The sequence below is a fragment of the Anthropogastromicrobium sp. genome (assembly GCF_037349415.1).
GTDB classification, from domain to species: Bacteria; Bacillota; Clostridia; order Lachnospirales; family Lachnospiraceae; genus Anthropogastromicrobium; species Anthropogastromicrobium aceti.
The window spans coordinates 1-52,287 of record NZ_JAXWCK010000047.1 but is presented as its reverse complement, the minus strand read 5'-3'; the positions used below and the strand labels follow the sequence as shown (position 1 = coordinate 52,287).

General features: G+C 42.8%; 38 protein-coding genes and 1 pseudogene. 36 read left to right on the top strand and 3 right to left on the bottom strand.

The features are described 5' to 3' along the window. Positions 1-224: 224 nt before the first annotated feature. The 20 genes and pseudogenes from WJP93_RS11225 to WJP93_RS11130 form a co-directional block, all read left to right on the top strand. Positions 225-425 (top strand): annotated as a pseudogene (locus WJP93_RS11225) (AAA family ATPase); the annotation flags it as partial. 205 nt (positions 426-630) lie between these two features. After that, positions 631-1,602 carry a phosphate ABC transporter substrate-binding protein gene (locus WJP93_RS11220; RefSeq protein WP_337548367.1) on the top strand — a complete coding sequence of 324 codons (972 nt, stop codon included), beginning with the start codon at positions 631-633 and terminating at the stop codon, positions 1,600-1,602. Positions 1,603-1,628: 26 nt separating this feature from the next. Beyond that, complete coding sequence (gene pstC / locus WJP93_RS11215; RefSeq protein ID WP_227100997.1) at positions 1,629-2,495, top strand: phosphate ABC transporter permease subunit PstC; 867 nt, start codon at positions 1,629-1,631, stop codon at positions 2,493-2,495. 29 nt (positions 2,496-2,524) lie between these two features. After that, complete coding sequence (gene pstA / locus WJP93_RS11210) at positions 2,525-3,457, top strand: phosphate ABC transporter permease PstA (protein ID WP_337548366.1); 933 nt, start codon at positions 2,525-2,527, stop codon at positions 3,455-3,457. Further along, complete coding sequence (gene pstB, locus WJP93_RS11205) at positions 3,454-4,209, top strand: phosphate ABC transporter ATP-binding protein PstB (protein WP_082868591.1); 756 nt, start codon at positions 3,454-3,456, stop codon at positions 4,207-4,209. Before pstA ends, pstB begins: the two co-directional genes overlap by 4 nt. A 27-nt stretch (positions 4,210-4,236) precedes the next feature. Continuing rightward, the gene (gene phoU, locus WJP93_RS11200) at positions 4,237-4,881 is read left to right on the top strand and encodes a phosphate signaling complex protein PhoU (RefSeq protein WP_227100999.1); all 645 of its coding nucleotides are present in this window, start codon (positions 4,237-4,239) and stop codon (positions 4,879-4,881) included. A 298-nt stretch (positions 4,882-5,179) separates the two neighbouring features. Then, positions 5,180-6,937, top strand: a complete 1,758-nt coding sequence (locus WJP93_RS11195) for an ABC transporter ATP-binding protein (RefSeq protein WP_337548364.1) — start codon at positions 5,180-5,182, stop codon at positions 6,935-6,937. Then, positions 6,937-8,778, top strand: a complete 1,842-nt coding sequence (locus WJP93_RS11190; protein ID WP_331466844.1) for an ABC transporter ATP-binding protein — start codon at positions 6,937-6,939, stop codon at positions 8,776-8,778. Before WJP93_RS11195 ends, WJP93_RS11190 begins: the two co-directional genes overlap by 1 nt. A gap of 148 nt (positions 8,779-8,926) precedes the next feature. Then, positions 8,927-12,016: a leucine-rich repeat protein gene (locus tag WJP93_RS11185; RefSeq protein WP_337548362.1), complete on the top strand. Its 3,090-nt coding sequence runs from the start codon at positions 8,927-8,929 to the stop codon at positions 12,014-12,016. A gap of 183 nt (positions 12,017-12,199) precedes the next feature. Beyond that, positions 12,200-12,487 (top strand): hypothetical protein, encoded by a 288-nt coding sequence (locus WJP93_RS11180; protein ID WP_066560637.1) that lies wholly within the window; start codon positions 12,200-12,202, stop codon positions 12,485-12,487. Positions 12,488-12,645: 158 nt separating this feature from the next. Further along, positions 12,646-15,054, top strand: a complete 2,409-nt coding sequence (locus tag WJP93_RS11175) for an alpha-L-arabinofuranosidase C-terminal domain-containing protein (RefSeq protein WP_337548360.1) — start codon at positions 12,646-12,648, stop codon at positions 15,052-15,054. Positions 15,055-15,087: 33 nt separating this feature from the next. Continuing rightward, a complete protein-coding gene (locus WJP93_RS11170) occupies positions 15,088-17,061 on the top strand; it encodes an ABC-F family ATP-binding cassette domain-containing protein (protein ID WP_337548358.1) in 1,974 nt (657 codons plus the stop codon). 21 nt (positions 17,062-17,082) lie between these two features. Next, positions 17,083-18,453: a uracil-xanthine permease family protein gene (locus WJP93_RS11165; protein WP_066560630.1), complete on the top strand. Its 1,371-nt coding sequence runs from the start codon at positions 17,083-17,085 to the stop codon at positions 18,451-18,453. Between the two features lie 100 nt (positions 18,454-18,553). Further along, the gene (locus tag WJP93_RS11160; protein ID WP_066560628.1) at positions 18,554-19,144 is read left to right on the top strand and encodes a VanZ family protein; all 591 of its coding nucleotides are present in this window, start codon (positions 18,554-18,556) and stop codon (positions 19,142-19,144) included. 164 nt (positions 19,145-19,308) lie between these two features. Continuing rightward, the gene (tsaA, locus tag WJP93_RS11155) at positions 19,309-20,001 is read left to right on the top strand and encodes a tRNA (N6-threonylcarbamoyladenosine(37)-N6)-methyltransferase TrmO (RefSeq protein WP_227101035.1); all 693 of its coding nucleotides are present in this window, start codon (positions 19,309-19,311) and stop codon (positions 19,999-20,001) included. Positions 20,002-20,038: 37 nt separating this feature from the next. Continuing rightward, positions 20,039-21,196 (top strand): SEC-C domain-containing protein, encoded by a 1,158-nt coding sequence (locus WJP93_RS11150; RefSeq protein WP_337548355.1) that lies wholly within the window; start codon positions 20,039-20,041, stop codon positions 21,194-21,196. Positions 21,197-21,234: 38 nt separating this feature from the next. Then, entirely contained in the window at positions 21,235-22,266 is a 1,032-nt protein-coding gene (locus WJP93_RS11145) for a dipeptidase (protein WP_337548354.1), read from the top strand. A gap of 107 nt (positions 22,267-22,373) precedes the next feature. Then, positions 22,374-23,579: an aminotransferase class I/II-fold pyridoxal phosphate-dependent enzyme gene (locus WJP93_RS11140; RefSeq protein ID WP_227101060.1), complete on the top strand. Its 1,206-nt coding sequence runs from the start codon at positions 22,374-22,376 to the stop codon at positions 23,577-23,579. 55 nt (positions 23,580-23,634) lie between these two features. After that, positions 23,635-25,305 (top strand): DEAD/DEAH box helicase, encoded by a 1,671-nt coding sequence (locus WJP93_RS11135; RefSeq protein ID WP_337548352.1) that lies wholly within the window; start codon positions 23,635-23,637, stop codon positions 25,303-25,305. Continuing rightward, complete coding sequence (locus WJP93_RS11130) at positions 25,296-26,666, top strand: MATE family efflux transporter (RefSeq protein WP_337548350.1); 1,371 nt, start codon at positions 25,296-25,298, stop codon at positions 26,664-26,666. Before WJP93_RS11135 ends, WJP93_RS11130 begins: the two co-directional genes overlap by 10 nt. A gap of 71 nt (positions 26,667-26,737) precedes the next feature. Here the strand turns inward: WJP93_RS11130 and WJP93_RS11125 are convergent, their stop codons facing one another. Next, on the bottom strand, positions 26,738-27,430 hold the full coding sequence (locus WJP93_RS11125) for a hypothetical protein (protein ID WP_337548348.1): 693 nt from the start codon (positions 27,428-27,430) through the stop codon (positions 26,738-26,740). Between the two features lie 545 nt (positions 27,431-27,975). On the opposite strand from WJP93_RS11125, the gene WJP93_RS11120 reads away from it, so the two are divergent. Continuing rightward, entirely contained in the window at positions 27,976-28,731 is a 756-nt protein-coding gene (locus WJP93_RS11120) for a class I SAM-dependent methyltransferase (RefSeq protein WP_227102111.1), read from the top strand. Between the two features lie 49 nt (positions 28,732-28,780). Here WJP93_RS11120 and WJP93_RS11115 read toward each other — a convergent pair whose 3' ends face one another. Then, positions 28,781-30,109, bottom strand: a complete 1,329-nt coding sequence (locus WJP93_RS11115) for an MATE family efflux transporter (protein ID WP_337548346.1) — start codon at positions 30,107-30,109, stop codon at positions 28,781-28,783. Positions 30,110-30,408: 299 nt separating this feature from the next. On the opposite strand from WJP93_RS11115, the gene WJP93_RS11110 reads away from it, so the two are divergent. The 9 genes from WJP93_RS11110 (at position 30,409) to WJP93_RS11070 (ending at position 43,006) form a co-directional block, all read left to right on the top strand. Then, positions 30,409-31,797, top strand: coding sequence for a hypothetical protein (locus WJP93_RS11110; RefSeq protein ID WP_337548345.1), 1,389 nt, complete (start codon positions 30,409-30,411; stop codon positions 31,795-31,797). A gap of 33 nt (positions 31,798-31,830) precedes the next feature. After that, the gene (locus tag WJP93_RS11105) at positions 31,831-34,041 is read left to right on the top strand and encodes a prolyl oligopeptidase family serine peptidase (RefSeq protein WP_337548343.1); all 2,211 of its coding nucleotides are present in this window, start codon (positions 31,831-31,833) and stop codon (positions 34,039-34,041) included. After that, positions 34,038-36,095, top strand: coding sequence for a S9 family peptidase (locus tag WJP93_RS11100; RefSeq protein ID WP_337548342.1), 2,058 nt, complete (start codon positions 34,038-34,040; stop codon positions 36,093-36,095). Before WJP93_RS11105 ends, WJP93_RS11100 begins: the two co-directional genes overlap by 4 nt. A 17-nt stretch (positions 36,096-36,112) precedes the next feature. After that, a complete protein-coding gene (locus WJP93_RS11095; protein ID WP_227102116.1) occupies positions 36,113-37,099 on the top strand; it encodes a D-isomer specific 2-hydroxyacid dehydrogenase family protein in 987 nt (328 codons plus the stop codon). A 231-nt stretch (positions 37,100-37,330) separates the two neighbouring features. Further along, positions 37,331-38,950: a peptide ABC transporter substrate-binding protein gene (locus WJP93_RS11090; RefSeq protein WP_337548340.1), complete on the top strand. Its 1,620-nt coding sequence runs from the start codon at positions 37,331-37,333 to the stop codon at positions 38,948-38,950. Between the two features lie 79 nt (positions 38,951-39,029). Beyond that, the gene (locus WJP93_RS11085; protein WP_066560591.1) at positions 39,030-39,944 is read left to right on the top strand and encodes an ABC transporter permease; all 915 of its coding nucleotides are present in this window, start codon (positions 39,030-39,032) and stop codon (positions 39,942-39,944) included. A 10-nt stretch (positions 39,945-39,954) separates the two neighbouring features. Continuing rightward, positions 39,955-40,911: an ABC transporter permease gene (locus tag WJP93_RS11080; RefSeq protein WP_337548337.1), complete on the top strand. Its 957-nt coding sequence runs from the start codon at positions 39,955-39,957 to the stop codon at positions 40,909-40,911. A gap of 80 nt (positions 40,912-40,991) precedes the next feature. Beyond that, entirely contained in the window at positions 40,992-42,038 is a 1,047-nt protein-coding gene (locus tag WJP93_RS11075; protein ID WP_337548334.1) for an ABC transporter ATP-binding protein, read from the top strand. Beyond that, positions 42,035-43,006, top strand: a complete 972-nt coding sequence (locus WJP93_RS11070) for an ABC transporter ATP-binding protein (protein ID WP_331466842.1) — start codon at positions 42,035-42,037, stop codon at positions 43,004-43,006. The genes WJP93_RS11075 and WJP93_RS11070 overlap by 4 nt, the downstream gene beginning before the upstream one ends. Before the next feature lie 184 nt (positions 43,007-43,190). Here WJP93_RS11070 and WJP93_RS11065 read toward each other — a convergent pair whose 3' ends face one another. Continuing rightward, positions 43,191-44,429: a PucR family transcriptional regulator gene (locus WJP93_RS11065; RefSeq protein WP_337548332.1), complete on the bottom strand. Its 1,239-nt coding sequence runs from the start codon at positions 44,427-44,429 to the stop codon at positions 43,191-43,193. Between the two features lie 73 nt (positions 44,430-44,502). Here WJP93_RS11065 and WJP93_RS11060 point away from each other — a divergent pair, with 73 nt between their 5' ends. From WJP93_RS11060 to WJP93_RS11035, 6 genes are all read left to right on the top strand, one after another. Next, complete coding sequence (locus WJP93_RS11060) at positions 44,503-45,714, top strand: amidohydrolase family protein (RefSeq protein ID WP_337548330.1); 1,212 nt, start codon at positions 44,503-44,505, stop codon at positions 45,712-45,714. A gap of 16 nt (positions 45,715-45,730) precedes the next feature. Beyond that, entirely contained in the window at positions 45,731-47,113 is a 1,383-nt protein-coding gene (locus WJP93_RS11055) for a TldD/PmbA family protein (protein WP_337548328.1), read from the top strand. Between the two features lie 39 nt (positions 47,114-47,152). Further along, complete coding sequence (locus tag WJP93_RS11050; protein ID WP_337548327.1) at positions 47,153-48,523, top strand: metallopeptidase TldD-related protein; 1,371 nt, start codon at positions 47,153-47,155, stop codon at positions 48,521-48,523. Positions 48,524-48,564: 41 nt separating this feature from the next. Then, entirely contained in the window at positions 48,565-49,506 is a 942-nt protein-coding gene (locus WJP93_RS11045; RefSeq protein ID WP_066560567.1) for an ornithine cyclodeaminase family protein, read from the top strand. Next, positions 49,506-50,693 (top strand): aminotransferase class I/II-fold pyridoxal phosphate-dependent enzyme, encoded by a 1,188-nt coding sequence (locus tag WJP93_RS11040; RefSeq protein WP_337548325.1) that lies wholly within the window; start codon positions 49,506-49,508, stop codon positions 50,691-50,693. Before WJP93_RS11045 ends, WJP93_RS11040 begins: the two co-directional genes overlap by 1 nt. A 326-nt stretch (positions 50,694-51,019) precedes the next feature. Next, on the top strand, positions 51,020-52,287 hold a 1,268-nt coding region (locus WJP93_RS11035; RefSeq protein WP_337548323.1), incomplete at its 3' end, for a leucine-rich repeat protein.

The following is a 52,287-nucleotide window of genomic DNA, read 5'->3' as shown; positions in this document are numbered from 1 at the left end:
ACTTTCAAGCGCTTCAAAAGAGGGCAAAAGAAACCAAACGGCAGGAAAAGAAAACCGAGGTTAAGCAGAAAGACGGTACGGTAAAAGTGATCCAGAAATATAAACGAAAAAAACGTTTTGGAAGATCCATCAACCGCCGTGCACCTGCAAGATTTCTGCTAGAATTGAAAAGAAAAGCGGAGGCAGTTGGAGGTGTCTATGCAGAAGTAGATACAAAGGAATTTAAGGTAATGAATACTTTGCAGGGATATATCTGTAATAGCCGTCCGCGTCGATTTGGCAAATCAATAACCGCAAATATGCTCACAGCATATTACAGCAAAGGGTGTGATTCACAAGATTTGTTTGCGGGGTTGAAAATCAGCGAGGCGTCTGATTTTAAAAAGCATTTGAATCAATATGATGTTATTCATCTGGATATTCAATTAAGAGAGTATGATAAAGCCTGACGATAGTTAGGAGCTATCGGGGACATTACGTGTCCCTGGTGGCTCTTTTTATTTTTTTACATAAATTTGACATATCACTGCTTTCTGATTTTACAAAGAAACAATAAGATTAGTGGCGTTAAGAGAAAACAAAACAAACAAACACAACAAAATGGGTAGAAACAGAAAGGAAGTTTTTATTATGAGAAAGATGATCACAATGGCAGTAACCGCAGCTCTTGCAATTTCAACATTGACCGCATGCGGAAAGACAGATAAAAAGGAGACTACAGCGTCAACAGCAGCAACCACCGCATCAACAGCAGCAACTACCGCTTCTACAGAAGCTAAGACTGAGGCTAAGACTGAGGCCAAGACTGAGGCTAAGGATACATCTGCTGCAGCAGCTGAGTCTAAGGCAGATGCACAGACTCCTGTATCTGGAAGCGTTGCAACTGATGGTTCTACTTCTATGGAGAAGGTAATCGGTGCTCTTGGTGAGGCATTTACAAAGGCAAATCCGGATGCTACCTTTACATACAACCCAACTGGTTCTGGTTCTGGAATCACTGCTGTATCTGAGGGACGCTGCGATATCGGTCTTTCCAGCCGTGCATTAAAGGACGAGGAGAAGAGCCAGGGCTTAGTAGAAACTACATTGGCACTTGATGGTATTGCAATCATTGTTAATAAGGAGAATACAGTAGAGGATCTTTCTCTTGATGATATCGCAAAGATCTACACTGGCGAGATCACAAATTGGAGTGAGGTTGGCGGAGAGGACGCTGATATTGTTCTGATTGGCCGTGAGGCAGGAAGTGGTACAAGAGATGGTTTCGAGTCTATTACAGGTACATCTGATTCCTGCAAGTATCGTCAGGAGCTTACATCTACAGGTGATGTTATCACAACTGTTTCCAGCAATCCAGGTGCAATCGGATATGCATCTTTAGCAGCAGTAAAGGATACTGTAAAGAAGGTATCAGTAGATGGTGTTGAGGCAACTGAGGAAACAGTAAAGGATGGTTCTTATAAGGTACAGCGTCCATTCGTTCTTGTTACAAAGGATGGTACTGAATTATCAGAGGCAGCACAGGCATTCTTCGATTATGCAACTTCAAAGGATGCAGCAGATATTATTTCGGCAGCAGGTGCTGTTGCGGTAGCAGAATAATCACAATTGGAAGGGTGCGAGGATTTATGAAGAGCAAAGAGAGTCTGTTAGAGACAGTAGTACATGGCATATTTTTGATTCTCGGACTGATTACGGTCGGATGTGTATTGTTAATTACAGTTTATCTGGTAATTTCCGGTGTGCCGGCAATCGCAAAAATTGGTCTGTTTCAGTTTTTATTTGGCACAAAATGGGCATCGACCGCCTCTGAGCCATCATTTGGAATCTTACCGTTTATCATGACAAGTATTTACGGAACAGGAGGTGCAATTTTGCTTGGTGTTCCAGTCGGATTTTTCACATCTGTCTACCTGGCAAAGATTGCATCACCAAAGGTAAGAGGTGTTATTGAGACAGCTGTCAGCCTTTTAGCAGGTATTCCGTCTGTTGTTTATGGTCTTGTCGGTATGCTGATTCTTGTGCCTGGCATCCGCAAATTGTTTAATGTGCCAGATGGTGCAAGCCTTCTGGCAGCGATTATCGTACTTGCAATCATGATTTTGCCGTCTATCATTAAGGTTTCACTGAATGCGCTTGAGGCAGTGCCAAAGGAATATGAGGATGCATCACTTGCACTTGGTGCGACAGATATTGAGACATATTTTAAGGTGTCAGTTCCGGCTGCAAGAAGTGGTATCGCAGCAGCAGTTGTATTAGGTGTGGGCCGTGCAATTGGCGAGGCAATGGCAGTTATGATGGTTTCAGGAAATGTTCCAAATATGCCGTCATTGTTTCAGAGTGTTCGCTTTTTGACGACTGCTGTTGCCAGTGAGATGTCATATTCAGCAGGACTGCAAAGACAGGCGTTGTTTTCAATTGCGTTAGTGCTGTTTTTGTTCATCATGCTGATCAATGCAACACTGAATTTTTTCTTAAAGCATGAGAAAGCCTGAAAAACGGATTCATAAAAGGAGTGAGTAAGATGACAAAACAGGAAGCAATAGGGGTGTCGCAGACAGCAAATGTAAAATCGGTGATGACAGTGCGTGCCGCTGCAAAGAATGGACCAGGGGTAAAGCGCAAGCTTTATATAGGTCTGATGAAGTTTTTGATGGGGCTTTCCATAACAATTACATGTGGACTTGTATTGTTTATGATCGGATATGTATTATATAGAGGTGTTCCGAATATAAGCTGGAAGCTGGTGTCCACATCTCCAAGCTACCTAGATGACAACATTGGTATTTTGCCTGATATTTTAAATACACTTTATATTGTAATTGCAACACTTGTAATTGTACTTCCGCTTGGTGTTGGTGCTGCAATATATCTGACTGAGTATGCCACAAACAAAAAAATAGTTGGCATGATCGAGTATGCAGCAGAGACACTTTCAGGTATTCCTTCTATTATATATGGTCTTGTCGGAATGCTGTTTTTCTGTCAGTTTTTAAGCTTGCAGACATCTCTTTTAGCAGGTGCGCTTACTCTTGTGATCATGAATCTTCCAACTATCATGCGTACAACCCAGGAGAGCTTAAAGACAGTTCCGCAAAGCTACCGTGAGGGTGCATTTGGACTTGGCGCAGGAAAGTGGAGAGTTATTCGTACCGTTGTACTTCCAGGATGTATTGATGGTGTAGTGACAGGATGTATTCTTTCTGTCGGAAGAATTATCGGTGAGTCAGCAGCGCTTCTTTTCACCGCAGGTCTTGCACATGCAGTAAATGGAATGATAGATGGTCTTCACAGTGCAGGTGCAACACTTACAGTTGCGCTTTACATGTATGCTAAGGAGCAGGGTGAGTTTGGTGTTGCATTTGCGATTGCAGCAATCTTAATGGTATTAACCGTGTTTATCAATTTAACTGCAACTTTGTTAGGTAAGTATTTTCAGAGGAGGAAGAATCAGTGAGCAGCGTAATTACTGTAAAGGATATGTGTCTGTGGTATGGACAGGTGCAGGCATTAAAGAATATTAATATCAATATTGAGGAGAAGAGTATTACGGCGCTGATTGGTCCTTCTGGCTGTGGTAAATCCACATTCTTAAAGTCGTTAAACAGAATGAATGATCTGGTGCCTGGTGTGAAGATTACAGGCGATCTTCGTTATCGCGGCGAGGACATTTTTGATCCAAAGTTAAATGTCAATGAGCTTCGCAGAAATATCGGAATGGTATTCCAAAAGCCAAATCCATTTCCAATGAGCATCTATGACAATATTGCATACGGACCGCGCACCCATGGAATTACAAGCCGTGCAAAGCTTGATGAGATCGTGGAAAATTCCTTGAAGGGTGCAGCCATCTGGAATGAAGTAAAGGATAACTTGAAAAAATCGGCACTTAGCTTATCAGGAGGACAGCAGCAAAGACTTTGTATTGCACGAGCACTTGCTGTTGAACCAGATGTACTTTTGATGGATGAGCCAACAAGTGCGCTTGACCCGATTTCTACATCAAAGATAGAAGAGCTGGCAAGCGAATTAAAATCACAGTACACAATTGTTATGGTTACGCATAACATGCAGCAGGCCGTGCGTATTTCTGATTACACCGCATTTTTCCTGCTTGGTGATCTGATAGAGTATGGTGAAACACAGAAGATCTTCGAGCAGCCAAAGGATAAGAGAACTGAGGATTATATTACAGGACGTTTTGGCTAATGGAAATAAAAAAAGTGAGGTGAAGACATGAGAAGCAAGTTTGACGAGCAGCTAGCGCTTTTGAATCGTGATCTGACAAAGATGGGATCGCTTTGTGAGGAGGCGTTAGCATTAGCGGCAAAGGCACTGGCAAATGCAGATGGACAGACAGCAGCAAAAATCGCACCGATAGACAGTGAGATTGACCAGATGGAGCGCACTATCGAGTCGCTTTGTTTAAAGCTTTTGCTACAGCAACAGCCAGTTGCGAGAGATTTAAGACAGATCTCAGCAGCACTTAAGATGATTACAGATATGGAACGTATCGGTGATCAGGCATCCGACATCGCAGAGATTATTGGATTCTTAAATGGAAGAATCGGAACGGATGCACAGTATATTTGTCAGATGGCAGTAGCTGCAATGCGTATGGTGACAGAGAGTGTTGAGGCTTATGTAAAGCGTGATGTAGCAATGGCAGAGGCAACAATTCAGCACGATGATGTGGTCGATGATCTTTTCTTAAAGGTAAAGGAGTCGCTTATTCAAATGATCTCAGAAAATCCAAAGGACGGCGAGTATGCACTTGATCTTTTGATGATTGCAAAGTATTTTGAGCGAATCGGAGATCATGCGACAAATATCGCAGAGTGGGTTGTATTTTCTGTTACAGGTGTGCATGAGCAGGTGTGAATTAAATTAGAGCAAAAAAGGGGCAGATGAAGAGTCTGCCTCTTTTCGTTTTTTTGTAACTATTCAGAGCCATGCAAAATTGCTTTCTGTGAATGCTTGCATTCAGACAGAATAGCAATTTTATATGGCGAGGTAACCACATGAGCAAAATAGAAGCATCGAAGATGCGATTTTGCGAATGGGGTTCTGAATAGTTACGTTTTTTTTATAAACAATCTAAATTTTATATAAATTGTATTGACTGTTCTATTTTGAACGCTATAATAGTTTCTATCTAAAAAGAAGGGAGCAGCAGATAATGGTTAAGTTGTTAAAGAAGCTTACATGGAAAGATTTTATTCTGGCGGCAGTTGCATTTGTGTTTATTATCGTGCAGGTGTGGCTTAGTCTGACAATGCCGGATTATATGTCTGAAATTACAAAGCTTGTCCAGACTAAGGGCAGTAAGATGAATGATATTTTGATAGCAGGAGGCAAGATGCTTGCATGTGCACTAGGAAGTTTGCTTGCGGCAGTATGTACATCAATATGTGCATCAAAAATTTCATCTAATTTTTCTGCCAATTTAAGAGGACAGGTTTTTCATAAGGTGCAGTCTTTTTCAATGGAAGAAATTGGAAATTTCTCTACTGCAAGTTTAATTACACGTTCTACAAATGATATTACACAGGTACAGATGCTGATTGTTATGGGTCTGGAGGTTTTACTTAAGGCTCCTATAATGGCAGTGTGGGCACTGTGCAAGATTTCTACAAAGAACTGGCAGTGGACTGCTTCAACGGGTGTGGCTGTTGTTGTACTGCTTAGCTTTGTTTGTGTTTGCGTGGCTGTTGCGCTTCCAAAGTTTAAAAAGCTGCAGAGTCTGACAGATAATTTAAACCGTGTCACTAGAGAAAATTTGACAGGCTTAAATGTAGTTCGTGCTTACAATGCAGAAGGTTATCAGCAGAAGAAATTTAATGATGCAAATGATGAGCTGACGAAAACGCAGCTGTTTGCAAACCGCACTATGGGAACTATGATGCCGGGAATCCAGATGGTAATGAATGGATTGATGTTAGCAATTTACTGGATCGGCGCTTATTTGATCAGCAATGCTCAGATGTTTGACAAGCTGACTATTTTCTCAGATATGATCGTATTTACTCAGTATGCTATGCAGGTCGTTATGTCCTTTATGATGCTTGTCATGATTTTCGTGCTTCTTCCGCGTGCGAGCGTATCAGCAAAGCGTATTAATGAAGTGTTTGATATGCCGCTCTCGATTAAGGATGGCACAAAAGAGAATGGAATTGACGGCAAAAAGGGTGAAGTTGAGTTTCGCAATGTATCTTTTTGTTATCCAGATGCAGAGAAGGATGTCATTGAGGACATTTCCTTTACTGCTCATAAGGGTGAGACAATTGCCTTTATCGGTTCAACTGGCTGTGGAAAGAGTACTGTGATCAACATGATTCCGCGTTTTTACGATGCGACAAAGGGAGAGGTGCTTGTCGATGGCGTTAACGTAAAGGAATATACACAGAAGGCACTTAGAAATAAGATTGGATATGTTTCACAGAAGGCTGTTTTATTTACAGGAAGCATTAAAAGCAACGTTGCCTATGGAGATAATGGTACAAAAGGCTTTACTGATGATGTTGTTAAGCAGGCAATTGAGACTGCGCAGGCAAAGGAATTTGTAGATAAGACAGAGGGCGGCGTAGATGCTTTTGTGGCACAGGGAGGATCTAATTTCTCAGGAGGACAAAAGCAGCGTCTGTCAATTGCACGTGCGATATGCCGTCACCCGGAGATTTTAATTTTTGATGATTCATTTTCGGCACTTGACTACAAGACAGATCGTGTTCTTCGCGATACATTAAGAAAAACTTGTGCAGATGCAACGCGTTTCATTGTGGCACAGCGAATTGGTACTATACGCGATGCGGACAAGATTATTGTGCTTGATGATGGAAAGATTGCCGGAATGGGCAAGCACAATGAGCTGATGGAAACTTGCGAGGTATACCGTCAGATCGCATATTCACAGCTGTCAAAGGAGGAGCTTGCATAATGGAAAATAAAGAATATACCCCTGGACAGAACCGCCCGGGCAGAAGAGGCGGTATGCGTGGACCTGGCATGGGAAGAGGTCCTGCTGAGAAGGCATCTGATTTTAAAGGAACATGGTCAAATCTGATTTCGTATTGCAAAAGCTATCTTCCGGTTGTGATCATTGCACTTATCTGCGCGGCAGGAGGCACGGTTTTGACGCTTCTTGGACCAGATAAGCTGTCAGAGATGACAAAGGAAATTGGAAAAGGTCTTGTAACAGGCGTTGATATGGACGCTGTTTCTAAGATTGGATTTACATTAATTGCATTTTATGTGTGCGGTGCTTTGCTGTCATTTGGTCAGCAGTGGATTATGGCAACAGTGACACAAAATATTTCAAAAAAGCTTAGAGGTGATATTTCAGGAAAAATTAACCGTCTGCCGATGAGCTATTACAGCCGCTCTACGACAGGTGATATCCTCTCACGTGTCACAAATGATGTTGATACGATATCACAGTCTATGAATCAAAGCATCGGAAATCTTGTCTCCGCAGTTACGCTTTTTGTCGGTTCACTTTTTATGATGTTTAAAACAGATGTGATTATGACGATCACTGCAATTGTGGCGACATTGATTGGCTTTGTACTTATGACAGTTATTGCAAAGCGCTCCAGCAGATATTTCGTGCGCCAGCAGCGCTGCCTTGGTGAGATCAACGGTCACATTGAGGAAATTTACACAGGTCATACAGTTGTAAAGGCATATAATGGAGAAGCGCAGGCAACAGCAGAATTTGAGCGCATGAATAATAATTTAAGAGAAAGTGCATTTCGTGCACAGTGCCTTGCCGGACTCATGCCGCCTATTATGACATTTATCGGAAACTTAGGCTATGTGGCAGTCTGTGTGGCAGGTGCAGTGCTGACTATGAAGGGAACTATTGGCTTTGAAGTAATTGTTGCATTTATGATGTATGTGCGTTATTTTACACAGCCGTTATCTCAGATCGCACAGGCGGCACAGTCTTTACAGTCAGCGGCAGCAGCAGGTGAGCGTGTCTTTGAGTTTCTTGAGGCAAAGGAGATGGATGACGAGAGCAATAAGACAAAGACGCTTGACAATGTAAAGGGTGATGTATCATTTGAACATGTAAAGTTTGGCTATGATGAAGATCGCGTGATTATCCATGATTTTTCTGCACAGGCAAAGGCTGGACAAAAAATTGCCATTGTCGGTCCAACGGGAGCAGGAAAGACAACACTTGTCAATCTGCTTATGCGTTTTTATGAGATTCAGGGCGGAAAAATCTGCATTGATGGCATTCCAACTAATCAGGTAAAACGTGAAATGGTTCATTCTCAGTTTTGTATGGTTCTTCAGGACACATGGCTGTTTGAGGGTACTGTTAGAGAAAATCTTGTATATTGTACGCCAAATGTCTCTGATGAGCGCATGAAGGAGGCATGCCGCGCTGTTGGTCTTGACCATTTTGTGAGAACACTGCAGAATGGCTATGATACAGTGCTTAATGATCAGGTTAATCTGTCACAAGGTCAGAAGCAGCAGTTAACAATTGCCCGTGCAATGATCGCTGACAAGCCTATGTTGATTCTCGATGAGGCAACAAGCTCTGTCGATACAAGAACAGAGCTTCAAATCCAAAATGCAATGGACGAGCTGATGAAGAATCGTACTTCTTTTGTTATTGCACATCGTCTTTCCACAATCAAAAATGCCGATCTTATCCTTGTGTTAAAGGATGGAGATGTAATTGAAAGCGGAACGCACGAAGAACTTTTGGCAAAGAAGGGCTTTTACGCTGATCTGTACAACAGCCAGTTTGACCAGGCATCGTAAGAGATTCTTAAGAGATGTAAGGACATTGAAAGTACTTATTTGACATAATCTCTGGTAATATAAACTTAGAAAAGAGTTATTGCCGGATTATTTATGGGAGCCGGTTAAAAACCGGCTCTTTTTGTTTAAGAGAAAGGAAGGGAACACTATGAAAAGATCATGGAAGAAGAAAGCGTCCGTATGGACGATGGCTGCTGCGATGACCGTTTCTTACATACCGCAGTATTCATTTGCGGAGGAAACTACTGAAAATATTAAACAGGAAACGCAGACACAGACAACAGAAGAGCAGACTATATTGGAGAACCTGACATCAGAGGCTTTGGCGACAGAGAGTATCCCAGAGACGTCTTTGCAGATACCAACTGAAAGCTCATCAGAAAGTGTACCGGAAACGTCCTCACAGACACCTAGTGAAAGTATAACACCGACATCATCACAGGAAGAATCTTCCACGCAGGAAAGCACACCACAAAGCAGTGCAGAGGCTAGCACTGAGGAAGAAACTAGTGAGGAAGAAACTAGCGAGGAAGAGAGTACAGAAGAAAATACCGAGGAAACTACAGAAGAAACTACACCAGAGGAGACGACAACGGAGGAACCAGAGTGGTCTGAGCAGGCACCTAAGGAGGATACAAAGGGACTGACATTTAGCTTTAGCGAGGATGGACAGACTGTCAGCATTACAGGATTTGACGGTTCAAGAAGTGTTGTTGAGATTCCAGAAACTTATGGCGGTGCAAAAGTTACTTCCATAGCAGCAGGTGCATTTCGCGGACAGACCATGATTACTGACGTGGTGATTCCAGAGGGTGTTACTTATATAGGAAGAGAAGCATTTGCAGGATGCAGCGCTCTTGTTCGCGTACAGATTCCGACAAGCGTTACGCAGGTAGGTGCCAATTTATTTGAAGGCACACCATATGATTCAACATTGACTGGAGAGCTTGTATATATTAACAGTATCCTCTATCGCTGTCAGAGCGATGCGGTAACTGTTTCTATCAGGCAGGGAACGACTGTTATTGCTGAGGAAGCTTTTATTAATCGTGTTAATCTGGCTGCTATAGTTGTGCCGGACGGCGTAAGCTATATTGGCTCTAATGCATTTAAAAATTGCAGTGCTTTAAGTCAGATTGAGATTCCAAAGAGTGTGCGAGATATTGTGGCAAACGCGTTTGACGGAACAAAATGGTATGAAGATCGAAAGCATGAGATGATTTACATCAATGATTTGCTGTATCGTGTGCCGGCTGAGATTATCGTGCAGTCAGAGCAGCCGACTGGATCTTTAAGTGACAAAGATGCAGCCGAGTTGGCAAAATCAGGTGTGGCAACACAGCTTGTTCCTTATACAGATGTTATTGTTCAGGGAGGAACTACAACGATCTGTACACTTGCATTTGCCAATACGCCAGTTCAGAAAGTACAGCTGCCATCAACACTTACGACGATTCGCTATGGTGCATTCCAAAATTGTACTGCATTAAAACAGATTACACTTCCAGAGAGCATGACATTTATTGAGGGCGGCGCATTCCAAAATTGCAGCGTACTTTCTTCAATTTTGGTTCCGCAGAATGTAACATATCTTGGTGCAAGTGCATTTTCTGGCTGTACAAGCCTTACATCTGCGACATTGCCGCAGGCAATTACAAGAATTAGTTCAGGCTTATTTGAAAACTGCAGTTCACTCACAACAGTGCAGGCTTCGAGTGCGCTTACGTCAATTGGAAGCCGTGCATTTGCAGAAACATCTGCACTTTCTTCATTTACATTTCCACAGACGCTGACAGCAGTTGGCGCAGAGAGCTTTACAGGCTCAGGTATTGTAACTGCTAACTTGCCGCAGAGCGTAACTTATCTTGGAGCAGGAGCATTTGCTGATTGTACAAAGCTAGTATATGCGCAGGTGCCGGCGGCAATCCAGGCTGTAAGAGAGCGTACCTTCCGCAACTGTACAGAGTTGAAGAATGTATCGATCCCAGAGGGGATTCGCTACATTGGTGCGGCTGCATTCCAAAATGACGTATCACTTCAGACAGTTGATTTTGCACAGTCACTTCTAACGATCTGCGACAATGCATTTGAGGGAAGCGGCGTTGGCGAGGGTCTTGTGCTTCCACCAGCTCTTCGTACAATAGGAAGTCGTGCATTTGCAGGCTGTATGCGTCTTACATCACTTACTATCCCGGCAGATATTAGAAAAATGGGAAGTCAGGCATTTGCAGATGGATCATCACCATCAATTGTGTGTGCATTTAGTCGTACAACATATATGAGTAAGCTGGCTTCTGGATGGGTAGCTGATTGGGGCAGCGGCCTTGGTGCACTTACATTTACAGGCGGTGCAGTAAATGATGAGCAAAAGGCAGCATTTTTACAGATGATCTGCAAGCTTGTTCCTGATTTTAATGCATCAGAGGCAAACAACACTTTGTATTCTGGCATCATTGGACGTCTTGGCGTTAGTGCAAAGGCAGGCGGTGAGGCAGCCAGCTTGCTTGGCATTGTGTCAGAACAGGCTCAAGAAGGATGGATTCGTATACCTGAGCTTAGCACAAGAAGAGCTATTTTGAATCTTACAGGTATCTGGATGCAGGATTATTGTCCGGCAAATACAGGTGTTGAGGATGTTTATTATGCAGATGGATGGTATTACATTAATGAAGTTTCATTTGCAGAAACACTTACAAAGGGCTATCTTCCAAAGGGACAAAATGGAAGCGGCTATACCTTCTTTGATTCCTATGATGCTCCAACAGGCATGATGGATGGTGCTGTGACTGTACTTCTTAGTGAATCTGACAATGACTATGGAATTGCAGCGCAGGTTCGCTCTAGTGAAAAGATTACAGATGGACGCTACATAAATGTATATGAGAGCGTAGAGGAGCGTGAGCTTTCAGAATCCATCAAAGATATCTGGATGACAGAAAGTGCTTCATATCAGTTTGATAACTACAGCAGAATCTTAACTGTTCAGTCACTTGTATCACCAGATGCAGGAATTGATACTCATTTTCGTTACAGCTGCAAGCCGGGTGAGGATGATGGTACCTTTACGATGGAGTGGAAGGGAATGGATGAGGCAAATATTGACCAGGTTCGTACCTTTACGGTTAGTGTAGATGAAGAAACTCAGGCAATGAAGCTGACTGATGCGCAGACACAAGAGGAAATTACACTTAATTCAATTGCACAACAGGCTAATCAGCCAACAATGTCTGGACAATAATGGCATTAAATCTTTAAGGCTTACTTAAATTTCTCAAAAATTTTACATTACCTATTGACACTATTAAAAAAAAGGACTAGTATAGCAATTGTCAGCAGAAGTGGTAAGAGGAGATCACTTTTGCAGCAAAGGACATTAACTGTTAAGCATATTTAATAGTTATAAATAGGAGGAACAAAAATCATGAGAAAGTTTATTACATCTATCGCAGTAATCGCTATGGCAGCAGCAATGATGACAGGATGCGGAAGCGCTGATAAGAAGACTACTACCGCAGCTAGCACAAAGGCAGAGGTACAGACTGAGGCTAAGACCGAAGCTAAGACTGAGAAGGCTACCGAGAAGGCAACTGAAAAGGCTACCGAGAAGGCAACTGAGGCTAAGACCGAGGCTAAGTCTGAGGCAGCTTCCAGCGAGGCAGCATCTGAGGAGGCATCTTCTGAGGCTGAGAGCGCAAGCGCAGCAAACTAATTTTTTATTACTACAGATAAAAAATAATGAAAAAGGCAGTTTTGGGAATATTTCCTGAAACTGCCTTTTTTGCACAAATTTAATTAAAAATGTTGATGCTTTCGTGAGAATGTGGTATGGTTTATTAAGTCTATTATAAGGAAAGGAAATAGTGAGCCATGCAGACATTTCAGATTAACACAAAGGAAAAAAGAGAAGCAACAGGCGATCTCTTCGGCATTTTTTTTGAAGACATTAATCATGCGGCAGATGGCGGACTTTATGCGGAGCTGATCCAGAACCGTGCATTTGAATTTGATCCGATTGACAATAAAAATTATCATGCACTGTATGCGTGGATGCCTTGTCAGTTAGATGAAAAAAATGGACAGACAGACGCAGCTGATGTTTCACTTACCATTCTGACAGAGAGTCCTTATACGAAGAAGAACCCACACTATCTTCGTATAACGGCAAATTCGGCAGCAGCAGGTGTAAAAAACCTTGGCTTTAACAGTGGAATTGCACTTGAAGGTGGGGAAACATATCATTTTTCCTGCTATTTAAGAAAAATAGACGAGCCAGTGACAGTTAAGGCCTGTCTGATTGGAAAAGAAGGACAAATCTATGCATCATGTGAGCTTATAGCAGATGCTTCTGATTGGAAAAAGTATACGGCAGATCTTAAAATTGCAGAAGGCACAAGCTGCACAGATGCAAATCTGGCGCTTGTCTGCATGACACCGGGCAGTGTGGAAGTGGATTTTGTATCACTATTTCCAGCGCACACATATAAGAACCGCCCAAATGGTCTTAGAAAAGATTTATGCGAGATGCTCGAAGCAATGCATCCGAAGTTCATACGTTTTCCGGGAGGCTGTCTTGTACATGACGGACAGCTTGATGAGAATGCAAGAGATTCGATGTATCGCTGGAAAAATACGATTGGACCTGTTGAGGAGCGCCCGGCGAGACGAAATAACTGGGGATATAATCAGACACTTGGTCTTGGCTATTATGAATATTTCCAGCTGGCAGAGGATATAGGTGCAGAGCCTCTTCCAGTACTTCCGGCAGCATACGATCCGCATCATCAAAGAAAGGTCCCACTTGATGAACTTGGTCCTTGGATTGACGATGCACTTGATCTTATTGAGTTTGCAAATGGCGATGAGACAACTGTTTGGGGAAAGAAGCGTGCCGATATGGGTCATCCAAAGCCATTTGGATTACATTATCTAGCAATTGGAAATGAGGAGGTTGGCGAGGGCTTTACCGAGCGCTATCCATATTTTCATAAGGCAATCCGTGAAAAATATCCTGATATTAAGCTGATTGGTTCAGCAAGTCCATTTGCCGCAGGCGGTGAGTATGAGCGCGGATGGGCAAGTGCAAGAGAATGCGGCTGTGATCTGATCGATGAGCATTACTATATGAATACCGACTGGATGATAGCAAATGTAGATCGCTATGATAATTTCCTATCATCTGATCCCAAGGTATTTTTGGGTGAGTATGCATCATGGGGCAATCAGTGGGAGAATGGTCTTGCTGAGGCTGCCTTTATGACAGGTCTTGAGAAAAATGTGCATGCAGTTGGACTGGCATGCTATGCGCCGATGTTTGCAAATGTGGATTATGTAAATTGGCGTCCTGATATGATATGGTTTGATAATAATCAGGTGTATGGCTCTGTTAATTATTATGTTCAGAGTATGTTTATGCGCCATCAGGGAACTCATCGATTAGATTTTACTGTTACAGAGCCAGAACTTGAGCAGACAGCGCGCCTTTTGGCAGAACAAAAAATCCGCGAAAGCGCAAAGACTATAAGCGGTCCAATTCGTGTGTTAGTCAACGAGGGACAGGGTGTGTTCTTTGAGGTGACAGTGAAAAATCATGATACAGGAAAGCTGCATCGTTTTACAGACTGTGTGTGCGGAACTGAGAGTGAAAATCGTGCTGCTTCCTATGAAAATGCAGTCGAGACTGGTGTAATTCCAAAGGATTGGACAAATTATACGCTTACCATGAAGGCAAAAGAGACAGAGGGCAAAAAGGGATTTCTTGTTTATCTTGGAGAAGCATCTGACCATATGCTCTGGACGCTTGGCGGCTGGCAGAATCTGGATATAAGCATGGAGCATTTTAAAAATGGCAGGGGAGCATGCTTAAGTGAGGCAATGTTCTCGGCAGAGAAGGATCATGAGTATGAGCTGATGCTTGTTGTAAAGGATCGCACGATGAAGATATATGTGGATGGCGAGGAATACCTTGATACAATTGACAAGATTCCTGTGCCAAAGCCACTGTATGTATCTGCAGCGCTTGATGAGGCAACTGGTGATGTGATTGTAAAGGCGGTAAACATTACTGGAAATTCACAGACAGCGCAGCTTGCACTTGATGGTGTAAATGGTACACATAACGTGCTTGTAGAGAAGATGGCTGCAGCATTGTCTGATGAAAATACAATGGAAAATAAAAAATGTGTCGTTCCGGCTGTGAGCGAGGAAACTATTCCAGACGGCACATTTACGCGCACGTTTGAGCCATATTCATTGACCATTCTTAGAATCCGCCAATAATAAAAACAGACGTTGTACAGGAAAGGTTTTGCAATGTTATACATGATTAATCATGGTGCCGTCTCCTACGGGGCGAACACCATCTTAACGAATATTAATTTTGAAATCAACGCCGGACAGAAAATTGCCGTCGTTGGAAGAAACGGCTGCGGAAAGACAACTCTTTTAAAGCTGATTGAGGGTGAGGTTGCACTTGAGAAGCGAGACAGCGATGAGGATATTTATATCGCAAAGAGCGGAAATCCGGTGATCGGTTATTTAAAGCAGATCGCGTTTGCAGATGAGACAATTTCTATGGAGACTGAGGTGCGAAAGGTGTTTGAGCCGTACCGCGAAAAGCAGCGTGAGCTAGAAGCACAGCGCCAGATCATGGAATCAGATCCATCTGAGTTAAATATCAGAATCTATACCCAGATGCAGGAGCAGTTTACTGATATGGGCGGCTACTACTATGAAAAAGAGTATGAGACAATGCTTCGCAAATTTGGTTTTACTGAAGCTGACAAGAAAAAGCCGCTTAGAGAATTTTCAGGTGGACAGCAGACAAAGCTTGGATTTATCAAGATGCTTCTCTCAAAGCCGGATATTCTTCTTTTGGACGAGCCGACTAACCACCTTGATATCGAGACAATTGAATGGCTTGAGAATTATTTAAAGGCGTATAATAGGGCTGTTGTTATCGTATCTCATGATAGATTATTTTTGGATCGTATTGTCGATACAGTATATGAGATTGAGTATGGAATCACACATCGCTACAGTGGAAATTATACCTCCTTTGTGGAGCAGAAAAAAGCAGCCTGGGATAAGCAGGAAAAGGATTATCAGGCACAGCAAAAGGAAATTGCGCGTCTGATGGAGATTGTAGAAAAATTTAAAAATAAGCCTACAAAGGTTGCAATGACACGCTCAAAGCTAAAACAGATTGAGCATATGGAAAAGATTGCACCGCCGCAGCGCTATGATCTAAAGGCATTTCATGCTAATTTCCAGCCTGAGGTTGAGACAGGAAAGGAAGTATTTACTGCCAGAAATCTTCAGATTGGATATGACCGTGTTCTTTCAGAGGTGAATCTTACACTTGAGAGAGGTCAAAAGCTTGGTATTGTTGGAGGAAATGGCCTTGGTAAATCTACGTTTTTAAAGACAATGATGGGGATGATTCAGCCTCTTGGCGGCGAGTATCAGTATGGCATTCGTGTGCAGATTGGATATTTCGATCAGCAGATGGCACATTATACTAGTGATGCCACCGTCATGGATGACTACTGGGCAGAATATCCGAACCTGACGCAGACAGAGGTGCGAAATGCTCTTGGTGCATTCCTTTTTACTGGTGATGATGTGTTTAAGCAGGTCAGCATGCTTTCCGGAGGAGAGCGCGTGAGACTGGCACTTTGTAAGATCTTAAAGAAAAAACCAAATCTTTTGATCCTCGATGAGCCGACAAACCATATGGATATTGTCGGAAAAGAAGCACTAGAGCAGATGCTAAAGGGCTATCAGGGAACACTTGTATTTGTTTCACATGACCGTTATTTTGTTCGTCAGGTGGCAGATAAGATTTTAAGCTTTGACGGCGGTGTAACGACATATTATCCGTTTGGCTATGAGCAGTACGAGGAGGCGACAGCTGACAAGGACGATCAGGTAAGCTTTGGCAAATATGCAGCTGTTTCACCGGCAGCAAAGCTTGCTATAGAGCAGGAAAAAAATAAGACAGCTGCATCTGCGTCATCAAAGACTCTTTATGCTAATCCGGGAAAGGAGCGCTCACGTTTATCTGCAAAGGTCAAAAAGGCCGAGGCAGCAGTTGAAGCTTGTGAGGAGGCACTTTCAAAGTTACAGGATGAATTAAATGATCCTGCAATTGCAGCAAGCTACAGTAAGCTGCAGGAGGCACAAAAGAAGGTCGACGCTAAAGAAGAGGAGCTCAATGGACTGATGGAAGTATGGGAGCAGGCTAGTGCCGAGCTCGATGCGTTCGAGGAGTCCTTAGCTAAATAAAGAAGGAAGAGGGTACTTGGTATGAGTGAGCAATCACAAAAAACTACGGGAATCAGAGACGCCAGAACGCTCGGAATCCCGAAAATGCTGCTGCTTGGAATACAGCACATGTTTGCAATGTTTGGAGCAACGATTCTTGTTCCGATCCTGACAAATGTTTATTTTGAGGGAGAGGGACTTTCAGTTCAGGTAACGCTGATCTGTGCAGGTCTTGGAACGCTGTTTTTCCATCTGTGCTCCAAAATGAAGGTTCCTGCATTTTTAGGTTCTTCGTTTGCATTTTTGGGTGGATTTTCAGCTGTTGCAGCGCTTGATACAGGCATTTTTGCTGATATGACGATGGGTGAGAAGCTTCCGTATGCGTGTGGAGGAATTGTTGTTGCAGGACTTTTATATTTAATTCTTGCACTGATCGTAAAGATTGTTGGTGTAAGAAAAGTAATGAGATTTTTGCCTCCTGTTGTTACAGGACCAATGATCATTTTAATTGGTCTTTCACTGGCAGGAAGTGCTGTTACTAACGCATCACAGAACTGGCTTTTAGCAATTGTTGCACTTGCAATTATTATTATTGCAAACATCTGGGGTAAGGGAATGATTAAGATCATTCCGATTCTTCTCGGCGTTGTAGGTTCCTATGTATTTGCGCTGATTTTAAATGCACTTGGCGTAAAAAATCCAGACGGATCTGCTATTTTAACTTTCACTGAGGTATCTAAGGCTTCATGGGTAGGTTTGCCGCCATTTCAGTTATGTAAATTTGACCTGACTGCTATTCTTGTAATGGCACCGATTGCAATTGCATCAATGATGGAGCATATAGGAGATATGTCTGCTATTTCTGCAACTGTTGGAGAAAACTTTATCGAAGATCCGGGTCTGCACCGCACTCTTGTAGGTGATGGTCTTGCAACGTCTCTGTCTGCACTTGTTGGAGGTCCGGCTAACACAACATACGGAGAAAATACTGGTGTACTTGAACTTTCCAAGGTATATGATCCACGCGTTATCCGTATTGCAGCTATTTTTGCAGTAATCTTAAGCTTTATCCCGAAGGTATCAGAGATTATTGCATCTATTCCGTCTGCGATTATCGGTGGAGTTTCATTTATGCTGTATGGTATGATTTCTGCAATAGGTGTCAGAAATGTTGTTGAAAATAAAGTAGACCTTACAAAGTCAAGAAATTTGATTATCGCAGCTGTGATTTTAGTAAGTGGACTGGGCTTTTCAAGTGGACTTACATTTACAATCGGCGGAGCTTCCATTACGCTTACAGGTCTTGCAATTGCAGCAATCGCAGGTATTGTTCTGAATGCAATTCTTCCAGGCAATGATTATGAGTTTGGAATGAATGAGAAGGGCGATGAGAATCGCGGTATTCATGCTTAAGGAGTCTTTTTAAATGTTCTTAATGAAATCTTAATCCGTTACCGAATTGAATCTTAATGAGTAAAACAATATAATAAAAAGCAAACAGGAGGAAATGAGAATGCAATATTATATATATTCACTAGTTTGTTTTTTATTGCCGGGAACGGTATGGCTGATTTGGAATAAAGGAATGATAGCAGATAAAGCGTACAAGGTACGACATATTATCTGGATTTATATTTATCTGTTTTACGGGTATCTTGCAGTGCAGGAAGCCGCAGGAATTGGAACAATTTGGGATTTGATTGCTTATGGCAAGCTGGATAACAGTATTAATCTGATTCCAATTTCTTCCGAAGGTGCAATGACATATATCTTAAATATTATTATGTTTATGCCGTTTGGATTTTTACTGCCGCTTATCTGGAAAAATTTCAGAAATGCAAAAAAAGTAGTTTTGATGGGATTTTTGATGTCGTTGGCGATAGAAATCTGTCAGCTATTCAATATAAGGACAACAGACATTGATGATTTACTGATGAATACACTGGGAACTTTGGTTGGATACTGCTGTTGGAAGGTATTTTCGCTTATATTTCGTAATGCGGGAACAAAGTGTGTGGAAATAAAGAAAAGCGAACCTGTAATCTATATGTTTGGAGGAATTCTGGGCTTGTTTCTTTTGTATAACTGGAGAGTATTTAACTAGTGAAACCGATTGACAAAAACCATACTTTCGCCATATAATAAAGTAAGCTGCCGTTTTATGCGGCAGCTTATTTTTGGTAGAGATAAAAATGCAGGATAATTGATAGAATACCAGAGTTGTATCATCATGGAGCAATTCGTGGGTATCAGTGAGGAATAAAGTAGATGGAGATTATAGCAAAAATACAGACCGATTTTCCAACGAAATTCGGAATACCCAGACAGAGCGGACTTGTAGAGTCCTTAAAGGGTGTTATTACATTTGAGCCGAAGTATCGCAATCCTCAAGGTGTGTACGGATTGGACGGGTACAGCTACATCTGGCTTTTGTGGTCATTTAGTGAGAATCACAGAGAAGGCTGGTCGGCTACCGTAAAGCCACCGAGACTTGGCGGCAACAAGAGAATGGGAGTTTTTGCAACGAGATCTCCGTTTCGTCCAAACGATATTGGTCTTTCCTGTGTAAAATTAGAGCGAGTTGTCCTCGATGAGAAGAATGGACCGATGCTCTATGTAGCAGGCGTCGATCTGATGGATCAGACACCAATCTACGATATCAAGCCGTATATCCCATTTACGGACAGTCACCCAGACGCAAAGGGCGGCTTTTCTGATGCAGTGAAGGATTATGAGCTTGAAGTTTCATTCCCAGCTCATCTTCTGGCACATTTTCCAGAAGAGAAGAGGGAGGCAGTGATCTATGTGTTAAAGCAGGATCCACGCCCGGCCTACCAGCGCGACGAGACAAGACGTTACGGCGTAGACTTCGCCGGATTTGACGTGCGTTTCCACGTAAAAGGGCAGGTGCTTACCGTATGCGAGTTAGAGGAGCGCGCAAGCGGTATGATTTTTCGCTGAGCGACAAAAGTAAAAAATCGAATGGAGTTAAAGTATTATGAAGAACCAGAGTGAAAACAAGGTATATACATTGGCAGAGGTGCTTGGAAAGCACACCATTGCAGAGTTAAAGCAGATGACACAGGTACTTGAGGTAAAAGTATTATCCAAGGCGAAGAAGCAGGAAATTATCGATGCTTTGTCTGCAAAGCTGTTAGATAAGGAGCTTCTTACTGCATGGCTTCTTGCAGCAGGAAAGCAGGAGATTGAGGAATTAGAGCTTGCAATGGCAGAAGACGTTGTTATTGCAGAGGAGTCTGGCCGCTTCTATTATTGGAGAAATCTTCCAGTTGTATTTGTAACAGGTGATGGTGTTGTTGTAGTACCGTCTGAAACTGCTGCAGTATATAATGAGATTAAATCAGACAGTGAGTATGCACAGAAGAGATCACGTATCAATGTGTTTGATGAGTATTTGATGGCATGTGTAAACCTGTATCGTGCAATTGATATCACAACATTCTTGTCTATCGTAAATGGTCAGACAGGAATGAATGCAAAAAGACCAGAGCTTGAGAGCTGGTTAAAGGATCGTGAAGCAGTTCGCGGACAGCAGATGTACTTTTTTGAGGGCGGATATATTTTAAGCGAGGAGTATCGCACAAAGAAGGAAGGCGAGGTTGTTGATTATCATCAGCTTTTAGAGCGTCAGGGTGCAATGAGCTATTACATTCCGGCAAAGAGCGAACTGCTTCGCTATGCAGATCCGTACTATGTAGAAAAGACACCATCTTACGCTGCATTCTGCCGTTTCATTCAGGTTCGTCTTGGCCGTCCGGAAAACGAGGCAGCAGTGATCGGTTCTCATATCCAATTAATCATGCGCCATGGTGCAATGCCAAAAGACATCTTTGCTGAGATGGAGCGCTTTGGACTGACAGAGGAAAATGAGGAGCTGATGAGCGATTTCATCACAGTTATGATGGATATGTATAATAATACAAGAATGCCAGAGACAAGAGGCTTTACAACCGTAGAGGCACAGAAGGCAGATCCATCACGTCAGAAGAAGATTGCAAACGCTTCAGAGATTGTAACTTCTTCTATGCCAATCGTAAAAAACCGCATCGGCGGAAAGAAGATCTATCCAAATGATCTTTGTCCGTGCGGAAGCGGCAAGAAATATAAGAAGTGCTGCGGAAGAGTAAATAAATAATTAACTACCGGGCAACATAAAAGAAAGGCAGGTTTAATATGAGCTTACATTACCAATATGCGGATATGCATTGTGACACATTGCTTCATGGCTTGGGAAAAGGCGTAAATGACATATATGACATGCCAGATGCCATGCTGGACATCAAAAGAATGGCAGAGGCAAATGTGCTGTGCCAGTTCTTTGCTGTATTTTTTCCACCACGTCCAGAAATGCTCACACCACAGGAGCGTGAAAAACGATTACAGGCGGGTCGTCCAGAGATGCCGCCGGATGAGGAATTGTTTTCAAAGGCTGTCAGTCTGATGAAGGATTCCTTTGCGGGTCACAAGGATGTTATTCGTCAGGCATATTGTTTTGACGATGTGATGAAAAATAAGGAGCAGGGTCTTATCTCTGGTGTGCTTACAATTGAGGATGGCCGTATGGTAAACGGCAGCTTTGACCGTCTTGAACAGTTGGCAAAGACTGGTGTACGCGCAATTGCGCTTACATGGAACTTTGAAAACTGTTTTGGTGCGCCAAACTCGCGTGATCCAAAGATTATGTCTAAGGGTCTTAGCGCATTTGGTAAGGAAGCCATAGAAGCCATGAATGAGCTTGGCATTTTGGTAGATGTATCTCATCTGTCAGACGGAGGCTTTTATGATGTCGCAAAGATTTCAAAAAAGCCATTTGTTGCCACTCATTCAGACTGCCGCGCACTTGCAGCGCATCCAAGAAACTTGACGGATGATATGATCCGTCTGCTTGCCCAAAAAGGCGGCGTTTCAGGAATCAATTTTGCACCGGCATTTCTGGATGATACGCAGGGAAACAAGACAAGCCGCATAAGCGATATGGTGCGTCATGTAAAGCACTTTATCGAAATTGGCGGAGAAGACTGCGTTGGCATTGGTACCGATTTCGATGGTATCGGGGGAAATCTCGAGGTCGGAGAGCCAGGACAGCTTACACTTTTATTTGAAGCGCTTGAAAAAGCAGGAATTACACCGCGCCAGATTGATAAGATTGCATCAGGCAACGTGCTTCGCGTAATGAAAGAAACGATGCGCCCAAGATTTGAGTAAGCTGTAGGCAAAAAACATGAGGGGCTTTTGAGTAAAAAAGCAGGGAATGTGCAAATTGGGATTATTTGAGGAAAAAAGAGAAAGAATGGAGAGACAAAAAGATGAGCATGAAGTATGATTTTACAACAATTTTAAACCGCGAAGGAACAGGAGCAATTGCAGTCAGCAAGATTCCTTTTGACAACGCCGAAATTAAAGAAGGTTTTTCTAAGATTCCGATGTGGGTTGCAGATATGAATTATGCAACAGCACCGAGCGTTATTGAGGCAATACAGAATCGTCTGGCACATCCGGTTTTCGGCTATTTTGATATCAAGGATGCTTATAGTGAATCTATTATAGAGTGGCAGAAAACTAGAAATGGTGTAACAGATATTCCAAAGGAAGCTATTGACTATGAAAATGGTGTGCTTGGCGGTGTGTCTTCTGTATTGCAGGCATTTACAGCACCAGGTGAGGCAATTCTTCTTCATTCACCAGCATACATTGGATTTATCGGAACCATCACTAACATGGGACGAAAGATCGTTTACAGTCCATTAAAGAAGGACGAGCAGGGTGTATGGCGCATGGATTATGAGGATATGGATAAGAAGCTTAAGGAAAATCATATTCATCTGGCAATCTTTTGCACTCCTCACAACCCGTGTGGCCGTGTATGGGAGCGTGAAGAGATTGAGAAGGCAATGGAAGTTTATGAAAAGAATAAGTGTCTTGTCATTTCAGATGAGATCTGGTCTGATCTGACCTTAGAGGGTCATAAGCATATCCCGACACAAAGCGTGAATGAGTATGCTCATGAACATACCTTTGCTTTCTACGCGCCGTCAAAGACATTTAATCTGGCAGGTCTTGTAGGATCCTACCACATTGTATACAATAGCTATCTGCGTGACCGTTTGATGGAAGCAGAAAAGTGCAGTCATTACAATAGTGCAAATGTTCTTTCTATCAGTGCACTGATGGGTGCTTATACAAAGGAAGGTGCTGAGTGGGTTGATGAACTTCGCGAAGTTCTGACACAAAACGTTGATTATGCATATACATATATCACAACACATTTTGAAGGTGTTTCTGTAGCAAAGGCACAGGGAACCTACATGCTATATTTGGACTGCAGCGGCTGGCTTAAAGCGCATCCAGAGATGACTATGGATGATCTGATCCGTGCCGGAATTGCAGTTGGCGTTGTATGGCAGGACGGAAGACCGTTTATGAATCCAAATACGATCCGTATGAATCTTGCAGTTCCGCATGCGTTAGTAAAGGAAGCAATGGATCGTCTGGATAAATATGTATTTAACGCAAAGTAAGATATTTTAATTAGAGAGGATTAGCTGTCAAGAGGCAGCAAAAAAGGTTATTAGAATGGAAGCAATTCGATACGAGAATTCTGAAATTGATGAGAGGATTATCCGCGCCGTAACAGAGATCGGATATGAGGAGATGACACCAATTCAGCAGTCTGCTATTCCGGCACTGCTTGAAGGACGTGACATCATTGGACAGGCACAGACCGGAACTGGAAAAACAGCGGCATTTGGTATTCCGCTTGTTCAGATGATCGACCCGGAAGATGAGCGCGTGCAGGCAATCGTGCTTTGCCCGACCAGAGAACTGGCCATCCAGGCAGCAGATGAGCTGCGCCGCTACGCAAAATATCTGCCGGGTGTAAAAGTGCTTCCGGTGTACGGAGGACAGGATATTGAAAAACAGATTCGTTCTCTTCGCGGAAAGGTGTCCATTGTTGTTGGAACACCGGGAAGAGTTATGGATCATATGAGAAGACATACGCTTAAGCTTGAGGGCATCCGCATGGTTGTGCTGGATGAAGCTGACGAGATGTTAAACATGGGCTTCGTAGAGGATATTGAGACTATCCTTGCAGGTGTACCAGAGAATCATCAGACGGCATTGTTTTCAGCAACAATGCCGGATGAGATTCTTCGTATCACTGGCCGTTACCAGAAGGATGCACAGATGATTCAGATCGAGAGAAAGGAACTGACTATTCCACTTGTCAAGCAGTACTATTATGAGGTACAAAGACAGAACAAGGAAGAGGTAGTATGCCGTTTGCTTGATTATTACAATCCAAAGCGTTCTTTGATTTTCTGTAACACAAAGCATATGGCAGATGTGCTTTGCGAGAACTTAAAGGGAAGAGGCTATTTTGCTGATGCACTTCATGGTGATTTGAGCCAGATGATGCGTGATAAGGTTATGAACAGCTTTAGAAATGGCACGACAGAAATCCTTATTGCAACAGATGTTGCAGCAAGAGGTCTCGATGTGGATGATGTTGAAGCTGTATTTAATTTTGATATTCCACAGGATGTAGAGTATTATGTTCATCGTATTGGACGTACAGGACGTGCAGGAAGAAAGGGACGTTCCTTCACTCTTGTTGTCGGAAGAGAGATCTACCGTATCCGAGATATTGAGCGTATCTGCAATACACAGATCAAGCCTAGAATGGTTCCGTCTGTTGCAGATATCACACAGGCAAAGGCAAGCCAGATCTTTGATCAGGTTATGGAAGTGATTTCTAATAATGATCTGTCATCACTTCAAAAGAAGGTAGAGGACAAGATCGAAGAGGAGAATATCACGGCAATGGAGCTTTGTGCAGGTTTCTTAAAGCTTCATCTTGGAGATGACATGGAAGAAATTCCAGCAGAAAATTATATCGAAGAGATGAGAAAGAAGCGTGCTGAGAGAAAGGGCGGAAGAAGCGGCAGAAGAGACGACAGACGCGGTGATGATGACAGGCGCGAAGGCAAAGGCCGCCGCAGCAGACAAACTGACGAAGACGTTCTTGATATGATGCGTGAACACCGTCCAGGAAAGCGCAAGTCTGACAAGGCATTTGATAAAAAGTCTGATAAAAAATCGGATAAGAAATTTGAAAAAAAGGGAAGTGACAGAAAAAGATCAGACAAGTCTGAGAAGAAATCAAAGGGCTTGTTTGGAAAGGAGCGCACTTTCAAAAAGAACGATATTGATAAGAAGACAGGAAAGGCAAAGAAATGGAAGTAAGACAAAATCCACTTGGTAGTGCGCCGCTTGGCAAACTGCTTGTGAAATTTGCGATTCCGTCGATCATCAGTATGCTGGTATCAGCACTGTATAACATCGTAGACCAGATCTTTATCGGTCAGGGCGTTGGCATGTATGGAAATGCGGCAACAAATGTTGCATTTCCGCTGACAACACTTGCCACAGCTGTCGGTCTGATGCTTGGAATCGGTGGAGCATCTAATTTTAATCTTGAAATGGGACGAAAGCATGAGGAGAATGCGAAAAAAATCGCAGGAACCGCGTTTGGAAGTCTGGTAATTGCCGGTGTGATCATTTGTATTGTGGCAAGAATTTTTCTTCGTCCGCTGATCACGGTGTTTGGTGCGACAGAGTATGTTATGGATTATGCAATGACATATGTAGGAATTACATCGCTTGGAATGCCGTTCTTTGTATTGACAACAGGCGGAACTCATCTGATTCGTGCTGACGGAAAGCCAACGTATTCTATGCTGTCCGCACTGGCAGGTGCAGTCATCAACACGATTCTTGACCCACTGTTCATTTTTGTATTCAAGTGGGGCATCGCAGGTGCAGCATGGGCTACTATTATTGGACAGTTTTTCTCAGCAATGTTAGTGCTTGGTTATCTGCCAAAATTCCATACAGTAAAGCTTTCGCTGCATGATTTTATGCCAAAGCCGCGTTTCTTGAAAATGGTTATGGCGCTCGGTATGGCAGCCTGCTTTAATCAGCTGGCAATCTTTGTGACGCAGATTGTTATGAACAACGTGCTTCGTTACTACGGTGCGCTGTCTATCTACGGAAGCGATATTCCGCTTGCAGTAGTTGGCGTCGGCTCTAAGGTAAACATGGTGTTCTTGTCAATCGTCATAGGTATTTCACAGGGTGCACAGCCAATCATTGGATTTAACTACGGTGCAGCTCAGTACAGCCGTGTAAAGAAAACATATCGTTTGGCAGCAACAGTGGCAACCATAATTGCCGTCATTGCGTTTGCAGGATTTCAGATATTTCCGCGTCAGATTACGGCGCTGTTTGGAAGTGGTGATGAGCTGTATGAGCAATTTGCAGTATCATACTTCCGCGTTTTCATGTTCTGTACGTTCTTAAATGGTATTCAGCCGCTGACAGCAAACTTCTTCACTTCAATCGGAAAGGCACCGATGGGAATTTTCATTTCCATGACAAGACAGATCATCTTCTTGATCCCACTTGTACTGTTATTGCCGCTTGCATTTGGAATAGAAGGTGTCATGTTTGCCGGCCCGATCTCGGATGGTGTTGCAGGTGTGCTTGCTATCATACTTGTGCTTAGGCAATTTAAGAAAATGCCGGCAGAAGGACAGGCAAATTAAAAGATTATTATACAACAAAATGGGTATCCACAGGAAAATGAAACCTGTGGGTACCCATTTTTTATGACGTTTTATTCATCAATCTCGATAACTTTTTGAAGAAGGTTTCCGACAAATTCAATGACTGGTCCAAGTACAAAAGCCATGAGTACTGTGACCACTCCAAGCTTGCCGCCAAAAATCAATGCAATTATTACGACAAAGATGTCGAAGCCCATGCGCACAAAGCGAAATGGAATAGAAGAAGCTTTCTTTTTCAGTGAGTTCCAGATGATATACGGAACAGCATCATACGGCGCAGTTCCAAGATCAACATCCATATAGAGTGCAGCCGCGAAAATAAAGCAGATCAGCGAAGGAAACAGTACACAGATGCGCACTGTCATGGAAGTAAAAACGCCATCTGTGACAACACCAGCCGGAAGAACAATTCCCCAAAGCCAAGAGAAAAACTGCAGAGAGTAACCAACAAGAAACATGTTGGCAAGTGTTCCAAAGCCTAAGTTTCGTCCGCCAAAAATGATAACAAAAATAAGAAGAACAATGTTCATAAATGCCTGCCAGTCACCAATTGCCATACCAAGCTTATCTGATATTGCCAGATTCATCATTGTACAAGGGTCGGTGCCCATGTCACATAAAACAAGCCAGGACAGGCAAAACCCCATAAGGATAACAGCGAAAAGCACCAGAAGCAGACGGGGAACGAAATTTTTTCTTCGGTACATGTGAGTAAAAAAGTCTTTTGTAAAAATTGCGCTCATAAAAAAATCCTTTTGTATTGAATAGAGTACCCATCTGCAGTACAGACAAGCCATTTTTAAGTATAGCATAGTCTTACTGATTTGCAACAAAAAAATCAAACTTTCGGGCAGTGTCCCATAAGTAGTTCATTAATGCAAATATCAAAGTGATGGCTTAAATTGTAGAGATTATCAATAGTGGGAACAGAATCACCGTTCAACCAGTGGTAAATTGTTTGCGGACAGGAAAGTCCTAATATTTTCTGAAGGTCTTTTACAGTCATATCGTGCTGCTTCATCAATGAGCGCAGGTTCTGACCGATTTCTCTGGAGTCAAATTTTGGAATATCCCGCATTTGTTTTGTCTCCGTTTCTTTTGCTTTCTTGTCGTATTTACAGTAATACCAGAAAAAAGGCCAAGAAGCAAGAAAAATAGAACGCAGGATTCGACATAAGCTGTACTTTCGAGAAATCTGCATCTTGCCGTAATGTGGAAAAGCGATATAATAAATAAAAGGGGAGGCAGGCATAAACAAAACAAAGAAATACAAAAAGAGAGGTGTACCATGAATATAAACTGGGATGCAAAAGGCTATAAGGAAAATTTTTCATTTGTACATGAATATGGCGAGGATGTTGTCAGTCTGTTAAAGAGTCCAAAGGGAGCTGCTGTGCTTGATTTAGGCTGTGGAAATGGAGCATTAAGTGTAAAACTTTTGGAAAAAGGCTATAAGGTAATTGGAATGGATGCATCAGAGGCAATGCTTGAAATTGCAAAAGCACAATATCCGCATATGACATTTTTGCAAGGCGATGCATGCAGCTTTCATCTTAAGGAACCATTGGATGCGATCTTTTCCAATGCAGTGTTCCATTGGATTGATGCTTCGATGCACCCTCATATGTTGTGTCATCTCGCTGGACAGTTAAAGACAGGCGGTGAGCTTGTATGTGAGTTTGGCGGAAATGGCTGTGCAGAGACCGTTCACGCTGCGTTAGAGCGCGCATTTGCAAAGAGAGGCCTAGTCTATCCAAGAGTCTTTTATTTTCCAACTATTGGAGAATATGCACCACTCTTAGAAGAAGCAGGTTTTCGCGTTGAATATGCGGTACTTTTTGACCGTCCAACAAAGCAGAAAACAGAAGATGGCTTTAAAGACTGGGTAAATATGTTTGATAAGGCACCGTTTGAAGGAATGGATGAAGCATTAAAAGATGAGATCATTGCAGAAGCCGAAGCAGAATCAAAAGAAAAATTATATCATGACGGCAGCTGGTACATTGATTATGTGAGAATACGTTTTCGCGCCGTAAAGTATTAAAGCCATGGGGACAGGGACATTAATTCGGCCACTGTCCCTGTCCCCGCGGTCACTCTCTTATGAATTTCTGATAGATTACGCATGAAACAGCGGCAGTAATAAACTCAGTCAACCACATAGCATGCCATACACCATTTGCATCAAAAAATCTAGTTAAAATAAGCGCAGCTGGAATGATGATAATTATATAGCGCATTAGTGAGATCACAAGTGATGGAGCGCCTTTTCCGAGTCCTTCGAGTGCACCGGAAACGGTAACAGAAATCGAAGAGATGATAAAGCCAATGCTAATAATGCGAAGAGCAGAAGCGCCAAGGCGAATCGTTTCTGAATTAGAGGTGAAAAGTCCGATCAAGGAGCTTGGAATAGCAAGACAAAGTGCAGTACCGATTACCATGACACCAGATATAAGAATCAGAGAATCAAAGAAAATCTGCCTTACACGGGCATGTTCACCTGCACCATAATTGTAGCCAATCAGCGGACGCATTCCCTGAACAACACCATTTCCAGTCAGATAAAGGAAGGTCTGGAGCTTATAGTAGGCACCAAGAACAAGCACATATGACTGGGAATATGCAGCCAAAATTCCATTTAATGTGGAGACAAGCAGTGAAGGAAGCGCCAAATTTAATGTGGCAGGAATGCCGACAGTATAAAGGCGAAGTAATAGTTGCTTGCTTGGCTTGCAGCAGGAAAGAGAAAATGTTACAGGCAGTGGACGAACCACGCAGAAAACAAGGTAAATTACAAGAGACAGCATTTGTCCAATGGCAGTTGCAATTGCAGCACCTTCAATTCCCATCGCTGGAAAAGGTCCGATGCCAAAGATCATAAGTGGATCCAAAATAATGTTTCCGATACAGCCTGCCATCATGGCAACCATCGAAACCTTCATGCGTCCTGTTGCCTGAAAAATTTTTTCAAGAGATATTGAAATTCCAATCGGAATTGAGAAACTAAGGGTGATTCTTGCATAACGAATACCTAAAGATATCACGTCCTGATCAGTTGTAAACAGCTCCAAAAAAGGGCGAATAAAGGTTAGACAGACAATCATAAGAAGTAGTCCGTGAAATGCATTTAATAATGTGCCAAGTGAGGCAGCACGGTCGGCTTCTTTTTTATTTCCAGCACCAAGGTGGATGGAAATAACAGCATTTGTTCCAATTGCAAAGCCAACGGTGATTGCCGTAATCAAGTTTTGAATTGGATAAACAAGAGAGAGTGCTGTCATGGCATTGTCGCTTATTTTTGCGATAAAGATGCTGTCAACAATGTTATACAAAGAATTGACAAGCATAGACAGAGTCATAGGCAGTGCCATAGAAACTACAAGCGGCAACACTGGTTTTTGCTTCATGTAAGTTTGATCCATAAAAAAAGAACTCCTTTCTGCTTTAAAGCGTTCTCACGAAAACATTTATTGGTTTTGCTGCGCAAAAAATACCGCACAACAAATACGGGAACACAGAGAACGTAGTATTGTTGTGTGGCGAAAAATAAAGATATCTTAATTTAATTAGTCTTTATGAAAAGTCCACGGCCGGAATCCGGTTTTAGTACCAACATAGAATAGCAAAAATAAAGAGAGATGTCAAGCTTGACAAACAGGAAAAGATGCTATACTGTTGAGTTATGTATTTAAAATAACATGGCAAGGAAGGGAGACATCAGATGAGTTTGACACAAATAAACCTAAAGCCATATTGGGATGAAAATACAATTGAAAGAATGGATGTGACAATAAAGATCACAGGATTGTCTTATAAAGAGGGGGAGCGGCTGTGCAGTATGCAGCTAAGCACCGTGACAATTCCGGGATGTGAGCCAAATGCTTTACAGATTTGTGATGAAAGCGGTGCGGTTTTGGTGAAGGAGTCAGAAGAAACACCATATCCGTATCATTGGCGCAGATGGAACGTGCAGCGCGGCACAGAGGGAAATGTAAAGATTAATTATACAGTATATCCGCGAGAGATAAAGCCAACAGATATTTGCGGTCCATATTTTGACTTTCGTGCAGAAAAGGGAGGTGCAAACAGTGCAGGCTTTTCTTTTTTAATGGATATTGAAAAGGCAGAAGAATGCGAGCTTTCATGGGATATGAGTGCGATGCCAGAGAAAAGCCGCGGTGTTTGCACATTAGGGGAGCATAAAGTAAAGGCGAAGACACTTGATAGGCTTCGTGAATGTTATTTTGCTATGGGACAATTAAATGCTATTGAAGAGGGTGATTTTGGCTTTTACTGGATGAGTCAGCCGCCATTTGACGTGAAAGAGGTTGCTGAGTATACAAAAAAACTTTTTGGTCAGATGCAGAAATTCTTCAAGGATACCGAAAAGGTCTACCGTATTTTCGTGAGAAAGGATCCATTTTTGACAAGCGGAGGAACGGCGCTTTATCGTTCCTATCTTTTTGGCTGGAATACAACTCAGCCATGCAGCCTTGAAGATAAAAAGGCTATTCTTGCACATGAGATGGTACATAACTGGCCGCAGCTAAATGATAATCCATATGGTGTCACAACATGGTATTCGGAAGGCACAGCTGAGTATTACAGCGTACTTTTACCGCTTAGACTTGGCCTTATGACAGATGATGAGGCTATTTTGGAGCTTCAAAAGCGCACAGATGCATATTATTCAAATCCGACAAGAGCACTTGGAGATGAGGAGGCTGCCGCCATTTGCTGGAAAGACCGCAGGGCGCAGCGACTGGTTTATGGCAGAGGAATGATTTTTATAATCAATACTGATATTATGATTCGCAAGGCAACAAATGGCGCACACAGCATAGATGATGTTGTGCTTGATATTTTACAGAAAGATTGCGCAGGAATACAGCTTGGAAACGAAATATTTTTAACGTCTGTAAAGAAAATTAGTGGTCTTGATGTGCGAAGTGAATGGGAAGATATGCATACAGGAAAGGAAATTATTCCGTTAAGCGGAGGCTTTGACGGTCATTTTGCCGTAGTGGAAAAAGAGATCGACGAAGCAGATACAGGAAAAAAAGTGCGTTCCTGGACATGGATCAAACGAGAGACGAAAAAAGGAAAATAATATGAGCGCTCAAGTGAGAGGAGGCAAATAGAAATGGAAAACAATACGACACAGCTCAAGAAATTTACACCAGAGACGATGAAAGAAATCGTTTATGTCACATGGCCGACACTTGCACCAGCAGGGGACAAAGCTGCATGGGTTGATTGGAAGGGCGACATGAAAAGTGGTCTGTTTTCTTCAAAGATTCATCTGATGGAAAATTTATTACAAAATGCGACAGGCGCAGAGGGTATGGACGCGGCTCGAAAAGAATCTGTTTTGACACCAGATGGAGTGAAAGAAAAACAGCCAGTTTTTCTTTCAGATGGCGTTCATATGGCGTATCTGTCGAATGAGACAGGTGAGTTTCAGGTATTTATTAAAAATCTTAATACAAATGAAAAACGCCAGATCACAACACTTCGTCATGGTGTACTGCGCTATAAACTGTCAGATGATGAGACAAAACTTGTTTTTGAGGCAACGCTTTGGCCAGAGGAGATTCAGGAAAATACTGCATTCGAAGAGATGACGCCAGAAAAGAAGGCACAGTGGGAAGAGGATCTTGATTGGAGACCATATGAGATTACTAATCTGACATATAAGCTTGATGAGTGGCACGGTATGAGAAAAGGTGAGTTTTCACATATAGGTACGGCAGAACTTTCATCAAAAAAACAAAAGCTTTTTACATCAGACTGCATGGAAAAGATGGAAGCAATTTATCCATCCTGGTCTCACGATGGCAAAAAAATTGCGTTTTATGGATATCCGTATGAAGGCGCAAAAGGCTTTGATGTAGAATTGTTTGTATGTGATGAGAATGGAAAAAATCTGAAGCAAATAAGCCGCGACAATGGTATTTATGGAGATCATGCACCGGCCTTTACAGTAGACGATACTGGCATCGTAACGATGGTGTTTGGTGATTTTGAAGATGCAAGCTGCGTACAGTTGCCAATGCTGTTTGATTTAATAAATAATACGCATCGATATTTGATCGACGAGTGGGACGAATCCATCTGCCATGGTGTTCATCCGCTTCGCGCCGGTTCTCTTGAGTACGGTGATCATTCTCCTTACTTCAGACTCACAAAGGATGGAAAGTATCTATATTTCCAGACAGGACGTCACGGCCGTTATTCCCTTTGCCGTGTAAGAATTGACGCGGCAAAGTCAGAGACAGCAGAAGTATCTTCGGTGACGGACTCAGTGATCAAGCCAAGCCCAGTTGAGATGGTTCTAGAAGGTCAGACCGACATTCAGGAATTTTCTATGAATGAAAATGGTCAGATCGTGACAATTCAGGCAGATTGGCTTCATCCAGCTGAACTTTGGATGAATGGAGAGAAGCTGACAGACAGCAATCCGTGGCTGTCTGAATATGCGCTTGCTGATGTTGAAGAACATTGGGTAAAGAGTAATGACGGCAAGGCAGATCTTCAATATTTTCTTGTGAAGCCAGTCAGCTTTGAAAAAAATAAGCAGTATCCTGCAGTACTTGATATAAAGGGTGGCCCTACAACCATGTATGGACTGACTTTCTGGCATGAGTTTCAAGCACTTGCTTCTTTGGGGATGGCAGTTATTTTTGGAAATCCAAGAGGAAGCACAGGCTTTGGACGTGCATATTGTGCCGGAGGCGTCTGCTGGGGAAATGAGGCGATGGATGATCTTGTACAGTTTGTGGAGGATGCCATATCAAAGGGATTTATTGATGAAAAGAGAGTGGGTGTCACAGGAGGCAGCTACGGCGGCTACATGACAAACAAGTTGATCGGAAGAACAAATGTCTTTGCAGCAGCTGTCACGCAGCGCTGTCTTGCAAACACTGCAACTTCCTACGGTACAGGAGATATGGGCTTTGTCTCATCGCGTCAGATTCCGAAACATTTTCATATGCTTGATTATTTAGAAGACCGCGCAAGAGGAAATATCATTTCCTACATCGATCATTTTAAGGTGCCGTTGCTGATTCTTCATGCGTATCAAGATTATCGCTGCGGATTTGAACAGGCAGAACAGGTATTTATTCCAATGAAAGAGAGAAATCCGGAGATTCCATGCCGCATGGTCATGTTTCCAAATGAAAATCATGGAATGACAAGAAACGGAAAGCTGTATCATCAGGTTCGCCATCTGCAGGAGATGACTAACTGGTTTGTTAAATATCTGATAGAAGAGCCTGACTGGAAGACAAAAGCAGATGAAAAGAGTGAGAAAGATACTGATTTTATGAAAACACAGGAGGTGAAGGGATGATGCGTTTACCTGAATTTGAGGATTGCCGTGATCTTGAACAGTTAAATGGAGGCGATTATTTTCCACAAAAGGAGCTTGTCTGCTATGCCTCCAACCACACAAATGGTATTGTGATAAAAAATTTAAAGACAAATGAGAGTGTGACAGTGACAGCAGGCGGCACAGGTGAGGGAGGTCCGTCCTTCTCTCCAGATGGAGATAAGATTTTATTTGTCTCATCAAAGAAAGGTGTGGGACGTCAGGCATTTGTTTATGAGATTAAGAGCAAGAGTATAACACAGATTACTCATGTAAAAGGTGCCGTCATGGAGCCGCAGTGGTCACCGGATGGAACGAAGGTGTTGTTTTCTGTGATTACCTCCGGCGCATCACAGAATACATCGAATTCATCGGATGCGTCCAATGCATCCAATGCTGCAAGCGCTTCATCGTCTGCTGTATCTGCAACGCAGGAGCAGTTTGTTCATGACGACGATGCTGTTGCTACTGAGGATTTTGGCTACAAATTTGATGGTATGGGATTTATTCGTCCAGATACACACTGGCATTTGTTTGCTGCATCTGCTGACGGCACAAGTGAGACTCAGTTAACAGACGGCGAGTATGATTATCTTCATGCCGCATGGGCGCCAGACAGCAAAAAGATCGTCTGCGTCAGCAACCGTTTCCGCAAAAGACAGGAAGGAATTGGCTATGATCTTCTGCTGATTGATGTGGACAAGGAGCCTGGAAAGCTTCGCAAACTGACAGAAGGATATTGGCTTGTTTCTTATCCAAATCCAGTGCGCCCAGTATTTACGCCAGATGGAAAATCAGTCATCGCTGTAGTCTTAAATCCAGAATATGTCGATGATGAGTCAGAGATGGGCTACCCAGAGGGTTATCTTTACCGCTTTGATGTTTGTGATGGCAAAGCAACACCAATATTTATTCAGGATGATAATTGCTATCAGTGTGTACAGTTTCCGTACAATGCAGGCTGTGGACGAGGCATGGATAAGCTTCAGATTGATGAGAGCGGACGTTACGTATACTTTGTCAGTGGATTTAAGGGTCAGGGAAATTTGTACCGACTAGATTTAGAGGGTGATGGTCATGCAAAGCTTTTCTGGGGCGGCAAGCAGGTTTGCCATGGAATAAGTAAGGTGCAAAATGGACGTATCATGGCGGCGGCAGCAAAATCGACAGTGCCGGAATTTTATGCAGTTCTTGATGCAAAGACAGGAGAATTACTTGATATTGCGGTGCAGTCAGCACAGAAACTTTTGGATGAGGTAAAATTAAGCGAGCCAGAGGATTTCTTCTTTTCAACACTTGATGGTGAGAGTCATGTTCATGGCTTTGTCATGATGCCGCATGATGCAAAAAAAGGTGAAAAATATCCGGCGATTCTTTACATCCACGGAGGTCCGCATCCGTTTTACACATATGGTTTGACAATGGAGTTTCAGATGTTAGCAGCAAAGGGCTTTGCAGTTCTTTATTGCAATCCAAGAGGCAGCAGCGGCTACGGCTGGACACATGAAAATTACCAAAGAAGTATTGATGGATCTGCTTACTATGACCTTCTCCAATTTGTTGATGAAGCATGCAGACGTTTTGATATGATTGATGAACAGCGAATTGGTGTCACAGGCGGAAGTTACGGCGGTTATATGACAAATTATATGGCGACTCATGCAAAGCGTTTCAAGGCATATGTCACGCAGCGAAGCATCTCGAATGAATTAATCATGTATGCTAATTCTGATATGCAGGGCAAGAGTACAGACTATAAAAGCTATGAGGATTTCATGGTGGCTAAGCTTAAAGAGTCAGCTGTATCGTATGCAGAGCGTGTGGACAAGCCAATTTTGATTCTTCATGGAATGGACGATTACCGCACACCAATTGAGGGAGCGCATCAGTTTTATGTGGCTATAAAGGATCTGCATCCAGATTTGCCGGTTAAGATGGTAGCGTATCCGCATACAGGCCACGAGCAGCCAACTGACCCAAGACTATTAAAGCATTATTATCACGAGATGATTTTGTGGTTTGAAAAATACTTGTAAAAAGAAAGGCAAGAATTATGAAAATTTATGCGTTTGGAGTGAGAGATGATGAAAAACAGGCATTTGAGCAGATTTCTGCTCAGTGTGGTGTAGAGGTTACGCTTTCAGATGAGACACCATCACTTGAGAATGCCGATCTTGTAAAGGGATATGAGGGTGTTACAGCGCTTGGCATGGGAAATATTGACAGGGATTTATTAAGTCGCTACAGCGAGAATGGTGTGCGTTTTCTCTCTACAAGAACTATCGGTTATAATCACATTGATTTGGTGGCAGCAAAAGAGCTTGGAATTAAAGTCTGCAATGCAGCCTACCCACCAAACGGTGTTGCAGACTTTACGGTAATGATGATTTTAATGTGCCTTCGCCAGTATAAGCAGGCACTATGGAGAGGCCAGGTCAATGACTTTTCTTTGCAGGGACTGCAGGGGCGTGATATGAATGAACTTACAATAGGTGTCATGGGTACTGGACGAATTGGCCTTCAAGTATTAAAAAACTTATCAGGCTTTGGCTGTCGTCTACTTGCCTATGATGTTTATAAAAATCCAGAGGCAGAGAAAATTGCGACATATGTAGATCAGGATACAATATATAAGGAATGCGATGTCATAAGCCTTCATATGCCGCTGTTTGATTCTACGTATCACATTATTAATCATGAGACAATCGCAAAGATGAAAGATGGCGTAATTTTAATTAACTGCGCAAGAGGCGGACTGACTGACATTGATGCATTGGTAGATGGTGTTGAATCAGAGAAGATTGGTGCGCTTGGCATGGATACCGTAGAGGGCGAAGAAGGTATTGTGCACGAAGACAGAAGAACAGATATCATCTCCAACCGCAACTGGTTTTATCTTCATCAGTTTCGCAATGTCATCATGACACAGCACATGGCATTCTACACAAAAGAAGCAGTAGAGAGCATGGTGCGCTGTGGCATAGAGGGTATTGTGCAGATGGAAAAGACAGGAAGCTGCAGGACAATGCTGACGAAATAAATTATAACATTACAATGTGCACACTGAAAATATCTAATATAGGTACAGTGTGCACATTGATACAATACTGATTTTATGATAAACTACATTCAAGATTGACAGAGGAAAGAGAGGCATTTAAAGGAAAGCAAAGTTCAATGAGGAACATTTCCCTGCCGATCTATTTCTATAGTCAAAATACTTTAATGAATTAAAGCAAAACAGCACAATAGTGAAATGGAGGAATCAGATATGAGAAAATATGCAGCAATGGGACTTACAGCAGTGCTGGTAGCAGCATCATTTCCGGCAGCCGTACTGGCAGACGAGGCAGATGTAAAGAGTGTAAGAATTGGAGCACCATATGATCCGGTTACTATGGATTACGCAGAATTAAATGTAGATCCGGCAACATATATTGATACTTTAATCAGCGATACCCTGATTCGCAGTAAGCAGGGTGAGTACGTTGGAGGAGCAGCAGAGAGCTGGGAGACAAGCGAGGATGGAAAGACCTGGACATTTAAACTGAAGGAAGGCTTAACTTACAGTGATGGAGAGACACCGATTACATCCGAGGATTTTGTTTATGCAGCAAAGCGTCTGATGGATCCAGAGGCAGGTCACTATAATGCAGAGAGCGGATATATTCTGGAGAATGGCAAGGAATATTACGCAGGAGAGTGTGAGTGGGACGAGGTTGGTATAAAGGCAGTAGATGATCTGACAATCGAGTATACCTTCAAGAATCCGCAGTATGAGAGCACATTTACATCCACAAGCTTATTTGCACCACTTGAGGAGTCCTTTGTTGATTCACTTGGAACAGAGTATGGTTCTTCAGCAGATAAAATTTTGACAAATGGACCGTTCATCGTGTCAGACTGGGTATCTGATTCTACCATGACACTTGTAAAGAATGAGAACTACTGGGATGCAGACAGTATCAATATGGACGAGATGGATTTTAAATTTAACGTAACAGGTGATACTGGCGTAGATATGATGCTTGCAGATGAGCTTGATTTTGTTCCGACTGGAAGTGCTATGCAGCAGCAGACACTGACAGATGCAGGCTTTGAGAGCAGCAAGTACACCACCTCTTATCGCTGCCTGAACATCAACCATGCAGGAAAGACAGAGGAAACAGGATTATTCCTTGGCAATGCAAACTTTAGAAAGGCAGTCAGCTATGCAATCGACCGTACAGCACTTTGCGCATCTGTTATGACAAGTGATGAGCCGGCAAATCGTCTGACAGCACCGTCAGAGGCAGGTGTAAATGGTACCTTTGACGAGGAGTTTGAATACGAGGGATGGCCGGCAAGTGCAGATGTAGAGAAGGCACAGGAATACTTAAATGCAGCACTTGATGAGCTTGGAAAGACAGCTGATGAGATTCCAACATTCGAGCTTCTTTGCTATGAGTCACAGGGAAGCATCGATGTATTGGCAGCTGTTCAGGATATGTTAAAGAAAAATCTTGGCATTGAGACAACTATCAACTCTCAGACAATTCAGGTGATGGTATCAAATGCAATGAGCGGTGACTACGATTTCTGGTATGGCGGAAACAGTCTTGAGATTCCGGATGCATTGACTGGCTTTTTAAGTGGATACACGAGCGCAATGCAGTCTGCACTTAGAGGCTATTCAAATGAGGAATATGATAAGCTGTATGATGAGGCAATTGCTTCCCCAACTATTGAGGATAGAAAGGCAAACTACTTCGAGGTTGAAAAATTCTTCTGTGATAATACACTGAATCTGATCCTTGGATGGACAGACGGTGGTTTCCAGTATAAGAGCGGCTACACAGGTTTCTACAATACCGTTGAGACTGATTTTACTTATCTGGACTTTGCTGAGTAATTAAAGAGACAGCTATAAAATAAAAGACGCCGATCTGCGGAAACTCCAAAGAGAGGCGTCTATTTTTTTAGGAGGAAATATGCTCAAATATATAGGAAAAAAAGTATTGATTGCAATCGCGACAGTCTTTGTGTTGGCAACGGCAACATTCTTTTTAATGAAGCTGATTCCGGGTGATCCATTCTTAAATGATAAGATCCCGGTGGCCGTGCAGGATAAGCAAAGAGCGTTTTATGGTCTTGATAAGCCAGTACCGCAGCAATACCTGACTTATATGAATAACTTGCTGCATGGAGATCTTGGTTATTCCATCAAAAAGACAGGAAAAACAGTAGTGGATATCATTAAGGAAGCCTTCCCTGTGTCTGCAAAGCTTGGTTTGATTTCATTACTTTTTGCAGAAGCAGTTGGTCTTTTCTTTGGTATTTTATGTGCTCAGTTTCGAGGAAAATGGCCAGATTATCTGTTGATGGTAGTGGCAGTTTTAGGAATTGCCCTTCCAAGTATGGTGTTAGGCCCGATTCTTCGTATGATTTTTGGTGTAAAGCTTGGCATCCTTCCAGTAACAGGATGGGGAAAACCAAATCAGATTATCCTTCCGGCACTTGTTCTTGGTCTTGGAACTGTTGCAGGAAATACAAGAAATATGAGAGCGAGCATGTTAGCCATAACAACACAGGATTATGTAAAGACGGCAAGAGCGAAAGGTCTTTCGCCAATTAGAGTTGTATTAAAGCATCAGTTTAAAAACTCACTTGTTCCGATCATTCCAAATCTTGGTGTGCAGATCGCAGGTGTTTTGATGGGTTCATTTGTCGTAGAGAGCATGTTTTTAATTCCTGGACTGGGACGATATTTTGTCGATTCAGTCACTAATCTTGATTATCCGCTGATCATGGGTCTTACAGTATTTTATGGTGCATTTCTAGTTACAATGAATCTAATAGTTGATGTACTGTATGGATTAATCGATCCGCGAATCCGCGTAAAGTAAAGGAGAAAAGATGAATACTGATACAACAAAAAAAGTGCAAGCTGCAGAAGTAACATTTGCAGATGATGCGTTTTCTCCACTTCCAGAGGGAGCACTTGATCAGGATCAGATTGCAAGGAAAAAGACAACCTATTTCAAGGATGTATGGAGAAATTTTAAGAAGAATAAGCCGGCAGTAATCAGCCTAGTGGTTATTGCTGTCATGATATTTTTTGTCCTGTTTGGACCGATGATGACAAAATTTGATTATTATTCTAATGATTACAGCTGTTCAAATCAGGGACCAAATGCCGTTCACTGGTTTGGAACAGACAATCTTGGACGTGATCTTTGGACACGCGTGTGGGCAGGAGGAAGAGTATCCCTTATCATTGCGATTTTAGCTACGCTTATTCCAGAGATTATTGGAATGGCGGTAGGCGGTATCTCAGGTTATCTTGGTGGCTGGGCAGATACAGTAATTATGCGCACAATCGATGTGTTAATGGGAATTCCGAGCTTAATCTACATGATTCTTTTGATGGTTGTAATGGGAAGCGGAAATATTGCAACGCTTGTAATTGCAATGAGTATTACCGGTTGGATGGGTGCAGCAAGAAGTACAAGAGGTCTTGTTTTACAGCTAAAGACTCGTGAGTTTGTAGTAGCATCAGAGACGCTTGGTGCATCGTCTGGATGGATCATTGCAAGACGTTTGATTCCAAACACACTTGGCATTCGCGTAGTCAGCATTACAATGTCACTTCCAAGCGTCATTTTCTACGAAGCATTTTTAAGCTATATCGGACTTGGCGTGACACCGCCGCAGCCAAGCTGGGGTCAGTTAATCAAGGCAGCAGGAGAGACCTTCCGTTATTATCCATACCAATTTATCATTCCGTGTCTGTGCGTTAGCATCACAATGCTTTGCTTTAACCTGATTGGAGACGGACTTAGAGATGCACTTGATCCAAAGCTTCGTGCGTAAATAGATAATGCATTCGTCATAGAAAAAGTGAAACGAGCAGAGCCGCAGTATTTTTGTATTTCGGCAGAATGAGAGGAATCATGGAAAAGGAAAAAATCTTAGAGGTAAAGGATTTAAAAGTATCCTTTCAGACCTTTCAGGGAAGCGTTCAGGCAGTGCGTGGCGTTTCCTGGCATTTAAATAAAAAAGAAACGATTGCAATCGTAGGTGAGTCTGGCTGTGGAAAAACAGTTACAATTCAGACAGTTATCGGATTAAATCCAAAGAAAAACGGCAGTATTAAGGGCGGAGAGGTTCTTTTTAACAAAGAAAATCTGCTTGAATTGACACCTAAACAGATGAGAAAGCTGCAGGGCAATCAGCTCTCAATAATTTTTCAGGATCCATTTACATTTTTAAATCCGACAATGACAGTTGGGGAGCAGATCATGGAGCCATACATGCAGCACTATAAGGTTTCCAGAGAAGAAGCAAGAAAAAAGGCAGTCGAGATCTTAAAGATGATTTCACTTCCGTCACCAGAGGAAAATATGAAGCGCTATCCGCATCAGCTTTCAGGCGGTATGCGCCAGCGTATCATGATTGCAATGTCACTCATCTGTAATCCAAAGGTATTATTTGCTGACGAGCCAACTACAGCGCTTGATGTGACGATTCAGGCACAGATCATTGAACTAATGAATGATTTGAAGGATAAGATTGATACGTCAATTGTTTTAATCACACATGATATGGGCGTTGTTGCAAATATGGCAGACCGAATCTACGTTATGTATGCTGGTCAAATCGTAGAGCATGGCGACTGCGATACTATCTTTCATCATCCAAAGCATCCGTACACATGGGGACTTTTAAGCAGTGTGCCGCGTCTTGATAAAAGAGTAAGCGAAGACCTCTATTCAATTCCGGGAACACCGCCGGATTTGTTGGCACCGCCTGTCGGATGTGCGTTTGCTGCCAGATGCAAATATGCAATGAACATATGCCGCACAAGTCAGCCGCCGTGTATTGATTTTTCAGAACCAGACCATTATGCATCCTGCTGGCTCAATCATCCAGCGTGCATTAAGAAAAATGGCGCACCAAAGAGTCCTGTTGAAGCACAGAACATAAAGGAGGAGGAATGATGGGAACGACAAAAGAACCAATCCTCGAATTGAAAAATGTAAAAACAACCTTCAAGGTGCCAAAGGGTATTTTAAAGGCTGTAAATGGTGTAGATCTAACTATTTATAAGGGCGAGACAGTAGGACTTGTTGGTGAGTCAGGATGTGGAAAAAGTACGCTTGGAAAAACAATTATGCGATTATATCGCCCAGATGAAGGACAGGTAATGTTTGAGGGACAAGATATCTGGCGCTACAACAAAAAGGAAAAGAAAGAGTACACCAAAAATGTGCAGATGATCTTTCAGGACCCGTATGCTTGTCTTGATCCTCTTAGTGTAGTAAGTGATATTGTTGCAGAGGGCATGAAGATCCACAAGATGTATAAAGGACCAGAATTAGAGGAGCGTGTATTGGAGCTTCTTAAAATGGTCGGCTTAAATAAGGATCATGCAAACAGGTTTCCGCACGAATTCTCAGGCGGACAGCGTCAACGTATCGGAATTGCCAGAGCGCTCTCGCTTGAACCAAAGCTGATCGTATGTGATGAGCCGATCTCTGCACTGGATGTTTCTATTCAGGCACAGGTCGTAAATTTACTTAAGCGTCTTCAGCAGCAGATGGGATTATCTTATTTGTTTATCACACACGATCTGTCAATGGTGCGCCAGATATCAAACCGTATTGCCGTAATGTATTTGGGTTCACTTGTTGAGATTGCAGACAGCGAGGATATTTATATTAAAAACCGTCATCCATACACGAAAGCACTTCTTTCTGCTATTCCGATTGCCGATCCGACAATTGAGCGTGAGCGAAAAAGAATACTTCTTCAAGGTGATGTGCCAAGCCCGGTCAATCTGCCGCAGGGCTGCAATTTCTGCAATCGCTGTCCATATGCGACACAGCTTTGCAAGGAGAGAAAACCGCAGCTTCGCGAGATCGAGCCTGGACATTTTACGGCGTGTCATCGTGCGGAGGAGATGTAAGTTTCTTGATCGTGCGGTTGAGTTTACGAAGGGCGCTTCGGTGAAACTTTGTCGGCGACCCTTGTTCTCGCGGCGCCTTTTACATTATTTCTAAATATAGTGTATTTTGAAAGCCCGCTCCACACGGGAATCGCCTCGTAAAGTAGTTCACCTCAACGCCCACTACGTTAACGAGCACGATATCTTATGTCTCCGACAGGAATTTATCGATCTTGACGGCGGCCTGCAGTTGGAAGGTGATGTCGGCATCATCGAGCGATACACCAAGGAGCTTTTCAAGCTTTTCTAAGCGCATCAAAAGTGTATTTCGGTGAAGAAAGAGTGCTTTTGCAGTCTGTACCTTATTGCAGCGGCAGTCGAGCCACGTGCATAGAGTTTCATATAAATGTGCATCGTGTGTTTTGTCATATTCGCGGATCGGATCAAGAAAACGAGCAGTATATTCGCGCATAACAGAGGCCGTCGGAATTTCAAAAAGAAGCTGATAAAAGCCTAGATCACTGTAAGAGATTAAGTGACGATTGTCACCAAGAAGTTTCCATGAAAGCAAGCTTCGTTTTGCCTGAATATATGATTCGCGAATGCCAAAAAGACGTGAACGGACATTGCCTTTTCCAACGCAAAATTTTGTGCCGGGATATTGCTGTTCCATACGTATCGTCAGTGATTCGAAGAAACGATCAGCTGATTGCTCCTGCGAGTTGGTATTTATGGGAAGCACAAATACGTTAGCGCTGTTTCTTGCAACATGCCATGTGCTTCCAGTTTCTTTTTGTGTGATATAGCTAAGCTTTGTCGCAAGCATACGGAAAAATTCAGATGATGTTTCTGTAAAGGAAGGTCCGTGCATCGCTTCAAGTTTTTGAAAATAAGCAGATGCATTCATCATCTCAAATATGTACACACAGTAGTTATAGCTTGGCAGATATCCTAGAAATAATGCCTGATTTAGTGTGGCGATATCATCTACATTTGTATTCTGGAAAAAGAGTGAGTACCAGAAAGAATTGGCGATTGCAGCATCCTTCTCGCGATCCTGAATCAGATTGATGATGTCTTTTGTGATGGAGTTTACATAGGCAAGACTTGTATGAGAGAAGACTGGAAGCTTAAGCTCATCAGCAAGCTGTCTAATCTCATCATCAAGATTTTCTTCAAGAATGTAATGGTGGCCGACAAGAAATAAAATGCCGGCGGCATCATTTTGTGCCGCATCGCGAATCAGCTGAGCAAGCTCCACCTTTTCAACAACAGCGTTGGCACCATAATAAATTAAAAATTCACCGCCGCTTACCCATTCACCGATTGGAGGACATAAAATCACGTAAGGCCAAGTGACAGTCCTAGACAGTCCCGCAGCTCCGCCAATCAGCTTCATATGGGAGAGAGAAGGCAGCGATAATAAATCTTTTGCAGTAGTCATAAAGTAAACCTCCTTGTCAGACAAGTGTAAGTGATTTCTGCGAAAATTTCAATAGATTAGGGAGGAGAATGACATGAAAACAGTAATTTACGCGAGAGTTATCAATTCAGTATCGGATGAACCAATTGAAAATGGAATGGTCGAGATTGAAGATGACCATATTGTGTATGTCGGAGAAAAGCGTGAATGCACCGACTCTGATGCACAGATTTTTGACTTAGAAGGAAAGACTGTTATGCCTGGCTTTATTGATGCACACGCCCATCTTTGTGGAAGCGAGAGCATTCATAAGACTGGTGACACACCATATGATCTGCTTTTGACGACTGTTCGTGATCTTAAAGATCTGGTGGATGCTGGTGTGACAGGTGTGCGTGACATGAGCGCATTTGGTGCTTCATTAAAGCGTGCGATTGAAGCTGGATTGATCAAGGGACCGCGTATCATGCCGGGCGGAAGAGTTATGAGCATTTCCTCAGGCCACTGCGATATGAATCCGATGCTGTCACCAGAGGAGTCGAATCAGCGTGATCTTATTGGCTGCCTGGTGGATGGTCCGGAGGATTGTTATAGAAAGACAAGACAGCAGTTTCGTGAGGGTGCACAGTTTATCAAAATTTGTGCAACTGGCGGTGTATCATCGGCAGTCGATTATTTTAATGATATTGAATTTTCACCAGAGGAAATCCGTGTAATCGTGGAAGAGGCAGCGCGTCACAATACATACGTTACTGCACACTGCACAGGAACAGAGGGCACAAAGCAGGCTATTAAAAACGGTGTTAAATGTATTGAGCATGGTGTTCTACTAGATGAGGAGTGCGTACAGATGATGGCAGAAAAGAACATTCCGCTTGTTACCACGCTTTCTGTATCACTTGGCCTTGCTGATATGAAGGGGCTGCCAGATTATATGACGAAAAAAGCAAAAGCACTTGGCGATGCATCAAAGCATTCATTTGCACTTGCACATCAATATGGCATTCGAGTTGCACTTGGAACAGATTATTCCAACTCACCAAATACACCGTTTCATGAAATCGGAAAAGAATTTTACAGCCTGACGCGCTGCGGATATACCAATATGGAAGCCATAAAAGCAGGAACTATTAACGGTGCGTATTTGATGAAGTCTGATGATAAGTTCGGAAGCCTAGAGGCAGGAAAGCTTGCTGATCTTGTTGTAGTAGATGGTGATCCGTCAGAGGATATCATGTTGCTTGCAAACGCAGATCATGTGCGCCTCGTAATGATCGGCGGTGAGATAAAGAAGAATACGCTGTAAAAGAAGGGAGAAAGTGATGATTCAAAAGGACGAGATCAGACAAGTATTAGAGTCTGCAAAGGCGCTTGGAATCGAGTTTGCCGAGCTGTTTTTTGAAGACAGAGAGGAGACGAATATTCCCTGCGTAGAAACTGTGATTCAAGGCGTGAAGAGTCTTCGCATATGCGGAGTAGGTCTCTATCTTATACAAGGGCTTTCAAATGTCTATCTTTATACAAATCAGGTGACAAAGGAAGCACTTCTTGATTTAGTTAAAAAGGGAGCAGAAATGCTTGAGATAAAAGCTAAAGCAGCTGCCGCTGGAATTGTTTTAACAGAGAAGTCCTACCATAATCCCTGCCCTGTTGTAAAGTACCCGTCACAGATTAGTAATCAGGACAAAATCAATGTACTTTTGCAGGCAGACAAAGCCGCAAGAAGTGCAGAAATCAATGTGCGTTCATTAAATGTAAACTATTTTGATACGGATCAGCGCGTGCTGATCGCAAACACCGAAGGCCTTTACACTACAGACCGCCGTGTCACAACGAGAATGCGCATGCAGGCAGTTGTCGCAGATGGTGACAGTGCATATGGCACATGGGACGATTATACAAAGGCTTCCGGCTTTGAGGCTTATGATGATGAACTTTCTTATACGAGCTTTGCAAAGGATATGGTAAAGCGAGCTGATCGCATCCGCACGGCTGGAAGCATTTCACCATGCACAGTTCCAGTTGTGCTGGCGGCAGGCGGCTGCGGAACGCTGTGGCATGAGAGCTGCGGCCACTCACTTGAGGCCATTGCGATTGCCCACCGTTCAAGTGCATTTGTGGATAAGATCGGAGAAAAGGTAGCAAGTGATAAGGTTACACTTGTAGATGATGGAACGCTGCCAGGTCAGTATGGTTCTGCTGCGATTGATGATGAGGGTCATCCGATGCAGCGAAATATTTTAATTGAAAATGGTGTTTTAAAATCTTACATGTGTGACCGCTATTACGGAAAGCTTCTTGGAATGGAAAGTACAGGAAGCGGAAGAAGACAAAATTATACATATGCGCCAGTATCAAGAATGACGAATACATGTCTGGCAGAGGGCAGTGACGATGAGGATGAGATTGTGCGCAGTGTGGACAATGGCCTGTATGTTGAGAGCATCGGAGGAGGCTTCGGCGGTATGCAGTTTTCGCTTGAAGTAAAAGAAGGCTTCTGGATTAAAAATGGCCAGATCGACCGTGATCATCAGGTAAAAAATATTATGCTGACGGGAAATGGAATTGATGTGATTAAGCGCATTGACCGCGTTGGAAAAAAGATGAAATATGAAAAAGGCGGCTTCTGCGGTGCAAGCTCAGGTCTGATTCCAACGACAACACCGCAGCCAATGGTGCGCATTTCCCATATGGCGATTGGGTGATTTTGAGTTAAAGAGCATATAACGAGGAAAGGCAAACATATGAAAGAATGTATGAGAGAACTAAAAGCATATAAGGCGGCTATGCAGTCTCTTCCAAGTGGATGTCTGGCAGCTGAGGCCGAGGCAGAAAAGCAGGAAAAGCTTTCTGTTGAGATGACAGGTTCACAGACTGGTCCTATGAGCTGCAGCGAACAGACTGAGCTCTTTGTGCGTGCATCAGGTCAAAAGACAGGTATGGTTTATACGCAAAAGCTGGATGCAAACGCAAGTGATGTGATTGCACAGGCACTTACAAATAGTGAGGCTTCTGCTGCTAAAAAGGCAGAGCCGATGGCGGCAGCAGATTACTGGGAAATGGATGAGGCAAAGGATTCAAATTATGAGCAGACAAAAACACTTGTCTCTATCGAAACCTTAAAGAATAAGGCAAAAACACTTGCCGGACAGTTAGAGGAAAGCTTTGGGTGTCAAGTGCGTCTTAATCTTTCTCAGACAATCCTTACTATGGGCATTGTGAACACCAATAATATAGAAGAAACAGCTTCAGTTTGTCGCTTTGCGGCAGAGGCAGCAGCAGATGGATATGAGGGCTATGCGTGTGCACTCACGCTTGATGAGCTGTCACCAGAGCCTTTTATTCATGAATTTTCAAATCGCCGATTCTTAGATGTGCCGACAATTTTGGCTGAGCCTGGTGTGTACCGCGCTGTGCTTTCATCACAGGCAGTAAATAACATTTTGATTACAGCGTGGCAGATGTTTACCGCAAAGCGTGCCAGAAGCGGTGCGACACCATTTGCTGGAAAGGAAAACAAAAAGATCTTTTCAGACTGCATTACGATACGTGATTACAAGGGCGGCGCTGATTCAAAGAACAGCGTACAGTGTGGCTTTTCATGGAAAATGGACTGCGAGGGTGTGCCAAGCCGTGACTTAACACTTGTTGAAAATGGCGTGTTAAAGGGCTGGATGCATAATCTTTCAAGTGCAGCAGCAGCCGGGGTTCGTTCTACAGGAAATGCAGGCCGAAAGACATTGTTAAGCGGAAATATTCATACTGATATGGCAATCATGCCGAAAAACTTTACTATCGAGTCAGGAACGGCAAGCTTAGAACAACTGATTCATGATTGCGATGATGGTGTGTATGTGTTTGAAAATTATGACCAGTTTCATGCATTAAATGTTGTATCAGGCGATTTCTCATTCCCATGCAAGGCAGTGCGCATTAAGGAAGGAAAGCCAGTTGGCATTATGGAAGGACTAACGATGACAGGAAATGTGGCAGAGCTGTTTGCCAGAGTAGAACAAGTCGGAAGTGACCGAGTTATCAATCCGCTTGTCATGTATGATAGTTATACTGTGTCTGGTCCTGCGATGCTTGTAAAATCACTGAAAATTAGCGGCTGATAAAAGGCTAAGAAAAATCAGAAAGGCAGGTTTTAATATATATGAAGATTATCGAGCAGGAAGAAGTAAGAAAGCTTCTGCAGCCAAAGGACTGCATTCAATTAATGGCAGAGGCATTAAAAGGTCTTGAAAGCGGCGAGTATGCTCAGCCGGCACGTCTGATCACAGTTATGCCGAATACAGCAAAATTTGGTTTTATGCCAGCATATGTAGGTGACTATTTTGGTGCAAAGGTGATCTCTGCATTTGCACCGAATATGGGAACAAAATATCCGTCTCATATAGGTTATGTTATGCTGTTTGAGTCAGCGCACAGCACTGTAGCAGGTATGATAGAGGCTGGAAGTATCACCGAGATTCGCACTGGAGCCGTCAGTGCAGCCGCAACAGATTTGTTAGCCAGAAAGGATTCACACAAATTGGCACTGATTGGAGCCGGAGCACAGGCGCGCTCTCATCTGGCTGCGATCCGCGAGATTCGTGATATTACTTCTGTAACAGTCTACGATCTGTTCCCACAGGCAGCAGAGCGTTTTGCAAAAGATATGCAGGAAAAGTACAAGATTCCAGTTGTTGTATGCAGTACCGTAAAGGAAGCAGTCAAAGATGCAGATATCATCTGCACCGTAACACCGTCAAAAGAGCCGCTTTTGACAAAGGAAATGGTCAAGCCTGGAACTCATATCAATGCAGTGGGCACATTTACACCAACTACAAGAGAGGTTTCTTCTGATCTTGTAGCAGCAGCGCGTCTTTATTCCGATCAGACAGAGGCAGCAAAGCGCGAGAGCGGTGAATATCTAATTCCGCTTAAAGAAGGGCTGATTAAAGAAGATCATATTGTTGGCTCCATCGGAGAAGTGCTTTTAGGCAAAGCACCAGGCAGAACAGCTGATGATGAAATTACCATCTTTGATGCACTAGGTCTTGCTATTGAGGATGTGGCAAGCGCAAAATACGTGTACGAAAGGGCAGCTTTGTAATGGAATTTGATTTTGAAACACTTGTGGAGCGCTCTGGCGCAAATTTAAAGCTGATGATGACGCCGCCAGAAGTCGTCAAAGCAGGAAATATCAGTCTGGATGGTGCAGAGCCAGATTTTAAAAGTGCGCCTGTCATCGAGGAGGCAGTCATTCGCTTTGCAAAGAACGGACTATACGGATTTACACTGCCGGATGAAGCTTACAAAAGTGCAGTAACAAAATGGATGCAGACGAGCCGAAAAACACAAATTAAGCCAGAGTGGATCGTTACAACACTCGGAACTATTTATTCGCTTGCAACCACGATTCGTCTTGTATGTACGGATCCTGATGATGGTATAATAGTGACAACACCTGTTTATAATCGTTATCGTCAGGCGGCTGATCGCCTCAATAAAAAGACAGTGGAATGTCCGCTTATATACGACAGTGTAAATGGCATCTATCAAATGGATTTTGACGCAATCAAGTCAGCTATGGCAAATCCAAATAATAAGCTGTTTGTGCTTTGTAATCCTCATAACCCGATTGGTCAGATCTGGAAAGAAAAAGATCTGGTGCGTCTGGCAGAGTTAGCAAATCGCTACGGTGTTATTGTTTACTCGGATGAGATTTTTGCAGATAACTGCTATCATGGACTGACATGTCCGTGTTACCTTGATATTAAAGGTGCAAAGTCACATGCGATTGTGGCGACAGGACTGGGAAAATCATTTGGCTTTACAGGAGTAAACCATGCAAACATTATAATCGCAGATGATGAGCTTCGCGCGCGCTTTACAGACAGGCGGACTCGTGACCACTACGGAAGTCTCGATCCGTGTGTGTATGAGTGTGTACTTTCTGCTTATACCAAAGATGGCAAAGCATGGGTCGATGCGTCAAATGCGTATGTCTGGGAAAATATGTGTGTGCTTCGCGACTATTTTGCAAAGCACCTGCCAAAAGCAAGAGTGTGCGGCGGCGAAGGCGCCTATATCTTGTGGATCGACTGGTCAGCATATTTTTCAAGTGGTGAAGAATTAAACGAATTTCTAGTTAAAAAAGCACATGTGTGTCTAGGTGAGGGAAGTGATTACGACAGTCCATTGTTTACGCGCGTGTGCATGGCAACACCAAGAAAATGCCTGATCAAGACACTCGAATCAGTAGGAGAGGCTTTTTCCAAACTTGGAAAAGAAAAATAGGCATAATAGGAAAATAAGAATTTATATACAAAAGAAACAATATAAGTAAAATAAGCCATTAAAAGTGAAAAACATTACGTTTAATCATTATTTTAATAATATTGATTGACATTTAACCCTATTTTCATGATTTTGAGGCTTAAAAATCAAAGAAAAAAGTTTGGCGGAATCGCATAGAGTGCTGTGCGGTTCCGCCTTTTTTGTGTCGAAATGGCGGTTATGCAGTACAGTTGTTTGTGCTATAATTATACTAAAGAAGATGAAAAGAAAGCGAAAAGATATAAGAATAGTATTAAGAAAAATCGGAAAAAAGAGAGGTATTGTGTATGAAGAAGAGAAGTTTGAATAAAATAAAGCAAATGGTGTCGATTGGTATGTCATGCATTATGGCAGGTTCTACATGCAATCTTCCGATGATGCTGCATGCAGAAGAGGTTCAGACAGAGAACATGAAGCCAACTTATATGGTTACTTCATTTGATGAGTTGAACGAAGAGATTGCGTATCAAGCGCTGTCAATCGGTGCAGAAGAAAGCGAAATCAACTTTCCTGATACATTAAAGGTAAAAGTGATTCGTCAGGTTGAAGAGGAATCAAGTACAGAAGCAGATGAAGAGGAATCGAGTACAGAAGCAGTTGAAGAGGAAGCTAGTACAGAAGCGGAGGAGGAAACGACTTCAAAAGTTCTGGAATCTCAGACAGAGGCAGAATCCCAGACTGAAGAAGAATCAGAGCCGCAGACGGAAGTTGAGTCACAGACTGAGATAGAATCAGAGTCGCAGACGGAAGTAGAGTTACAGACAGAAGTAGAAAACGAAACTTTGGAAAGTGAGTCTGAAACGGAAGTACCAATGACAGAAACAGAGGTACCTGAAACAACAGCGGCATCAGAACCTCAAACACAAGTACCAGAGACAACAGCATCAGAATCTGAGACGGAATCTACCGAACAGCTAGAGTCTGATACTACAGAAGAGGAAAGCAGTATTGTGGCTTCTCTGATAGATAGCATCAAAGGTCTCTTTGCCCCGGTGGAAGTATATGCGGCAGAGGAACATATTACTTATAGTGCGGGTGAAGGCAATGGCGCAGAAGATAGTCAAGAAGGCGAAGAGTGGACTATCGAACATATTACATGGAAATTAGATGAAGAGAAAAGCTCACTTCCAGAATTTGACAGCAGTGAAGAATCTGCTGGTGCAGTTTACATATACACACCAACTATCCCGGAAACCGACGAAAATGGCAATCACTATATTCTGTCAGAAGAAGCAATTTTGCCAGAGATCTATGTCATGGTTGATTGTGTGGATAATGGTATTGTATTATGCAGTAGCAATATTGTGGATAGTGGAACCTGCGGAGCAGAAGGAAATAACGGGGATAACCTGACCTGGATACTGGATGATGAAGGTGTGCTCACCATAAGCGGTACAGGCGCGATGGCGAGTTGGAATTGGAAGGGCTCGCCATGGTATGCAAACAAAGATAAAATAGAATCAGTGGTGATTGAAGATGGTGTGACAAGTATTGGAGCAAATGCATTTGATGGATGCAGTGGACTAACCAGTATAACGATCCCGAGTAGTGTAAC

Bases quoted from the DNA above. Each gene is read 5' to 3' on its own strand.
- WJP93_RS11050 (WP_337548327.1), top strand. From the start codon at position 47,153: ATGAAAGAATGTATGAGAGAACTAAAAGCATATAAGGCGGCTATGCAG.
- pstA (WP_337548366.1), top strand. From the start codon at position 2,525: ATGACAAAACAGGAAGCAATAGGGGTGTCGCAGACAGCAAATGTAAAA.
- WJP93_RS11130 (WP_337548350.1), top strand. From the start codon at position 25,296: ATGGAAGTAAGACAAAATCCACTTGGTAGTGCGCCGCTTGGCAAACTG.
- WJP93_RS11150 (WP_337548355.1), top strand. From the start codon at position 20,039: ATGAAGAACCAGAGTGAAAACAAGGTATATACATTGGCAGAGGTGCTT.
- WJP93_RS11070 (WP_331466842.1), top strand. From the start codon at position 42,035: ATGATGGGAACGACAAAAGAACCAATCCTCGAATTGAAAAATGTAAAA.
- WJP93_RS11180 (WP_066560637.1), top strand. From the start codon at position 12,200: ATGAGAAAGTTTATTACATCTATCGCAGTAATCGCTATGGCAGCAGCA.
- WJP93_RS11165 (WP_066560630.1), top strand. From the start codon at position 17,083: ATGAGTGAGCAATCACAAAAAACTACGGGAATCAGAGACGCCAGAACG.
- WJP93_RS11115 (WP_337548346.1), bottom strand. From the start codon at position 30,109: ATGGATCAAACTTACATGAAGCAAAAACCAGTGTTGCCGCTTGTAGTT.
- WJP93_RS11095 (WP_227102116.1), top strand. From the start codon at position 36,113: ATGAAAATTTATGCGTTTGGAGTGAGAGATGATGAAAAACAGGCATTT.
- WJP93_RS11195 (WP_337548364.1), top strand. From the start codon at position 5,180: ATGGTTAAGTTGTTAAAGAAGCTTACATGGAAAGATTTTATTCTGGCG.
- WJP93_RS11110 (WP_337548345.1), top strand. From the start codon at position 30,409: ATGAGTTTGACACAAATAAACCTAAAGCCATATTGGGATGAAAATACA.
- WJP93_RS11120 (WP_227102111.1), top strand. From the start codon at position 27,976: ATGAATATAAACTGGGATGCAAAAGGCTATAAGGAAAATTTTTCATTT.
- phoU (WP_227100999.1), top strand. From the start codon at position 4,237: ATGAGAAGCAAGTTTGACGAGCAGCTAGCGCTTTTGAATCGTGATCTG.
- WJP93_RS11100 (WP_337548342.1), top strand. From the start codon at position 34,038: ATGATGCGTTTACCTGAATTTGAGGATTGCCGTGATCTTGAACAGTTA.
- WJP93_RS11065 (WP_337548332.1), bottom strand. From the start codon at position 44,429: ATGACTACTGCAAAAGATTTATTATCGCTGCCTTCTCTCTCCCATATG.
- WJP93_RS11040 (WP_337548325.1), top strand. From the start codon at position 49,506: ATGGAATTTGATTTTGAAACACTTGTGGAGCGCTCTGGCGCAAATTTA.
- WJP93_RS11220 (WP_337548367.1), top strand. From the start codon at position 631: ATGAGAAAGATGATCACAATGGCAGTAACCGCAGCTCTTGCAATTTCA.
- WJP93_RS11185 (WP_337548362.1), top strand. From the start codon at position 8,927: ATGAAAAGATCATGGAAGAAGAAAGCGTCCGTATGGACGATGGCTGCT.
- WJP93_RS11085 (WP_066560591.1), top strand. From the start codon at position 39,030: ATGCTCAAATATATAGGAAAAAAAGTATTGATTGCAATCGCGACAGTC.
- WJP93_RS11145 (WP_337548354.1), top strand. From the start codon at position 21,235: ATGAGCTTACATTACCAATATGCGGATATGCATTGTGACACATTGCTT.
- WJP93_RS11135 (WP_337548352.1), top strand. From the start codon at position 23,635: ATGGAAGCAATTCGATACGAGAATTCTGAAATTGATGAGAGGATTATC.
- WJP93_RS11090 (WP_337548340.1), top strand. From the start codon at position 37,331: ATGAGAAAATATGCAGCAATGGGACTTACAGCAGTGCTGGTAGCAGCA.
- tsaA (WP_227101035.1), top strand. From the start codon at position 19,309: ATGGAGATTATAGCAAAAATACAGACCGATTTTCCAACGAAATTCGGA.
- WJP93_RS11055 (WP_337548328.1), top strand. From the start codon at position 45,731: ATGATTCAAAAGGACGAGATCAGACAAGTATTAGAGTCTGCAAAGGCG.
- WJP93_RS11045 (WP_066560567.1), top strand. From the start codon at position 48,565: ATGAAGATTATCGAGCAGGAAGAAGTAAGAAAGCTTCTGCAGCCAAAG.
- WJP93_RS11060 (WP_337548330.1), top strand. From the start codon at position 44,503: ATGAAAACAGTAATTTACGCGAGAGTTATCAATTCAGTATCGGATGAA.
- WJP93_RS11080 (WP_337548337.1), top strand. From the start codon at position 39,955: ATGAATACTGATACAACAAAAAAAGTGCAAGCTGCAGAAGTAACATTT.
- WJP93_RS11075 (WP_337548334.1), top strand. From the start codon at position 40,992: ATGGAAAAGGAAAAAATCTTAGAGGTAAAGGATTTAAAAGTATCCTTT.
- WJP93_RS11170 (WP_337548358.1), top strand. From the start codon at position 15,088: ATGTTATACATGATTAATCATGGTGCCGTCTCCTACGGGGCGAACACC.
- WJP93_RS11125 (WP_337548348.1), bottom strand. From the start codon at position 27,430: ATGAGCGCAATTTTTACAAAAGACTTTTTTACTCACATGTACCGAAGA.
- WJP93_RS11160 (WP_066560628.1), top strand. From the start codon at position 18,554: ATGCAATATTATATATATTCACTAGTTTGTTTTTTATTGCCGGGAACG.
- WJP93_RS11105 (WP_337548343.1), top strand. From the start codon at position 31,831: ATGGAAAACAATACGACACAGCTCAAGAAATTTACACCAGAGACGATG.
- WJP93_RS11175 (WP_337548360.1), top strand. From the start codon at position 12,646: ATGCAGACATTTCAGATTAACACAAAGGAAAAAAGAGAAGCAACAGGC.
- WJP93_RS11140 (WP_227101060.1), top strand. From the start codon at position 22,374: ATGAAGTATGATTTTACAACAATTTTAAACCGCGAAGGAACAGGAGCA.
- pstC (WP_227100997.1), top strand. From the start codon at position 1,629: ATGAAGAGCAAAGAGAGTCTGTTAGAGACAGTAGTACATGGCATATTT.
- WJP93_RS11190 (WP_331466844.1), top strand. From the start codon at position 6,937: ATGGAAAATAAAGAATATACCCCTGGACAGAACCGCCCGGGCAGAAGA.